The sequence below is a fragment of the Kitasatospora sp. NPDC127111 genome (assembly GCF_042677465.1).
GTDB lineage: Bacteria > Actinomycetota > Actinomycetes > Streptomycetales > Streptomycetaceae > Kitasatospora.
This window is the reverse complement of record NZ_JBHXTG010000038.1, coordinates 1-55,509: the sequence shown is the minus strand read 5'-3', so window position 1 is coordinate 55,509 and position 55,509 is coordinate 1. Positions and strand designations below refer to the sequence as shown.

General features: G+C 75.0%; 50 protein-coding genes, 2 pseudogenes and 1 riboswitch (1 of these 53 only partly in view). Of the genes and pseudogenes, 23 read left to right on the top strand and 29 right to left on the bottom strand.

The window, feature by feature from the left end; all coding sequences use genetic code 11:
- Positions 1-464, bottom strand: partial view of an inositol monophosphatase family protein gene (locus ACFVHB_RS22745; RefSeq protein ID WP_380325113.1) — the beginning only. Its footprint begins 478 nt before the window's first position; the window shows 464 of its 942 coding nt (coding positions 1-464); its start codon is at positions 462-464; its stop codon lies beyond the left edge, outside the window.
- Between the two features lie 122 nt (positions 465-586).
- On the opposite strand from ACFVHB_RS22745, the gene ACFVHB_RS22740 reads away from it, so the two are divergent.
- Both ACFVHB_RS22740 and ACFVHB_RS22735 read left to right on the top strand, forming a co-directional pair.
- Positions 587-1,630 carry an Lrp/AsnC family transcriptional regulator gene (locus ACFVHB_RS22740; protein WP_380325110.1) on the top strand — a complete coding sequence of 348 codons (1,044 nt, stop codon included), beginning with the start codon at positions 587-589 and terminating at the stop codon, positions 1,628-1,630.
- A 104-nt stretch (positions 1,631-1,734) separates the two neighbouring features.
- A complete protein-coding gene (locus ACFVHB_RS22735; RefSeq protein WP_380325107.1) occupies positions 1,735-2,196 on the top strand; it encodes a hypothetical protein in 462 nt (153 codons plus the stop codon).
- Between the two features lie 10 nt (positions 2,197-2,206).
- On the opposite strand, the gene ACFVHB_RS22730 is transcribed toward ACFVHB_RS22735, so the two are convergent.
- The 4 genes from ACFVHB_RS22730 to ACFVHB_RS22715 form a co-directional block, all read right to left on the bottom strand.
- Positions 2,207-3,031, bottom strand: coding sequence for a helix-turn-helix domain-containing protein (locus ACFVHB_RS22730; RefSeq protein ID WP_380325104.1), 825 nt, complete (start codon positions 3,029-3,031; stop codon positions 2,207-2,209).
- Positions 3,032-3,050: 19 nt separating this feature from the next.
- On the bottom strand, positions 3,051-3,533 hold the full coding sequence (locus tag ACFVHB_RS22725) for a DUF2269 family protein (RefSeq protein WP_380325102.1): 483 nt from the start codon (positions 3,531-3,533) through the stop codon (positions 3,051-3,053).
- A gap of 180 nt (positions 3,534-3,713) precedes the next feature.
- A complete protein-coding gene (locus ACFVHB_RS22720) occupies positions 3,714-4,499 on the bottom strand; it encodes a 4'-phosphopantetheinyl transferase family protein (protein ID WP_380325099.1) in 786 nt (261 codons plus the stop codon).
- Positions 4,500-4,587: 88 nt separating this feature from the next.
- On the bottom strand, positions 4,588-5,214 hold the full coding sequence (locus ACFVHB_RS22715; protein WP_380325096.1) for a TetR family transcriptional regulator: 627 nt from the start codon (positions 5,212-5,214) through the stop codon (positions 4,588-4,590).
- Positions 5,215-5,307: 93 nt separating this feature from the next.
- Between ACFVHB_RS22715 and ACFVHB_RS22710 the strand changes: the two genes are divergently transcribed.
- Positions 5,308-6,330, top strand: a complete 1,023-nt coding sequence (locus ACFVHB_RS22710; RefSeq protein WP_380325093.1) for a hypothetical protein — start codon at positions 5,308-5,310, stop codon at positions 6,328-6,330.
- Positions 6,331-6,406: 76 nt separating this feature from the next.
- Here the strand turns inward: ACFVHB_RS22710 and atpF are convergent, their stop codons facing one another.
- The 3 genes from atpF to ACFVHB_RS22695 all read right to left on the bottom strand — a co-directional run bounded on the left by atpF (position 6,407) and on the right by ACFVHB_RS22695 (position 9,213).
- Complete coding sequence (gene atpF / locus ACFVHB_RS22705) at positions 6,407-6,904, bottom strand: F0F1 ATP synthase subunit B (RefSeq protein ID WP_380325091.1); 498 nt, start codon at positions 6,902-6,904, stop codon at positions 6,407-6,409.
- Positions 6,905-7,039: 135 nt separating this feature from the next.
- Positions 7,040-8,266: a kynureninase gene (kynU, locus tag ACFVHB_RS22700; RefSeq protein ID WP_380325180.1), complete on the bottom strand. Its 1,227-nt coding sequence runs from the start codon at positions 8,264-8,266 to the stop codon at positions 7,040-7,042.
- A gap of 116 nt (positions 8,267-8,382) precedes the next feature.
- Complete coding sequence (locus ACFVHB_RS22695) at positions 8,383-9,213, bottom strand: tryptophan 2,3-dioxygenase (protein ID WP_380325088.1); 831 nt, start codon at positions 9,211-9,213, stop codon at positions 8,383-8,385.
- Between the two features lie 200 nt (positions 9,214-9,413).
- Here ACFVHB_RS22695 and ACFVHB_RS22690 point away from each other — a divergent pair, with 200 nt between their 5' ends.
- The gene (locus ACFVHB_RS22690; protein WP_380325085.1) at positions 9,414-9,848 is read left to right on the top strand and encodes an Lrp/AsnC family transcriptional regulator; all 435 of its coding nucleotides are present in this window, start codon (positions 9,414-9,416) and stop codon (positions 9,846-9,848) included.
- Between the two features lie 68 nt (positions 9,849-9,916).
- The gene (locus ACFVHB_RS22685; RefSeq protein WP_380325082.1) at positions 9,917-10,459 is read left to right on the top strand and encodes an NADPH-dependent FMN reductase; all 543 of its coding nucleotides are present in this window, start codon (positions 9,917-9,919) and stop codon (positions 10,457-10,459) included.
- A gap of 40 nt (positions 10,460-10,499) precedes the next feature.
- On the opposite strand, the gene ACFVHB_RS22680 is transcribed toward ACFVHB_RS22685, so the two are convergent.
- Both ACFVHB_RS22680 and ACFVHB_RS22675 read right to left on the bottom strand, forming a co-directional pair.
- Positions 10,500-11,135 (bottom strand): MarC family protein, encoded by a 636-nt coding sequence (locus tag ACFVHB_RS22680; RefSeq protein WP_380325079.1) that lies wholly within the window; start codon positions 11,133-11,135, stop codon positions 10,500-10,502.
- A gap of 22 nt (positions 11,136-11,157) precedes the next feature.
- Entirely contained in the window at positions 11,158-11,475 is a 318-nt protein-coding gene (locus ACFVHB_RS22675; RefSeq protein ID WP_380325076.1) for a barstar family protein, read from the bottom strand.
- Between the two features lie 150 nt (positions 11,476-11,625).
- Between ACFVHB_RS22675 and ACFVHB_RS22670 the strand changes: the two genes are divergently transcribed.
- The 3 genes from ACFVHB_RS22670 (at position 11,626) to ACFVHB_RS22660 (ending at position 15,232) form a co-directional block, all read left to right on the top strand.
- The gene (locus ACFVHB_RS22670) at positions 11,626-12,186 is read left to right on the top strand and encodes a DoxX family protein (RefSeq protein ID WP_380325073.1); all 561 of its coding nucleotides are present in this window, start codon (positions 11,626-11,628) and stop codon (positions 12,184-12,186) included.
- Positions 12,187-12,463: 277 nt separating this feature from the next.
- Complete coding sequence (locus ACFVHB_RS22665) at positions 12,464-13,111, top strand: FxLYD domain-containing protein (RefSeq protein WP_380325070.1); 648 nt, start codon at positions 12,464-12,466, stop codon at positions 13,109-13,111.
- 297 nt (positions 13,112-13,408) lie between these two features.
- Positions 13,409-15,232 (top strand): glycosyl hydrolase family 18 protein, encoded by a 1,824-nt coding sequence (locus ACFVHB_RS22660; RefSeq protein ID WP_380325067.1) that lies wholly within the window; start codon positions 13,409-13,411, stop codon positions 15,230-15,232.
- A 205-nt stretch (positions 15,233-15,437) separates the two neighbouring features.
- Here the strand turns inward: ACFVHB_RS22660 and ACFVHB_RS22655 are convergent, their stop codons facing one another.
- Positions 15,438-15,998 (bottom strand): MarR family winged helix-turn-helix transcriptional regulator, encoded by a 561-nt coding sequence (locus ACFVHB_RS22655; protein ID WP_380325064.1) that lies wholly within the window; start codon positions 15,996-15,998, stop codon positions 15,438-15,440.
- Between the two features lie 178 nt (positions 15,999-16,176).
- Here ACFVHB_RS22655 and ACFVHB_RS22650 point away from each other — a divergent pair, with 178 nt between their 5' ends.
- The 4 genes from ACFVHB_RS22650 (at position 16,177) to ACFVHB_RS22635 (ending at position 20,918) form a co-directional block, all read left to right on the top strand.
- Positions 16,177-17,487: an MFS transporter gene (locus ACFVHB_RS22650; protein WP_380325061.1), complete on the top strand. Its 1,311-nt coding sequence runs from the start codon at positions 16,177-16,179 to the stop codon at positions 17,485-17,487.
- A gap of 220 nt (positions 17,488-17,707) precedes the next feature.
- Positions 17,708-19,333: a dolichyl-phosphate-mannose--protein mannosyltransferase gene (locus tag ACFVHB_RS22645; RefSeq protein WP_380325058.1), complete on the top strand. Its 1,626-nt coding sequence runs from the start codon at positions 17,708-17,710 to the stop codon at positions 19,331-19,333.
- On the top strand, positions 19,312-20,118 hold the full coding sequence (locus tag ACFVHB_RS22640) for an ABC transporter permease (protein ID WP_380325055.1): 807 nt from the start codon (positions 19,312-19,314) through the stop codon (positions 20,116-20,118). Before ACFVHB_RS22645 ends, ACFVHB_RS22640 begins: the two co-directional genes overlap by 22 nt.
- 215 nt (positions 20,119-20,333) lie before the next feature.
- Positions 20,334-20,918 (top strand): TMEM165/GDT1 family protein, encoded by a 585-nt coding sequence (locus tag ACFVHB_RS22635; protein WP_380325052.1) that lies wholly within the window; start codon positions 20,334-20,336, stop codon positions 20,916-20,918.
- A 7-nt stretch (positions 20,919-20,925) separates the two neighbouring features.
- Here ACFVHB_RS22635 and ACFVHB_RS22630 read toward each other — a convergent pair whose 3' ends face one another.
- The gene (locus ACFVHB_RS22630; RefSeq protein ID WP_380325049.1) at positions 20,926-22,185 is read right to left on the bottom strand and encodes a peptidoglycan-binding protein; all 1,260 of its coding nucleotides are present in this window, start codon (positions 22,183-22,185) and stop codon (positions 20,926-20,928) included.
- Positions 22,186-22,541: 356 nt separating this feature from the next.
- Here ACFVHB_RS22630 and ACFVHB_RS22625 point away from each other — a divergent pair, with 356 nt between their 5' ends.
- The 4 genes from ACFVHB_RS22625 to ACFVHB_RS22610 all read left to right on the top strand — a co-directional run bounded on the left by ACFVHB_RS22625 (position 22,542) and on the right by ACFVHB_RS22610 (position 28,369).
- The gene (locus tag ACFVHB_RS22625) at positions 22,542-24,614 is read left to right on the top strand and encodes an MDR family MFS transporter (protein WP_380325046.1); all 2,073 of its coding nucleotides are present in this window, start codon (positions 22,542-22,544) and stop codon (positions 24,612-24,614) included.
- A 161-nt stretch (positions 24,615-24,775) separates the two neighbouring features.
- Positions 24,776-25,477 (top strand): hypothetical protein, encoded by a 702-nt coding sequence (locus tag ACFVHB_RS22620; RefSeq protein ID WP_380325044.1) that lies wholly within the window; start codon positions 24,776-24,778, stop codon positions 25,475-25,477.
- A 4-nt stretch (positions 25,478-25,481) separates the two neighbouring features.
- Positions 25,482-26,510 carry a 3-oxoacyl-ACP synthase III family protein gene (locus ACFVHB_RS22615; RefSeq protein WP_380325041.1) on the top strand — a complete coding sequence of 343 codons (1,029 nt, stop codon included), beginning with the start codon at positions 25,482-25,484 and terminating at the stop codon, positions 26,508-26,510.
- Positions 26,507-28,369, top strand: a complete 1,863-nt coding sequence (locus ACFVHB_RS22610) for a thiamine pyrophosphate-binding protein (RefSeq protein ID WP_380325038.1) — start codon at positions 26,507-26,509, stop codon at positions 28,367-28,369. Before ACFVHB_RS22615 ends, ACFVHB_RS22610 begins: the two co-directional genes overlap by 4 nt.
- 119 nt (positions 28,370-28,488) lie before the next feature.
- Here ACFVHB_RS22610 and ACFVHB_RS22605 read toward each other — a convergent pair whose 3' ends face one another.
- The 3 genes from ACFVHB_RS22605 to ACFVHB_RS22595 all read right to left on the bottom strand — a co-directional run bounded on the left by ACFVHB_RS22605 (position 28,489) and on the right by ACFVHB_RS22595 (position 31,077).
- On the bottom strand, positions 28,489-29,490 hold the full coding sequence (locus tag ACFVHB_RS22605; protein ID WP_380325036.1) for an AraC family transcriptional regulator: 1,002 nt from the start codon (positions 29,488-29,490) through the stop codon (positions 28,489-28,491).
- A gap of 363 nt (positions 29,491-29,853) precedes the next feature.
- The gene (locus ACFVHB_RS22600) at positions 29,854-30,165 is read right to left on the bottom strand and encodes a hypothetical protein (RefSeq protein WP_380325033.1); all 312 of its coding nucleotides are present in this window, start codon (positions 30,163-30,165) and stop codon (positions 29,854-29,856) included.
- Positions 30,166-30,585: 420 nt separating this feature from the next.
- A complete protein-coding gene (locus ACFVHB_RS22595) occupies positions 30,586-31,077 on the bottom strand; it encodes a MarR family winged helix-turn-helix transcriptional regulator (RefSeq protein WP_380325030.1) in 492 nt (163 codons plus the stop codon).
- 46 nt (positions 31,078-31,123) lie between these two features.
- On the opposite strand from ACFVHB_RS22595, the gene ACFVHB_RS22590 reads away from it, so the two are divergent.
- Together ACFVHB_RS22590 and ACFVHB_RS22585 are read left to right on the top strand one after the other, a co-directional pair.
- Entirely contained in the window at positions 31,124-31,534 is a 411-nt protein-coding gene (locus tag ACFVHB_RS22590) for a cupin domain-containing protein (RefSeq protein ID WP_380325177.1), read from the top strand.
- Between the two features lie 227 nt (positions 31,535-31,761).
- A complete protein-coding gene (locus ACFVHB_RS22585; protein WP_380325027.1) occupies positions 31,762-32,094 on the top strand; it encodes an antibiotic biosynthesis monooxygenase family protein in 333 nt (110 codons plus the stop codon).
- Positions 32,095-32,237: 143 nt separating this feature from the next.
- Here the strand turns inward: ACFVHB_RS22585 and ACFVHB_RS22580 are convergent.
- A pseudogene (locus ACFVHB_RS22580) lies at positions 32,238-32,833 on the bottom strand (NADPH-dependent FMN reductase); the annotation flags it as partial.
- 153 nt (positions 32,834-32,986) lie between these two features.
- On the opposite strand from ACFVHB_RS22580, the pseudogene ACFVHB_RS22575 reads away from it, so the two are divergent.
- Positions 32,987-33,863 (top strand): annotated as a pseudogene (locus ACFVHB_RS22575) (helix-turn-helix domain-containing protein).
- A gap of 25 nt (positions 33,864-33,888) precedes the next feature.
- Here ACFVHB_RS22575 and ACFVHB_RS22570 read toward each other — a convergent pair.
- From ACFVHB_RS22570 to ACFVHB_RS22545, 6 genes are all read right to left on the bottom strand, one after another.
- Positions 33,889-34,818, bottom strand: a complete 930-nt coding sequence (locus ACFVHB_RS22570; RefSeq protein ID WP_380325024.1) for an ECF transporter S component — start codon at positions 34,816-34,818, stop codon at positions 33,889-33,891.
- Positions 34,815-36,518: an ABC transporter ATP-binding protein gene (locus ACFVHB_RS22565; protein ID WP_380325021.1), complete on the bottom strand. Its 1,704-nt coding sequence runs from the start codon at positions 36,516-36,518 to the stop codon at positions 34,815-34,817. The genes ACFVHB_RS22570 and ACFVHB_RS22565 overlap by 4 nt, the downstream gene beginning before the upstream one ends.
- On the bottom strand, positions 36,515-37,645 hold the full coding sequence (locus ACFVHB_RS22560; RefSeq protein ID WP_380325018.1) for a CbiQ family ECF transporter T component: 1,131 nt from the start codon (positions 37,643-37,645) through the stop codon (positions 36,515-36,517). The genes ACFVHB_RS22565 and ACFVHB_RS22560 overlap by 4 nt, the downstream gene beginning before the upstream one ends.
- Positions 37,646-37,838: 193 nt before the next feature.
- The gene (locus ACFVHB_RS22555) at positions 37,839-39,134 is read right to left on the bottom strand and encodes an SCO2322 family protein (RefSeq protein WP_380325015.1); all 1,296 of its coding nucleotides are present in this window, start codon (positions 39,132-39,134) and stop codon (positions 37,839-37,841) included.
- Positions 39,135-39,187: 53 nt separating this feature from the next.
- On the bottom strand, positions 39,188-40,468 hold the full coding sequence (locus ACFVHB_RS22550) for a prenyltransferase/squalene oxidase repeat-containing protein (RefSeq protein WP_380325012.1): 1,281 nt from the start codon (positions 40,466-40,468) through the stop codon (positions 39,188-39,190).
- Between the two features lie 113 nt (positions 40,469-40,581).
- A riboswitch (cobalamin riboswitch) is annotated at positions 40,582-40,647 on the bottom strand.
- 375 nt (positions 40,648-41,022) lie between these two features.
- On the bottom strand, positions 41,023-41,607 hold the full coding sequence (locus tag ACFVHB_RS22545; protein ID WP_380325174.1) for a TetR family transcriptional regulator: 585 nt from the start codon (positions 41,605-41,607) through the stop codon (positions 41,023-41,025).
- 537 nt (positions 41,608-42,144) lie between these two features.
- Between ACFVHB_RS22545 and ACFVHB_RS22540 the strand changes: the two genes are divergently transcribed.
- The 3 genes from ACFVHB_RS22540 (at position 42,145) to ACFVHB_RS22530 (ending at position 45,420) form a co-directional block, all read left to right on the top strand.
- Entirely contained in the window at positions 42,145-43,461 is a 1,317-nt protein-coding gene (locus ACFVHB_RS22540; RefSeq protein ID WP_380325009.1) for a glycosyltransferase family 4 protein, read from the top strand.
- Between the two features lie 139 nt (positions 43,462-43,600).
- The gene (locus ACFVHB_RS22535) at positions 43,601-44,344 is read left to right on the top strand and encodes a class I SAM-dependent methyltransferase (protein WP_380325006.1); all 744 of its coding nucleotides are present in this window, start codon (positions 43,601-43,603) and stop codon (positions 44,342-44,344) included.
- Positions 44,341-45,420 carry a prenyltransferase gene (locus tag ACFVHB_RS22530; protein ID WP_380325003.1) on the top strand — a complete coding sequence of 360 codons (1,080 nt, stop codon included), beginning with the start codon at positions 44,341-44,343 and terminating at the stop codon, positions 45,418-45,420. The genes ACFVHB_RS22535 and ACFVHB_RS22530 overlap by 4 nt, the downstream gene beginning before the upstream one ends.
- 90 nt (positions 45,421-45,510) lie before the next feature.
- Here the strand turns inward: ACFVHB_RS22530 and ACFVHB_RS22525 are convergent, their stop codons facing one another.
- From ACFVHB_RS22525 to ACFVHB_RS22510, 4 genes are all read right to left on the bottom strand, one after another.
- Positions 45,511-46,431, bottom strand: a complete 921-nt coding sequence (locus tag ACFVHB_RS22525) for a hypothetical protein (protein ID WP_380325000.1) — start codon at positions 46,429-46,431, stop codon at positions 45,511-45,513.
- Between the two features lie 232 nt (positions 46,432-46,663).
- Positions 46,664-47,752, bottom strand: coding sequence for an N-acetylmuramoyl-L-alanine amidase (locus tag ACFVHB_RS22520; protein WP_380324997.1), 1,089 nt, complete (start codon positions 47,750-47,752; stop codon positions 46,664-46,666).
- 7 nt (positions 47,753-47,759) lie between these two features.
- Positions 47,760-49,073: a hypothetical protein gene (locus ACFVHB_RS22515; RefSeq protein WP_380324994.1), complete on the bottom strand. Its 1,314-nt coding sequence runs from the start codon at positions 49,071-49,073 to the stop codon at positions 47,760-47,762.
- 195 nt (positions 49,074-49,268) lie between these two features.
- Positions 49,269-49,922: a class I SAM-dependent methyltransferase gene (locus ACFVHB_RS22510; protein ID WP_380324991.1), complete on the bottom strand. Its 654-nt coding sequence runs from the start codon at positions 49,920-49,922 to the stop codon at positions 49,269-49,271.
- A gap of 264 nt (positions 49,923-50,186) precedes the next feature.
- Here ACFVHB_RS22510 and ACFVHB_RS22505 point away from each other — a divergent pair, with 264 nt between their 5' ends.
- A complete protein-coding gene (locus ACFVHB_RS22505; RefSeq protein WP_380324988.1) occupies positions 50,187-51,284 on the top strand; it encodes an alcohol dehydrogenase catalytic domain-containing protein in 1,098 nt (365 codons plus the stop codon).
- A 77-nt stretch (positions 51,285-51,361) separates the two neighbouring features.
- Here ACFVHB_RS22505 and ACFVHB_RS22500 read toward each other — a convergent pair whose 3' ends face one another.
- The 3 genes from ACFVHB_RS22500 to ACFVHB_RS22490 form a co-directional block, all read right to left on the bottom strand.
- Complete coding sequence (locus tag ACFVHB_RS22500) at positions 51,362-51,535, bottom strand: hypothetical protein (RefSeq protein ID WP_380324985.1); 174 nt, start codon at positions 51,533-51,535, stop codon at positions 51,362-51,364.
- Between the two features lie 173 nt (positions 51,536-51,708).
- Entirely contained in the window at positions 51,709-53,388 is a 1,680-nt protein-coding gene (locus tag ACFVHB_RS22495; RefSeq protein WP_380324983.1) for an ATP-binding cassette domain-containing protein, read from the bottom strand.
- Between the two features lie 317 nt (positions 53,389-53,705).
- The gene (locus ACFVHB_RS22490; protein ID WP_380324981.1) at positions 53,706-55,364 is read right to left on the bottom strand and encodes an ATP-binding cassette domain-containing protein; all 1,659 of its coding nucleotides are present in this window, start codon (positions 55,362-55,364) and stop codon (positions 53,706-53,708) included.
- Positions 55,365-55,509: the final 145 nt, after the last annotated feature.

Genomic DNA, 55,509 nt, shown 5'->3' with positions numbered 1-55,509 from the left:
ACCAGGGTGGCGGTGACCGCCCAGTGCGGCTGGCCGAGCAGGTACTGCACGGCGCCGTCGGTGGCGTCGCAGAGCCACCACTCGCCCTCGGTCGGCACCGTGCCCTCCAGCTCGCCGGTCACCCAGCCGGCCTGCGGGCGCAGTTCGCCCAGCCGGGCCCGCAGGCCGGCGGCGGCGGGGCCGTCCAGCTCGGCGAAGTGCGCCATCGCCTCCGCCGCCGTCCGGCCGGGGGTGGGCTCGCCCGGCCGCACCGCCGCCAGCCGCGCGCCGACCTCGCGCACCGCCGCCTCGACCCCGGGCAGCAGTTCCCTGAGCTCCGCCACCTCGTCCGTCACGCGCTTCGTCACTGCTCCGCTCCCGGCGCCCGTCACGTACCCCGCCACCTCGTACCCCTGCTCCGCCACCTCGTGCTCCGCCTCCTCGGCGGTCACCCGCCGCGTCAGCCGATCGGTCGCCCGGCTCATCGCCGTCCTCCTGTCTCCGGTCCCCGGCGGCCGGGATCTCCCGGCCGCCCAGGACGAGGAGTACCGTCATTGCTGCCGAACAGGACTCTGGATCGGCAAGAAGTGACGGAGATCGGACACGCGTGGACCTTTCGACGGCCGATCCGGACAGCGTGCTGGACACCCTGGACCGCCGCCTGGTGTGCGCGCTGCAGATCGACGGCCGGGCCGAGACCGGCCGGATCGCCGAGGTGCTCGGCGTCTCCGCCCGGACGGTCACCCGCCGGCTGGCCCGGATGCAGCAGGCCGGGCTGCTGCGGGTGGTCCGGATGCCCGACGTCGAGGACGCCGCGGTCGGGGCGCTGCTGCTGCGGGTCCGGGTGCTGCGCGGGAAGGTCGACACCATCGCGCAGGCGCTGGCCGACCGGCCGGACGTGCCGTTCGTCGACGTGATGCTCGGCGGACAGGAGGTCGGCGCGGTGATGCTCGGTGACGCCGGCTCCCGGGACCGGTTGTTGTACGCGCAACTGCCGGCCACCGCCGCGGTCACCGAGACCACCACCCACGCCGTGCTGCACGCCTTCTCCGACACCGGGCAGTGGCAGGCCGGTCATCTGGACGAGGACGAGGTGGCCGCCCTCACCCCACCGCCCGTGCCGCGGGCGGCCCCGGGGGAGACCGCGCTCGACGGGCTCGACCGCGCCCTGCTGGCCCGGTTCTCCGCCGACGCCCGGCAGTCCCACGCCGCGCTGGCGGCGGCCGTCGGCGCGCCGGAGTCGACCGTCCGCCGCCGGCTGCACCGGCTCGCCGCGGCCGGGCTGCTGCGCACCCACGCCACCGTCGACCCGCGGCTGCTGGGCATGGCCGTGGACGCCAACCTCTGGCTCGACGTCCCGCCGGGCCGCCTCGCCGAGGTCGGGACGGCGCTCGCCCGCCACCCGCAGGTGCACGGCGTCTTCGCCACCAGCGGACCGACCAACCTGATGGCCACCCTGTTCTGCGCGGACCACGCCGGGCTCTACCGCTTCCTCACCGGGACGCTCGGCCCGCTCGGCGTCGACCGGGCCGAGACCGCCATCGTCGCCCGCGCGGTCAAGCGGGCGGGCGTGCCCCTCCAGCGGCCCGCCGCGAACGCGCACCGCCGGCCGCGCTCCGGCAGCCGCGCGCCCGTGCCTCCGGGGGCATGACCTCGGAGGTAATCGACGCCCCGGAGCGGGGCGGGCAGAGTGGTGAACGCCCGGGAACGCCGACCGCACCGGGACCGAACCCCACCTCCGGAGGCTGATCCGCCATGTCCGCGAACACCTTCACCGCCGCCCGCGCCACCACCACCGCCGCCACCGCCGGCACCGCCGCCGACCGGAAGGCCCGGCGGAACCTGCGCCGCCTCCTCGCCCTGGACGCGCTGGTCAGCGGCGGCAACGGCCTCGCCTACCTGGCCCTCTCCGGCCCGCTCGGCGACCTGCTCGGCGTCGGCGCCTCCACCCTGGTCGAACTCGGCGCCGTCCTCGTGGTGTTCGGCCTCGCGGTCGGCCTGCTGGCCGCCCGCCCCCGCCCCGCCCGGTCGGCCGTGCAGGCGGTGATCGACATCAACCTGGTGTGGACGGTGCTCAGCCTGGTGGCGATGGAGCTCTGGCTGGAGCCGAGCACCGCCGGCCTGGTCTGGATCCCGCTGCAGGCCGGTACGGTGGCGGTGTTCGCCGTCCTGCAGTTCGCCGCCCTGCGCCGGACGGCCGCCGCCCGGCCCAGCTGAAACCGGACCGCTACGGGTTCAGCGCCGCCTGCAGGAACGCGACCGTCTCCGCGTCGGCCGGGAGGAACGTCTCCATGGCCAGCTCGGAGACGGTCACGTCCATGGGCGTGTTGAAGGTCGCGATGGTGGAGAGGAACGACAGCACCCGGCCCTCGTACGCGATCCGCAGGGGCAGCGCGAACGGGAACAGCTCGGTGATGTCCTCCTCCGGCTCCTGGAGCGCCGACGCCGGCTCGGGGTAGGCCGAGACCTCCTCGAACAGCTCGCGCAGCGGTTCCGAGCGGACCAGCGAGATCTGGTGCTCCATCCGCTCCAGCAGGTGCCGGCGCCACTGGCGGAAGTTGACGATGCGCGACGCCACGCCCTCCGGGTGCAGGGTGATCCGCATCGCGTTCAGCGGCGGCTCCAGCAGGTGCGGGGCGACGCCGGCGAGCAGCACGCCGAGCGAACGGTTGGCCGCCAGCACCCGGAAGGTGCCGTCGACCACCAGCGCGGGGTACGGGTCGTGCGCGGCCAGCAGCCGCTCCATGCCGCCCCGCAGGGCGTCCATCGCCGGGTCGTCCAGCGGTGTCTCGGGGTAGTGCGGGGCGTAACCGGCGGCCAGCAGCAGGGAGTTGCGCTCGCGCACCGGGACGTCGAGCTGCTCGGCGAGCCGCAGCACCATCTCCTGGCTGGGGCGGGAGCGTCCGTTCTCGATGAAGCTGATGTGCCGGGCCGAGGAGTCGGCCTGGAGCGCCAGTTGCAACTGGCTGAGCTGCCGCCGTTCGCGCCAGCCGCGCAGCAGTGGCCCGACACCCGTACCCGCCTCGGCACCCATGACACCCACGATCGTCATGAGCAGGAAGGTACTGCGCTCAGACGCCGGTGGTCGACCCCGGCCGGATGATCATCAGGACCACGACCACCGCCCAGAGCAGGTTGAAGACGCCGGCGGTCATCGGCAGCAGCCGCAGGCCCTGGACCGCCTTGCCGTGCTCCGGCGCGTCGGCGTCCAGGTCGAGCGCGTCCACCGCCGCCTGCTGGGCGGGCAGCACGAAGAGCAGCAGCGAGAGCGCGGCGAGCGCGGTGAGCACCATCGAGACGATCAGCCAGGACTGGCCGAGCACGTCCATCACCTGGGCCACGCCGATGCCCATCACCGGGACGGCTATCCCGAGCAGCGCGTAGACCTGGGTGATCCGGTGCAGCAGCCGCAGCGTGCCCGCCTCGGCCGCCCGGTCGGGCCCGCCGGCCAGCGCGGCCCTCGCCCGGCGCGGGAACATGCTGACGGCCACCGCCACCGGGCCGATGAACAGCACCGAGGCGAGGACGTGCAGGCTCAGCAGGAACTTGGCCATGGCGGGAGCACCCCTTGATCCACCGGGGGCTGCGCGCCGACGCGGCGCGGGCAGCCGGGGCCGTCGGTTGCCGTGCCCCGAGCAGGCACGCTAACACCGCTTATCCGGGGCCCGGCCGCGCGGGTCGGGCCCCGGACAAAGGGCGGTCGCTCAAGGGGCGGTCGCTCAAGAGGCGGTCGCTCAGCCGGCCGCCGAGGCCGGGGCCTCCGCCGGGGCCTCCGCCGGGGCCTGCGCCGGGGCCGGGGCCTCCGCCGGTGGCGTCAGCACCACGACCCGGGGCGCGGCGGTGCTCACCGCGGAGACCGCCACGCCCTGCGCGGGCTCGGTCCAGTCCAGCAGGTGCAGGTCCTGGTAGCGGCTGCGCAGCGGCCGGTCGGCCGGGACGTCGAGCGGCAGCGCGGAGAGGTCGACGGTGGCGAGCCCGTCCAGGCTGGCCCGCCCGAGCTTGATCAGCGACTCCTTCCGCACCCACAGGCGCAGGAACGCCAGTTCCGGCTCCGGGTGCGTCTCGACCAGGCGCAGCTCGGCGGGGCTGAGCACCCGTCCGGCGACGTCGAGCTGGGAGCCGGTGCGCGTGGTCAGTTCGACGTCGACGCCGACCGGCTGGTGTCCGGCGGCCGCCGCGACCACGCCGTTGGTGTGGGAGAGGCTGACGTGGACGTCCGGGTGGTCCGGCAGGTACGGCTTGCCGTGGTCCGTCTTCTCGCAGTCGGGGCAGTGCTGGGCCAGCGTCAGCGAGTCGGCCGGGACGCCGAGCAGCCGGGCGGCGCAGAACCGGACCAGGATGTGCGCGGCGGTGTAGTCGACCCGCCCCGCTTCACGCCGGAACCGGGCGGCGCGTGCGTGTTCCTGTGCGGTGAGCAGGTGCTCGCCGGCCTCGGGGTGTCGAAGGACGTCGGTGCTGGCCGCGACGGCGGCGAGCGGGGCGTGCGGGTCCTGGCGGTGCTCCTGGTCCTCGGAAGTCATGCCTCCAACCTAGCGGTCGGTGGGCGGCGACCGTCCGTGGGGGAGAGGCGGCCGTCCGTGGGGGAGGGCTCGGCTCGCGCCGCCGCGCTCATCGCGCCGGGTAGTCCGCCAGCCCCGCGCGCAGCAGGCCGAAGGCCGCGGTCGCCGCCGTCTCGACCCGGGCCCGGACGGCCGCGACCGGCTCGCCCGCCACGATGCCCCGCCGGATCTCCGCGAGCACCGCGCGGTGCGCCCCCGCCAGGGCGCCCGCCAGCAGCCGCGGCAGCGGGTCGTCCGGCTCCGCGCCCGACTCCTCGGCCAACGCCTCGGCGAGCGCCGCCTCGGAGCGTTCGCCCAGCTCCAGCAGCCGGGCCCGCAGTGCCGGGCTCTCCGCGACCACCCGCCAGAACACGGCGGCCTCGGCGCTCAGCCCGTACGTCGGCTCCCCTTCCGCCAGCCCGGCCAGCAGGTCGGCCCGGACGGCGTCGACGGCCGGGCTGCCCGCCGGCCGCCGCCGCACCACGGTCGCCAGGTGGGCCACCACCTCGTCCTGCCGGTCGAAGAAGAGGTCCTCCTTGGTCGGGAAGTAGTTGAACACGGTGTTGGCCGAGACGCCGGCCGCCTTGGCCACCTCGGCCACGGTGACCCGGTCGAACCCGCGCTCGGCGAACAGGCCCATCGCCGTGTCGGCCAGCAGGGTCCGGGTCTGCCGCTTCTTGAGCTCGCGGAGCCCCACGGCCGGAGCCTGACCGGTGGACGCGGCTCGGGGCGGGACCGGGGGCGCGGCTGGGGGCACGGCTGGGGGGACGGCAGCGGTCATGCGGGAATCATGCCGGGAACCATGGTGCTGCACCAAATTTGCAGTGACACCAAAAATATCGGCTACGGTGGCGGCATGACCTTCACCTTCGGCATCTACCCCGGCGGCCTGCTCGGCGACGACACCGGCGTGATCGAACCCGTCCACCCCGACGACCCGGCCCGGATCACGGCGGCCCTGCGGGAGCTCCAGGGCACGGCGCCCGCCTTCCTGGTGCGCGCCTACCGCTCGTACACCGACGCGGCACCCGTCGCGGCGGCCACCCCGGCCGAGCCCGCGCGCTACGCGGTCGAGGGCCGCCGGCTCGACCTGGTGCTCCAGTTCCGCGAACCGAGCGGGCGGCTGGACGGCTGGCTGGACCACGTCCGGCGGACCGTCCGGACCGAGGGGCACCTGATCGGCACGCTGCAGATCTGCGAGGAGCCGAACGCCGACCTGCCCCCGGTGGACGGCAGCATCCCCAACGTCCGCCAGGCGCTGGTCCAGGGGGTGATCGCGGCCAAGGAGGAGGCGCTCGCCCGCGGGCACGAGCTCGCGGTCGGGTTCAACGCGGCGCTGAACCCCGACCCCGCCGACACCTTCTGGGCGGAGCTCGGCGCGCTGGCCGACGAGCGGTTCCACCGGGCGCTCGACTACGTCGGCCTGGACTTCTTCCCGGACGTCTTCCGGCCCGTCCCGCCGGAGCGCCTCGCCGGGGCGGTGGCCGCGGTGCTGACCGGCTTCCGGCACGACGCGCTCGCCAAGGCGGGCATCGGACCGTCGGTGCCGGTCCGGATCTGCGAGCACGGCTGGCCCACCGGCCCGGACCGGTCCGAGCAGCGGCAGGCCGAAGTGGTGGAGGAGGTGGTCCGGACGGTGGCCGGCCTGGCCGGCGAACTCACCGTCGACGGCTACGCGTTCTTCAGCCTGCGGGACGCGGACAGCGCGGGGACCGGCCCCTTCGACCGGTTCGGCCTGCTCCGGGACGACTACTCGCGCAAGCCGGCCTTCGAGGTCTACCGGCGGCTGGTCGGGGAGCTGACCGCGCCGTGACGGCGACGCCGGACGGCCCCCGTCGGCGGGACCGGGGGGCGTCCGGCGTCACCGGGCGGGATCCGGTGCGCGCGGGTCAGCGCTCGTCGAAGAACCGTTCCACCGTGTCGCGCCGGGCCGCGACGGCGGAGACCGACTCGCCGACCACCCGTCCGGCCAGCTCGACGGCGAGCTCGCCGACGTCCTGCCGGAGCGTCACGGCGGCGAGCGCCTGGTCGACGGCGATCCGGGCGTTGGCCTCGGCGACCAGCCGGTCCCGTTCCCGGACGCCCTCCTCGCGGGCCGCCGCGATGATCGCCGCGCCCTGCTCGGCGGCCTCCTGACGGATCCGGGCCGCCTGGTGGCGCGCGTCCGCGAGCTCCTGCCGGTAGGCCCGGTGGATCCGCTCCGCCTCCTCGCGCAGCCCCTCCGCGCGCTCCTCCCGGCCCTCGATCGCGTCCCGCCGCTCGGCCTGCACCCGGTCGATCCGGGGCAGGACCTTGCGGCCGAGCAGCCAGAACATCAGGAAGAAGCAGAGCAACCCGACGATCAGTTCGGCCGGCTCGGGCTTCAGCGGTCCGAGTTCAACGTTCATGCACCCCTCCTATGATCTGACGATTGGTCATAGGAGTACCTGCCCGACCGTCCGGGATCGAACCCTTCCCGGTGAGGCGGGGTGAGGCCGGGTCGAACGGACCCCGGCCGTACGCCGCCCTCCGCGGTCGCGCGGTCAGGTCACCTCGCCGCGCCGGGAGAAGCGTTCCTCCCGCCACTCGCCGCTCTCCAGCACCTCGGCCAACTGCCGCGCCGCGTCCCAGACGTCGGTGTACGACAGGTAGAGCGGGGTGAAGCCGAACCGCATCAGGTCCGGGGCGCGGAAGTCCCCGATCACCCCGCGCGCGATCAGCGCCTGGACCACCGGGTAGCCGTCGGCGTGCCGCAGCGCGACCTGGCTGCCCCGCCGGGCGTGCTCGCGCGGGGTGGCCACCTCGACCCCGTCCAAGCCCTCCACCAGGCCGATGAACAGATCGGTCAGCGCGAGGCTCTTCGTCCGCACCGCGGCCAGGTCGGCCCGCTCCCAGACGTCCAGCGAGGACTCCAGCGCGGCCTGGCCGAGCAGCGAGGGCGAGCTGGTCAGGAACCGGCCGATGCCGCTCTTCGCGTCGTAGCCGGGTTCGAAGGCGAACGGGCGGGCGTGCCCGAACCAGCCGCTCAGCGGCTGCTCCGGCCCGGCCGCGAGGTGACGCCCGGCCACGTACAGGAAAGCGGGCGAGCCGGGGCCGCCGTTCAGGTACTTGTAGGTGCAGCCGACCGCGAAGTCCGCGCCGCTCGCGCCGAGTTCGACCGGCAGGGCGCCCACCGAGTGGCAGACGTCCCAGATCATCAGGGCCCCGGCGGCCTGGACCCGGGCGGTGATCCCCGGCATGTCCAGCAGTTCGCCGGTGCGGTAGTCCACGTGCGAGAGGACGACGACGGCGACGTCCGCGTCCAGGTGCCGGTCCAGCTCCGCCGGGTCGACCAGGACGCTGCGCGCGCCGTCGAACAGCCCGGTAACGCCCTCGGCGATGTACAGGTCGGTGGGGAAGGCCGCCCGGTCGCCGAGCACCGTGCGGCGGCCGGGGCGCAGCCGCAGCGCGGCGGTCAGCACCTTGAACAGGTTGACCGAGGTGGTGTCGCAGACCACCACCTCCGCCGGCTCGGCCCCGATCAGCGGCGCGATCCGCCGGCCCAGCCGGTAGGGCTGCTCGAACCAGCCGGCCTCGTTCCAGCTGCGGATCAGCTCCCGGCCCCACTCCTCCTCGACCACCTGCCGCACCCGTCCGGGGGTGCGGGCCGGCAGCGCGCCGAGGGAGTTGCCGTCCAGGTAGACGATCCCCTCGGGGAGCGCGAACTCCTTGCGGAACACCGCCAGCGGGTCGGCGGCGTCCAGCGCCGCGCACTCCTCGCGCGTGATCATGCCCAACCTCTCGTCCGCGGCGCTCTCGTCCGCCGCCCGCTCGTTCGTCGGCCCGTCCACCACGGGTCCGTTCGCCGTCGGCCCGTCCACCACGGGTCCGTTCGCCGCCGGCCCGGTCACAGCTCGTCCCGGACGTTCCACAGCTCGGGGAAGACGTCCTGCTCGGCCGACTTGCGCAGCCAGGTCAGGCCGCTGGAGCCGCCCGAGCCCGGCTTGGCGCCCATCGCGCGCTTGACCGCCGCCAGGTGGCGCTGGCGCCAGCGGGTCACCCGCTCGGCGACGTCCAGCAGCGCCTCGGCGAGCGGCTGCAGCGCCGCGTGCTCGGGCTCGGTGTAGACCCGCCGCCAGGCCGCCTCGACCGCCGGGTCGGCGTGGTGCCGCTGCTCCGAGGGCTCGTGCGGCACGTCCAGCCCGCGCCGGGCGAGCAGCGCCAGCGCGTCGTCGTACAGGCCCGGGGAGCGCAGCGCCGCGCTCAGTTCGGCCTGGGTCTGCGGCACCTCGTCGTACATCCGCAGCAGGGCGGCGTTCTTGTTGCCGAGCAGGAACTCCAGGTGCAGGAAGGCCGAGGACTGGAAGCCGGAGGCCTCGCCGAACACCGAGCGGAAGGCGTTGAACTCCTGCGGCGTCATGGTCGCCAGGAGGTCCCAGGACTCGACCAGCACGTCCTGGACGTGGGTGCCGCGGCGCAGCGCGGCCAGCGCGGCCGGCAGGTCGTCCTCGCGCAGCGACTGCTGGGCGAGCGTCCACTCGTGCCGCAGCAGGCCGAAAAGCAGCTCCATCACCTGGGTGGTGACGATGAACGACAGCTCGGCGGGCACCTTGCTGCGCGGGTTCTGCAGGCTGTGCAGCTCGGCCAGCCGCACGTAGCGGGCGTACGGGGTGCCGTGACCCGGTTCGTCGCCCCTACCGAACGACAGGTTGGGTGTCTCCACCGTGTCGTGCCCCATCCCGATCCCTCCTGATGACCCGCACCGTTGCGGGGCCCCATTGTGCGGCGGCCACCACCCGCTCTTGAATGGGCTCCGGGCACCGCTCGGCCGCTCGTACTTGTCGTTCGAGAGGTCTTTGCGCCGATCGTCCTTACGATCACAAAGCAGCGGAATCCAGCCAATCCGAACCCGCCGAACACGACCCACCGGGAGCCGTCATGGACGCCGTCGACCGCCGCCTGCTGGCCGAACTGCAGGCCGATGCCAGGCTCTCGTACAACGAGCTCTCCCGCCGGGTGAGCCTCTCCGCGCCGGCCGTCGCCGAACGGGTCCGCCGGCTGGAGGCCGACGGGGTGATCAGCGGGTACCACGCCCACGTCGACCCGGCCCGGGCCGGGCTGCCGATCACCGCGGTGGTCCAGCTGCAGTGCTACGGCCCGCGCTGCGTGCTGCGCGACCCCGAGGTGGCCCACTGGCCCGAGGTGCTCCAGCTGCACCGGGTGACCGGCGGGGCCTGCTGCGTGCTGGTGGTCGCGGTGCCCGCGATGGCCGACTTCGAGGCGCTCACCGACCGCCTCGGCGGCTACGGCCAGCCGGCCAGCTCGATGATCCTCTCCAGCCCGGTGCCCTGGCGTCCGGTGGTCGTGCCCTGACGGAGCCCTCCCCGCCGCGGCGGCCGGTTCGCACCGGACCCGCCCGGCGCAACGGTAGGTTCCTCGCCATGCCGAACGACGACCGTCACATCCTGCTGCTCCCGGGGAGCCTGCGCGCCGGCTCCACCAACGAGACGGTGCTGCGCACCGCCGCCGCCGTCGCGCACTCGCTCAAGGGCGTCACCGCCACGTACTACACCGGCCTGGCCGCCCTGCCGCACTTCAACCCCGACCACGACACCGACCCGCTGCCGGCCCCGGTCGCCGCGCTGCGGGCCGCGATCGCGGCCGCCGACGCCCTGCTGGTCTGCACCCCGGAGTACGCGGGCACCCTGCCCGGCGCGTTCAAGAACCTGCTCGACTGGACGGTCGGCGGCACCGAGATCTCGGACAAGCCGGCCGGCTGGATCAACGCCGCCGCCCCCGGCCGCGGCCAGGGGGCCGAGGCCGCCCTGCGCACCGTGCTCGGCTACACCGGCGCGGCCGTGCTGGACGAGGCCTGCGTGCGGATCCCGCTGGACCGGCACGGGGTCGGCCCGGACGGCCTGGCCACCGATCCGCTGGTCCGGGACCGCATCGGTGAGGTGCTGGCCCGGCTGGCGGCCGGCTGACGCCGGGCCCGCACCTGCCGGCCGGACCCGCCGCCCGGACTCAGTGCGCGTCCGGCAGGTGCAGGCCCAGCCCCACCAGGCCCTTGAGGAACAGCTCCACGCCGACCGCCGCCAGCAGCAGGCCGAGCAGCCGGGACAGCACCTCCAGCGAGGTCCGGTGGGTGCGCCGCATCAGCGGGGCCAGCGCCGCCACGCAGAAGTAGTTGATCACCACGACGGAGATGTAGGCCCCGGCGACGGTGGTGCGCCAGCCCCAGTCGTCCTTGAGGAGCGAGGCCACCAGCACCGCCGTGACCGCCAGCGGGCTGACGATGTACGGCAGCAGCAGTTCGCGGATGCCGTCCACCATCGGGTTGGCCAGGTGTTCGTCGGACTCGTCCGCACCGGCGCCCAGGTGGATGCCGAGGACCAGCGCGAGGGCGTAGACGAAGAAGATCGTCCCGCCGGCCAGCTGGAGCGACTGGTCGCTGATGTGGAACAGCTCGGTGACCGGGTCGGCGGTGTAGGCGAGCACCAGCCCGATCACGGCGGAGATCACCGTGGACCAGGCCGCCAGCCGGCGCAGCTCCCGGGCGGAGCGGGTTCCGGCCAGCCGGGCGAACGACAACAGGACCTTCGGCGGGCCGACGACGGCGAAGAAGGCGATGAAGGCGCTGCTCAAGTTGAAGACGAACATGGGCCAAGCTTGGCCGGGACGATCATCGCAGCTCGACCGCCACGCCCTCGGAGCGCAAGGTGGCGAGGATCGCGTCGAAGTAGTCGAGCCGCCGGTCGCCGAGGTAGACGGTGCCGGTGAGGTGCCGGCGGGCGGTGTCGGAGTCCTCCCAGACCAGGGTGAACGGGGGAGCGGGACCGAACCCGCCGTGCAGGCAGTCGGCCAGCGCGTCGAGGTTGGAGCCGTAGTAGCCGCCGGGGCCGTTCAGGGCGGCGCCGAGGGCGGTGTAGAAGGCGGCCCGGTCGATGATCCGGTGGCCGTCCAGGACGTACGTGGGCCGCTCCGGCCGGGTGACGGTCATCCGCCCCTCCACTCTGCTCGCTCCCGCTATTCCCCGCTCCTTCGATGTTCGCCCGGATGGCGGTCCCGGGTCGAGTCCGCCCGTCCTTTCGGCTGCTATGGAAACCGGCTGCTACGCAAGCCGCCCCCTCCGCTGGAACGAGGATTCGACATGTGTCTGAACCGTAAGGACCTGGGCCTGCTGGCCCTGCGCGGCGCCGTCGGCGGGGTGCTGATCGCGCACGGCACCCAGAAGCTGTTCGGCTGGTTCGGTGGCGGCGGCCTGGAGGGCACCGCCAAGGCGATGGAGCACATGGGCTTCCACCCCGGCCGTCAGAGCGCCATCGCGGCGGGCCTCGGCGAGGCGGGCGGCGGGGCCATGCTGATGGCGGGCCTGGCCACGCCGGTGGCCGGCGCGGTGGTGGCCGGCACCATGGCGGGCGCCGTCGCGGTGCACGCCCCGGCCGGCTTCTTCATGACCGCCGGCGGCTACGAGTACCCGGCGTTCCTCGGGACGACCGGCCTGGCGCTGGGCCTGGCCGGGCCCGGCCGGTACTCGCTGGACCACCTGAGCGGCCACGCCTTCGACCGTCCGTGGGTGGGCGCGCTCGCCTTCGCGGCCAGCGCGGCCTCGGCGTACGGCGTGGTGGCCCGCCGCCGGCACGTGGTCCGGCTGCTCGAGGAGCGGGCCGCGGTGGAGGCCGAGTCGCAGGAGGGCTCCGGGCTGTCCTGACCCCGCCGCCCCCGGTGCGGGGTGACGCGGCCGCACGGGAAGTCGGCCCGGCCGACTTCCCGTGCCCGGCCTCGCCCAGCTCCGGCCCGCCGCCCGGCCCCGGCCCGTGCCCGGCCCCGCGTCGGCCCCGGCCCGCGCCCGGCCCGCCCCGCCCGGAGCGTTCCGCGCCGGCCCTCACCCGGAAGCACCACCTCTGCTGGCGGCCGCGGGCGCCGTTCCGGAGGGTGGGCGGCAGGTGTGCCGGGCACCCCGGCGCCGGGCAGAATCGAGGACCCCGATGCATCGCCAGCCGGACCGTCAGCCGGACCACCACCCCGAGCGCCGGAGGCCGGCCCCCTGCCGGCCGACCGTGCGGGACCCGGACGCCCCCGTGGTCCGCCGTCCCCGCCGCGCCCTGGCGGGCGCCCTGGCCGCGGCCGTGCTCGGTGCGGCGGCGCTGGCCGGCTGTTCCTCCGACGGCAAGGCGAGCAGCGTCGTCTCCTCGGCCGCCGCCGCGGCGGGGTCCGGGCTCTCGGCCGCCGCCTCCGCCGCCGCCTCCGCCGCGGCCTCGGCGGCGGCCTCGGTCGCGGGCGGGTTCTCCTCGGCGGTGGCGTCGGCCGCCGCGTCGGCGGAGGCGGCGGCGTCCTCGGCGATCGCGGGCGTCAAGGGCGGGCTGGACGCCAAGGGCGACGTCACCCTGGGCGAGGTGAAGACCGGTTCGGACGGCAAGGCCGAGGTGCCGCTCACCGTCACCAACCACGGGCAGCAGTCCGAGCGGTACGCGATCCAGGTCAACTTCACCGACGGCTCCGGCAACGTGCTGGACGTGACGGTGGTGTCCGTCCCGGACGTGGCCGCCGGACAGAGCGCCCGGGCCACCGCGCGCAGCAACCGGGACCTGACCGGCACGGTCAAGGCCGAGGTGGCCACCGCGCTGCGCTACTGACCCGCAGGTCGGTGGGGGTGGTGCGGGACCGGGTGAACCTTAAGGGCGGCTCAAGGCCCAACATCACCCCTTGACGGGGTAGTTGGTCTAGTCCATTTTAGTGGCCAGGTGCAGGGAGCCCCTGAACCGGCGTCAACGGCGGAGGCCGCGGGCGCCGGTTCGGCGTATCCCGGCGTCTTCAAGGCATGTTCCCGCTCGATTCCCTTCCGCTGTTCTGTCATGCCCTGGTCGTGCGGCCCCACCCCGTACGAGCCCCCCGGGGCGGCGGAATCCCCCACAACCAGGAGTCACGCACCCATGCTCCGTTCACGCATCGAAAGGGCCGGGAGCCCGGTTCGGGAGGGCGGCCGCCGCCGGCGCCCGAAGGGCCTGGCCGCCCTCGCGGCCGGCACCACCGCCTCCCTGCTGCTCGGCGCGGGCCTCGCCCTCTCCGGCGGCGCCCCGGCCAGCGCGGCCGTCACCAACAGCACCGGCGCGCCCGCCACCAGCGGCGGCATCAAGGTCGCCTACTTCGACCAGTGGTCGATCTACGCGAACGCGTACTACCCCAAGACGATCCAGGACACCGGCGTCGCCGGGAAGCTGGACTACCTGATCTACTCGTTCGCCAACATCCACCCGACCGACCTGGGCTGTTTCGAGGCCACCAAGGCCGCCAACCAGGACGACAACAACCCGAACGCCGGTGACGGCGCGGGCGACGCCTTCGCGGACTACCAGAAGAGCTTCGGCCCGGACATCGCGGTGGACGGCGTCGGCGACGTCTGGGGCCAGCCGATCGCGGGCAACTTCAACCAGCTGAAGAAGCTGAAGGCGAAGAACCCCAACCTCAAGGTCCTGATCTCGCTGGGCGGTTGGACCTACTCCAAGTACTTCTCGGCGGCGGCCGCCACGGACGCCTCGCGCAAGCACCTGGTCTCGTCCTGCATCGACATGTTCATCAAGGGCAACCTGCCGGCGGACGCCGGCTACGGCGGCCCGGGCTCGGCGGCCGGCATCTTCGACGGCATCGACATCGACTGGGAGTACCCGGGCGGCGGCGGCCACGCCGGCAACCTGTCCAGCCCGAACGACAAGCAGAACTTCACCCTGCTGCTGAAGGAGCTGCGCGAGCAGCTCGACGCGCAGGGCAAGGCCGACGGCAAGACCTACGCCACCGCGGCGGCGGTCGGCGCCGGCCAGGACAAGATCCGGAACGTCGAGACCGACAAGATCGGCCAGTACCTGACGTTCCTGGACATCATGACCTACGACATGCACGGCGCCTGGGACGCCAAGGGTCCGACCAACCACCAGGCCCCGGTCTACTCCGGCCCGGACGACCCGATGACCCCGGCCGCGCCGGGCCACGGCAAGTACTCGGTCGACGCCGCGATCAAGGCGTACACCGCCGGTGACGCCGACTACGGCATCCCGGGGGGCTTCCCCGCCAAGAAGATCAACGTGGGCATCCCGTTCTACTACCGCGGCTGGACCGGGGTTCAGAACAACGGCAGGAACGGCCTCTTCCAGCCGGCCACCGGCCCGGCCGCCGGCGCCTCGATGTCCGGCAGCGTCCCCGGCATCCAGATGTACAAGGAGCTGACCGGCTTCGTCGACAACCCGGCGAAGACCTTCTGGGACGACACCGCGAAGACCACGTACTTCTACGACGGCACCACGTTCTGGACCGGTGAGGACGCCCGCTCGATCCAGGCCAAGGTGGACTACGCCCACTGCAACGGCCTCGGCGGCTCCTTCGCCTTCTCGCTGTACGACCTGGGCACCAGGACCGCGCTGTTCGACAAGATGGTCGAGGCCACCAACGGCTCCGCCGCCGGCTGCCCGGCCGCGCCGACCACCCCGCCCACCACGCCTCCGACCACCCCGCCGACCACCCCGCCGACCACCCCGCCGACCACCCCGCCGACCACGCCGCCGACCACCCCGCCGACGACTCCTCCGACCACCCCGGCCGGCTGCGCCGCGGCTCCGGGCTGGGACGCGGCCACCACCTACGCGACCGCCGGCACCAAGGTCTCCTGGAAGGGCCACTACTACACCAACAAGTGGTGGACCAAGGGCGAGGACCCCACCACCACCGGCCAGTGGGGCGTCTGGACCGACAACGGCCCCTGCTGACCCACTGAATGCCCGAGGGTCCGACGGACCCTCGCACCGAACGCGGGCGGCCCCGGACGAGCACGGATCTCGTCCGGGGCCGCCCGTCGTGCCCGGCCGCTCAGATCTTGGCGCAGGTGACCGTGACGGTGGTCGCGGAGCCGGCCGGGGGGAATCCCGCCCGGCCGGCTCCCCGTCTCCCGGTCCTCCGGCCCTGCCGTCCTGATCAGGCCAGGTCGTCGGTGCGGCCCAGGGCGTCCGGCTGGGTGCCCTCGATCCGCCGCAGCATGCGGGCCAGCAGGCCGGAGAGCACGGCGCGCTCCTCGCCGGTGACGTCCTGGAGGAGCTCCTCCTCGAAGACGGCGGCCATCCGCATCGACTCCAGCCACTTGTCGCGGCCGTTCTCGGTCAGCTCGATGATCACCCGGACCCGGTTGGCCTCGTCCCGCTCCCGGGTGACCAGGTCCGCGGCGACCATCCGGTCGATCCGGTGGGTCATCGCGGCCGGGGTGAGCCCGAGCCGCTTGGCCAGCTCGCCCGGGCCCAGCCGGTAGGGGCTGCCGGAGACCACCAGGGCCTTGAGCACCTCCCACTCGGCGGAGGTGATTCCCAGCACAGTCAGCTGCCGGTCGTAGGCGACGCCCATCCGCCGGGCGACCCGCGAGAGCGTCTGCACGATGGTCTCCACCTGCGGGTCCACGGTGGGGAATTCCCGCTGGTAGACGGCCACCTGCTCGGCGATGCCCAGCTCGCGGGGGGTGGCCGGCGCCGGCTTCTCTGCAGTCATGCGGACCAGTGTCGCACGCGGGGTGCACCCCTTAAGCCTTTGACTCCACACTCTTCCGGTGCTAAGACTTTAGGGCGTCAGACTTTAGCTCTTAAATCTTCCGGACTTAAGAGTATCCAGCGAAACCCTGGGCGCCCCTGCGGCGGCCCGGAGAGAACTCAGTGAAGGGGTGTGCACGGTGACCGGCACGGTGAAGCAGCAGAGGCAGCAGCAGCGCGGGGCGGGCGGCCCGCTGCGCCGCGTCCAGATCGGCAACGCGCTCAGCGCGTTCGGCAGCGGGTTCACGATGCCGTACATGTTCGTGTACGTGGACCAGGTGCGGGGACTGGGCTCGCTGGCGGCCGGGATGGTGTTCACCGTCTTCGCGCTGGCCGCGCTCGCCGTCCTGCCGTTCACCGGCCGCGGCATCGACCGGTACGGACCGCGTCCGGTGCTGCTGGCCGGTGCGGCGCTCGCCGCCACCGGCGCGTTCTCCTTCGGCCACGCCACCGGTACCCCCGGCCTGCTGGTCTCCTCGTTCCTGTTCGGCGCGGGCGTCACCACCTGCCAGCCGGCGCTCGCCACGATGATCGTCCGCTGCTCGACCGCGGCGACCCGCTCGCACGCCTTCGCGCTGCAGTTCACCCTGGTCAACCTGGGCATGGGCATCGGCGCGCTGGTCGGCGGCCAGATCGTCGACGTCGCCGACCCGGCCAGCCTGACCCGGCTGTTCACCATCGAGGCGGCGACCTTCCTGGGCCTGGCCCTGGTCACCGGCACGGCGAGGATCCCGGCCGCCCCGCTGGCCGTCGTCCAGGAGCGGACCGACGGCCCGCAGGGCCTGCGCGCGCTGGTCGCCGACAAGGCGATGCTGCGGCTCTGCCTGCTCGCCGGCCTGATCTTCTTCACCTGCTACGGCCAGTTCGAGTCCGGCGTCGCGGCCTTCGCCACCGACACCGTCGGCACCGCGCCCTCGACCCTGGGCATCGCCATCGGCGCCAACGCGCTGACCATCGTGGTGCTGCAGATGTTCATGGTGCGGGTCACCGCCCGCCGGCGCCGCACCACCGCGATGGCGGCGGCCGGCCTGGTCTGGCTGGGCGCGTGGACGATGGCGCTGGTCGCCGGCCTGATCCGGACCGAGACCATGGCCGCCACGGTCGCGATCGTCTCGATCTACGCCCTGTTCGGCGTCGGCGAGTCGCTGCTGGCCCCCACCATGGGGCCGATGGTCGCCGATCTCGCCCCGGCCCGGCTGCTCGGCACCTACAACGCCGGACACGCCCTGGTGAAGCAGATCGCGATCGCGGTCGGCCCGGCCGTCGGCGTGCTGCTGGTCGGCTCCGGCACCTGGCCGCTCTACCTGGCGGCGATGGCCGGCTGCACCCTGCTGATCGTCGTCCTGGCCCTGAAGCTGCGGCCGTACCTCACCGCGGCCCAGGACAACGCGGCCCCGGCCGTGGTGCACCGCGTCACCCTCCCGGTCCGGGAGCTGCAGACCGCGGCCTGAGCCCGCCCCGGCGGCCGCGGGCCGGTCGGACGGCCCCGGGCGGGTCGACACGACGGCCCGGGGCCGCCCGGCACCGCTCTGAACAGCCTGCGAACTGCGCCGTCCGGGTCACCTGGACGGCGCTCGTCGCGCTTGGATTCGCGACCACCGGCACATAGTGTCAGTGGCTGTTGACCGCCCGGCCCCGGCCGGCACAGGAGACAGTCGAATCGGCGAGGCTATGACGCAAGCGGCGCTCACGCACCCACCCGCACCACCGGCCCCCGCAGCCCCCGCACCGGCGCCGCGGGGGCTGCCGCGCTGGGCGGCCGACCGGTCCGGCTGGCTCGGGCCGATCGCCGTGGCACTCTTCGCCGGCCTGCTCCGGTTCTGGAACCTCGGCTACCCCAACGCCTTCGTCTTCGACGAGACGTACTACCCGAAGGACGCCTGGTCGCTGCTGGAGCAGGGTTACGAGGGCACCTGGCCGGACAGCGCCAACGCCGACATCCTGGCCGTCCCGCAGCGGATCCCGCTCACCGCCGCGCCCGAGTTCATCGCCCACCCGCCGCTCGGCAAGTGGGTGATCTCCCTCGGCGAGGCGGCCTTCGGGCTGCACCCCTTCGGCTGGCGGTTCATGACCGCGCTGCTCGGCACCGTGACCGTGCTGATGCTGGCCCGGATCGGCCGCCGCCTGTTCGGCTCGACCCTGATCGGCTGCACCGCCGCCCTGCTGATGTCCGTCGACGGGCTCCAACTGGTGATGAGCCGGGTCGGCCTGCTGGACGGCGTCCAGATGTTCTTCGTCCTCGCCGCCTTCGGCAGCCTGTTGGTCGACCGCGACCGCGCCCGCGCCCGGCTGGCCGCCGCCCGCGACGGCGTCGGCCCGGACGGCGACCGGATCCGGCTCGGGTGGCGCCCCTGGCGGATCGCCGCCGGGGTGTTCCTCGGCGCCGCCTGCGGGGTCAAGTGGAACGGCGTCATGGTCCTGGCCGCCTTCGGCCTGCTCACCGTGCTCTGGGACCAGTCCGGCCGCCGCTGGGCCGGGGCCCGCCGCCCCTGGCGCTCGATGCTGCGCCGGGACGCGCTGCCCGCCCTGTTCGCCATGGTCGGATCGGCCCTGGTGGTGTACGTCGGCGCCTGGGGCGGCTGGCTCGCCGCCGGCGGCAAGGACGGCGGCGGGTACGACCGGCACTGGGCCGACGACCGGGCCGGCCTCTCCCCGGACAGCTTCCTCGGCGTCCCGCTCCCGCAGGTCCCGATGACGTGGGTGCCCGCGCCGCTGCGCAGCCTCTGGCACTACCACTCGCAGATGTACGACTTCAACACCGGTCTGAGCACTCCGCACACCTACCAGTCCAACCCGTTCAGCTGGCTGGTCCAGGGCCGCCCGGTCTCCATGTACTGGGAGCAGGTCCCGACCGGGCAGCGCGGCTGCACCGCCTCCGGCGGCTGCGCGGCGCAGATCCTCGGCCTCGGTACCCCGCTGCTCTGGTGGACGGCCTGCTTCGCCCTGGTCTACCTGCTCTGGCGCTGGTCCTTCCGCCGGGACTGGCGCTCCGGCGCGGTGCTCTGCGGTGTCGCCGGCGTCTACCTGCCGTGGTTCCAGTACCAGGAGCGGACCGTCTTCTCCTTCTACATGGTCGTGCTGGTGCCGTTCCTCTGCCTGGCCGTCGCCCAGCTGCTCGGCGCCATGCTCGGGCCGGAGGGCTGCCCGCCCCGGCGGCGCCGGCTCGGGGCGGCCGGGGCCGGTCTGATCGTGCTGGCGATCATGGGCTGCTTCGCCTTCTTCCACCCGCTCTACACCGCGGAGGTGATCCCGATGACGTCCTGGCAGGACCGGATGTGGTTCACCAGCTGGATCTGACACCGGTGCCGCTCGCGGCCCCGGGCGGCCAGCTGCTGCCGGTCACCCCGCTGCTCGGGGTGGTCACCGCCGTCCTGCTGGCCGCCGCCGTGGCGGTGGCGGGCCGGGGCCTGCTCGGCCACGGGCACGCGGTGCTCCGGGCCGGGCTGCGCGCGGTGGTGCAGCTGGCCGCCGTCGCGCTGGTGATCACCTGGGTGGTCGGCTCACCGTGGTGGTCGGCGGTGTTCGTGCTGCTGATGTTCGCGGTCGCGGTCCGGACCGCCGGGCGGCGGATCACCTCCGGGCCGGGCTGGGCCTGGGCGGCCGCGCCGATCGCCACCGGGGTGCTCCCGGTGCTCGCCCTGCTGCTCGCCGTCGGGCTGCTGCCGCCCGAGGGCCTCTCGCTCATCCCGGTCGCCGGCATCCTGATCGGCGGCGCGCTGACCGCCACCTCGCTGGCCGGCCGAAGGGCCCTGGACGAGCTGCGGCAGCGCCACGGCGAGGTGGAGGCGGCGCTCGCGCTGGGCTTCGAGGAGCGGGACGCCCGGTTGGAGATCTGCCGCACCGCCGCCGCGACCTCGCTCGTCCCGGCCCTCGACCAGACCCGGACCGTGGGGCTGGTCACGCTGCCCGGCGCCTTCGTCGGCATGCTGCTCGGCGGCGCCACCCCCGTCCAGGCGGGTGCGGTGCAGCTGTTCGTGCTGGTCGCGCTGCTGGCGGTGGAGTCGGTGGCGATCGTGGTGGTGCTGGAGCTGGTCGCCCGCGGGCTGGTGGACGCCGGGCCGGCCCCCGGCGGCGTCGGGTAGGCTTGACGGCGTTGAAGGGGAGTAGCCCTCCACCGGACCGTCGACATACTGGCCCCCGCGCGGGGCCCGGCGCCCGGGGCACGCGTCGACCACCGGCGTGCCGGCGAGACCTTCGGCCGCAGTGCTGTGAATTCCAACCAGTGCTGTCGGGCCGGAGCGACCCCTGACGGAGCTGCCGCGGCCGGACAGCCCGACCGAGGGAAACCGAACCCCCCATGAGTGTGACTGTCGCCGCGATCACCTTCGGCATCGTCTTCCTGGCCGAACTGCCGGACAAGACCGCGCTGGCCAGCCTGATGCTCGGCGCCAAGTACCGCGCGAGCCACGTGTTCGCCGGCATCGCCGCCGCCTTCGCCCTCCAGGTGGGCATCGCCCTGGTGGCCGGACACCTGCTCTCGCTGCTGCCGCACCGCTGGGTGGAGGGCGTCACCGGTGTGCTCTTCCTGGCCGGCGCCGCCATGCTGCTCTTCCACGGCGGTGACGAGGAGGACGGCCACGCCGCCAAGGAGCCGTCCGCCAACAGCTTCTGGAAGGTCGCGGGCGCCAGCTTCGTGGTCGTCGCGATCGCCGAGTTCGGCGACCTCACCCAGATCATGACCGCCAACCTGGCCGCCAAGTACGCCGACCCGCTCGCCGTCGGCCTCGGCGCCTGGCTGGCGCTCTGCGCCGTCGCCGGGATCGCCATCGTCGGCGGCCAGAAGCTGCTGAAGCACGTTCCGATGAGGATGATCATCCGGGTGGCGGCCGGCGTGATGGTGCTGATGGCCGGGGTGAGCATCTTCCGGGCGATCACCGGCTGACGCGTGGTCAGCAGCCCGGGTCGGCCTCCAGGACGGCCCGGGTCTTGGGCCCGTAGACGTTGTTCTCGCCCTTGATCCGGTTGTAGCGCTGGTAGTCGTTCAACACCGTCTGGGTCCAGTAGTCGAACGTGCCGGTGATGATCGACTTGTCGACGAGTCCGCAGTCGGCGGCCCACAGGCGCTGCTGCATGTCCTTGACGTCGGGTCCGGTCATGTTCAGCTGGAGCACCCGGACCGTCGGGGCCGCGCTGGGGGTCGGCGTGGGCGTGGGCGTCGGGGTGGGGGTCGGCGTCGGCGCGGGGGGCGCGGTGGTGGGCGCCGGGGCCGCGGGGGCGGGGGCCGAGGTCGGGGCCGCCGTCCGGGTCGGGCTCGGCTTGGCCGTCCGGGTGGGCGTCGGGCTCGGGGCGTCGCTGGTGGACGGCGGCGCGCTCGGGCTCGGCGGCGCCGGCGTGGTCGGGTCGACCGGTGCGGGCGCCAGCGTGGTGGACGGGGCCGGCTGCGCCTGGTGGCTCGGCTCGCCGGAGGGTGTCACCGCGTACGCCAGGCCGACGGTGAGCGTGAGGAGACCGGCGCCGGCCGCCACCAGCAGGCCCTTGCGGCGGGCGAGCGGGTTCTCCCCCGACTGCTCCGCCGCGCGACGGGCGGCCCGGCCGCCGGGCGCGCGCTCCGGGGCTCCGGCGCCGGCCGGGTGGTCGAACGGGAAGAAGCCGAGTTCGTCGCCGCCGTCCGGGGCGTGCCCCGGCTCCTCCTGGTACGGGGCCTGCGGGGGCGCGGGGGTGACGGGGGGCAGCACGGTGGTCGCGTAGGCGTCCGCGTCCGGGCCGGGCGGCGGGGTGACGGGTGGTCCGGCCGCTGCTCCGACGGGCGGTGCTCCGACGGCCGCTGCTCCGACGGGCGGGGTGGGCATCGGCGGCTGTGCGGCGGGGGCCTGACCGTACGGCGGCGCGACCGGCCCCTGGGCGTACGACTGCTGGACCGACTGCTGGGCCGGGTACTGGTGCTGGGCAGCCTGCTGGGCCGGGTGCTGGACCACGCCCTGGACCGGGTTCTGGACCGGCGGCAGCACGGTGGTGCCGAACGGGTCCGCCGAAGCGCCGCCCGCCGGGGAGTCGGCGACCCGGCCGACGGCCTGCGGCACGTACGGCCGCACCAGCGGCGGGCCTTCGAGGTGCGGCAGGACGGCGGTCTCGGTCAGGCCCGGATCCGGGAGGCACCGGCACCCGGCGGAGCGTGCGGTGCCGCACGTCGGGCAGTGCTGGTCCGGCATCGGCCGGCCCTCCTCGGTCTCGGATCGGTTCGCGGGCCCTCGGGCGGACTCGACGCGTGCGCCCGGACGTGTGGTGCCGGGGGCGATCGCGCCTGATTATGCAGGACGTTTCCCGGGGGAGACAGGGGCGTCGGGCCCGCTCCGGTGGTGTTGTGCCGGTTGGTGGTGAATCCGACGTGTTGAACGGTCAGCGAGCGCCGGTCGTCCCCCGGATGGCCCACGTTCTTGCGTTCGGCTCAACTGCGCGGAGCAAACCGGGGCATTTCTGACAGCATGGTGAGCTGGGAGTGATCGTCAGCACGGACCCCGGCCGACCGGGGTCCGCGGCCCAAGGCCCGCGACCCCACGGAGACCCCATGACGGATCCGATCGCCGCGTCAGACCCGCGCCCGGTGAGCGAGCCGGGCCCGCCGGAGGTCAACGCTCCCAACCTCTGGGTGCCGATCAGTGCCCTGCTGCTGGCGATGCTGCTCGCCGCGCTCGACCAGACCATCGTGTCGACCGCGCTGCCCACCATCGTCAGCGACCTCGGCGGCCTGGAGCACCTCTCCTGGGTGGTCACCGCCTACATGCTGGCCTCCACGGCGGCCACCCCGTTGTGGGGCAAACTCGGCGACATGTACGGCCGGAAGCGCTTCTTCCAGGCCTCGATCGTGATCTTCCTGCTGGGCTCGGTGCTCTGCGGCGTCTCCCAGGACATGGGCGAGCTGATCGCCTTCCGCGCGCTCCAGGGCCTGGGCGGCGGCGGGCTGATGGTGCTTTCGCAGGCGATCGTCGGTGACCTGGTCTCACCCCGGGACCGCGGCAAGTACCAGGGCGTCTTCGGTGCCGTCTTCGGCGTCACCAGCGTGCTCGGCCCGCTGCTCGGCGGCCTCTTCGTGGACAACCTCAGCTGGCGCTGGGTCTTCTACATCAACCTGCCGATCGGCGTGGCCGCCCTGGTGGTGATCGCCGCCGTGCTGCACGGGGCGGAGGAGAAGCGGCGGCACCGGATCGACTACCTCGGCACCGTGCTGATCGCCGCGGTGGCGACCTGCCTGGTGCTGATGACCTCGCTCGGCGGCACGACCTGGGCGTGGGACTCCTGGCAGATCGTCGGCCTCGGCGCCCTGGGCCTCGTCCTCCTGGTCGCCTTCGTCCGGGTCGAACGGACCGCCGCCGAACCGGTGCTCCCGCTGCGGCTGTTCCGCTCGCGGACGTTCAGCCTGGTCGCCGTCATCTCCTTCGTGGTCGGCTTCGCGATGTTCGGCGCGCTCACCTACCTGCCGACCTTCCTCCAGGTGGTGATGCAGGTCTCGCCGACCCTGTCCGGCATCCACATGCTGCCGATGGTGCTCGGCATGCTGCTCACCTCGATCGGCTCCGGCCAGATCGTCGCCCGCACCGGCCACTACCGGGTCTTCCCGATCGCCGGAACGGCCGTCACCACGGTCGGCCTGCTGCTGCTCTCCCGGCTGGACGAGAACAGCAGCACCTTCGAGATGAGCTGCTACTTCCTCGTCTTCGGCCTCGGCCTGGGCCTGGTGATGCAGGTGCTGGTGCTGATCGTGCAGAACTCCGTCGGCTACCGGGACCTGGGCGTGGCCACCGCCGGCGTCACCTTCTTCCGCTCCATCGGCGCGTCCTTCGGCGTCTCCGTCTTCGGCACCGTCTTCGCGTCGGGGCTGCGGGACCGGCTGCCGGACGCCCTGGCGGGAATCCCGCTGCCGCCGGGGTTCGACCCCGGGGTGATCACCTCCGACCCGCGGGTGATCACCCGGCTGCCGGCCGACGCTCAGGCCGGCGTCCACCACGCGTACGCCGAGTCGATCACCCGCGTCTTCCTGTACGCCGTCCCGGTCGCCCTGGTCGCCTTCGTGCTCTCGCTCTTCCTGCGCGAACAGCAGCTCCGCTCGACGGTGACCGCGCCCGACCTCAGCGAGTCGATCGGCCTCAACCCCGTCGAGCGGTCCTCGCTGGACGAGATCGCCCGCGCCCTCTCGGTGCTGAGCACCCGGGAGGCCCGGCGGGACCTGTTCCGGCGGATCACCGCCGCCGCCGGGCTCGACCTCAAACCCGCCTCCAGCTGGCTGCTGCTGCAGATGCACCACCAGGGCTCGGTCGAGCCCGCCGAACTGGCCGAGCGCCGGATCGTCCCGATCGCGGTGGTGGAGGAGGCCGTCCGGGAGGTGGAGGGCCGGGGGCTCGCCCTGCGGACGGGCGGGCTGCCGCTGCGGCTCACCGAACCGGGCGAGGCGGCGGCGCTGCGGCTGGTGGCGGCGCGGCGCGCGCAGCTCTCGGAGCTCCTCGGGGACTGGGACGAGAAGCAGTACGCGGACCTGGCCGACCTGCTCACCCGGCTCTCCGCCGCGCTCTGCGCCGACCAGCGGGACAAGCCCGACCGGGTCGGCCACGAGCCCCCGTACCAGGGGGAGGGGCGCTCGTTCTGAGCGGCTCCCGGCCACGCCGCAGCGGCCGGCGGCCACGGCGCCGTCACCTCGCCGGACCGGACGATTCCTAAGCCATCCCGGCCGGTTCCTCATCGACGCGGTTCGGGACCCGCCGTGAGGATGGTGGCCAGTTACCGGTCCACAACCACATGGGGGAGAGAGTGACCGCGGCCATAACCCCGCGCCGGGCGGACGACTCGGGCGACCTGAAGAACTACCTGCTGGACAGCTCCGACCTGGAGAAGATCCCCGGCCTGGTGCGCAGCGAGTCGGTCAGCCAGGAGGAGTGCTACCGCCTCATGGTGGAGGGCACCAAGGAGACCTACACCCACGAGGAGGTCTTCGGCCAGTACTGCTCGCTCGGCGAGTACATCGACGTGCCCTACGACGTCGTGTTCGAGTACGCGGCCAACGTGCACTCCATGGAGGAGTGGACGTTCAGCGTCCGGGACCTGCGCCACGTTGGCGGCGGCCTCTACCGGGGCACCGAGGCCATCCAGCCGAACACCGAGATCTTCATCCGCGCGGACGTGATGAAGGGGCCGGAGCACGGGCTGGTGTTCTACCCGTGTGCCTGGGACCAGGGCAAGGAGCTCTGGATGCGGTACTACTTCACGTTCATCGACGCGACCCGGACGCTCAACCGCCCCGGCACCATCGTGCTGTGGACCAACTGCAAGCACCCGTACTACGACCGGTCCGTCACCGACGTCCCCGACTACATCGCCGAGGGCCGGGCGCGCACCGACCGCTACTGGGTGGGCGACATCTGGCCGAACTTCGACGCCATCCACCGCATCGAGACGGCCAACCTGAAGCGCATCCTGGAGCACCGCTTCGGCACCGGCCCGGCGAACGGCTGACGTCATGGCGACTGATCCGAACGCTCGCCCCGGCCGGCAGGCGCAGATCGTCGACGTGGTGAGCTTCCTGCCGGAGCGCGTGGTCTCCAACGCCGACGCGCAGGGCGCCGGGGACGACCTGGGCGACCACGCGTTCTTCCGCGGTGTCGCGGAGCGCCGGTTCGCCTCGCCCGACCACAGCTCCGCGGAGCTGGGGGCGGCGGCCTGCGCCAAGCTCCTCGACCGCACCGGGCTGGCCGCCGACGAGGTCGACCTCATCATCTACAACTGCATCTTCAACGACACCTTCTGGCCGGGCATCGGTTCGGCGGTGCAGTCGTCGATCGGCGCGTCCCGCGCCACCGTCCTCCAGCTCGACACCAGCTGCTGCTCCTGGCTGTCGGGGCTGCGCACCGCCAAGGCGTTCGTGGAGTCCGGCGTCCACCGCAACGTCATCGTCCTGACGGTGACCAACTTCGTCTCGCGGCTGCCGGAGTTCCAGAGCTCCAACCGCTCCCGGGTGCTGGGCGACGGCGCCACCGCCACCCTGGTGGCTCCCGGCCGCGCGAGCATCCTCTCCGCGTACGAGCGCTCGCACGGTGAGAACTACGGTCTGCTGCGCTTCGAACCGGAGCTGGTCGACGGGGTGTTCCGCAACTACTGGGAGCGCGGCTGCGGGCCGATCACGGTGAACTTCACCAAGGAGCGGCTGGAGGCCATCCGGGAGAACTCCATGAGCCTGGTGCCCCAGGCCGTGGGCGCCAGCCTGGCCGAGGCGGGACTGACCGCCGAGGACGTCTCGCTCCTGATCACGCACCAGCCCAACGAGGACTTCCTCGCCGAGTGGCGCAAGCGGTGCGGCATCGACGTGGCCCGGACGCACGACACCCTGGCGAAGTACGGCAACCTCTTCGCCGGCTCCATCCCGGTCACGGTCGCGGACGCCCTGGACCACGGTCTCATCAAGGACGGTGACGTCCTCGCGTTCGGCACCTTCGCCAACGGCGGAGACCTGGTGAGCGCGATGACCGTGCGCTGGCAGGGGAACCGATGACGGGGCCGACGGCGCCGGGCGCGGGCGGGCCGGGCGCCGCCACGGTCGCCGACACCCTGGTCACGGTGCTGCGCGACTGGGGCGTGCGCCACGTCTTCGGCGTCAGCGGCGCCAACGTCGAGCACCTGCACGACGCCATCCACCGGCTGGGCCGCGGGCGGCTCACCTCGGTCCTGGCCCGCCGCGAGGACGGGGCCGCCTTCATGGCCGACGGGCACGCGCGGGTGCACCGCACCCTGGGCGTGTGCTGCTCGACCTCCGGTGGCGCCCTGGTCAACCTGGCCGTCGGGCTGGCGGAGTCCTACGCGGAGTCCGTCCCGGTGCTCGCGCTGGTCGGACAGCCCCCGCAGGCACTGGCCGGGAAGGGCGCGTTCCAGGACGGCTCGGGCATCGGGCGGACGGTGGACTCCGAGCGGCTGCTCTCGGCCGTCACCAAGCACACCGTGACGCTGACCGGTCCGGAGCGGTTCTGGGAGGAGATGGCCGACGCGGCCCGCACCGCGCTGTCCGGGCGGCCCGGCCCGGTGGCGGTGCTGCTGCCCCGCGACGTCTTCGAACTGACCGTGCCGGAGCGCCCGGCCGACTGGCCGTCCGCACTCGACGACCTGGTCACGCCGACCGAGGCGGACCCGGGCGAGGTGCGTGCGCTGTTCGACGCGCTGCGGCGGGCACGGCGGCCCGTGGTGCTGCTGGGGCACGGCGTGCGGCGCAGCGCCGACCGGGAGGCGGTGGTGGACTTCGTGCGCGCGGCGCGGCTCCCGGTCGCCGTCACCATGTCGGCACGCGCCGAGTTCCCCAACTCCGATCCGCTGTACCTGGGAGTGGCCGGCGTGGTGGGCCACCCCTCGGTGCACGCCGTGCTGCGGGACGCCGATCTGGTCGTCGCGATCGGTGCCGGCCTCAACGCGATGACCCGGGGCCCGCTGGGCGACCTTTGCGGGGACCGCGTCGCGGTGGTCAACATCGACCCGGGCGAAGCCCGCCGCGCGGTGTCGCCCGGGCTGGTGGTGCGGGCGGACGCGGGCCTGGTGGCGCGGCGGCTGCTCGAACTGCTGCGCCAGGAACCCTTCCAGGCGGCCGAGCTGACCGGATACCGGCGCACCCGCTACCGGCCGCGGCTGGCACCCGGGCTCGACCCGACCCCGGTCGGCGGCGACCTGCGGCAGAGCGAGGCCATCGCCGCGCTGCGCGCCTGGCTCCCGGCCGAGGGGCACCTGGTGCTGGACGCGGGCAACTGCGCGTCCGCGGCGATCCACCTCAGCGACGTGCCCGACGGCGTCAGCTCCACCATCGCGCTGGGCGCGGGCGGCATGGGGTACAGCCTCGGCGCGGCCGTCGGTGCCCAGCTGGGCTCCGGCGCGGGCGCCCGCACCGTGGTGATCTGCGGGGACGGCGCGTTCCTGATGAACGGGCTGGAGGTGCACACCGCCGTCGATCTGCGGCTGCCCATCCTCTACGTGGTCTTCAACAACGCCATGCACGGCATGTGCGTGACCAGGCAGCAGACGTACTTCGACTCGCGGATCGAGTCCGTCCGCTACGCGCCGGTGGACATCGCCACGGTGGCGCGCGGACTCGGCGGCCCGGACCGGCTCTGGGTGGCGAGCGTCGACACCCGTGAGCAGCTCGACGAGGCCCTCGCCGACTACGCCGTCAGCGCCGGCGGGGCCGCCGGGCACGCTCTGCCGGGGCTGCTGGAGCTGCGGCTCTCCCGCGAGGAAGTGCCGCCGTTCACGCCGTTCCTGCCCCTCGACGAGCCGACGGTCGACGCGGACGAGGCGGTGGCCGACGTGGAGGAGGCGGTGGCCGACGCGCACGGGGCGGGGGTGCCGGCGGCCCGCGAGGAGCTGCGGGTCTGACCGGCACGGTCCGGGTCCGAGCGGTCCGGGTCCGAGCGGTCCGGGTCCGAGCGGTCAGGGTCCGACTGGTCAGGGTCCGAGCGGTCCGGGTCCACGGCGGTGTGTCCCGTGGACCCGGGCTACGGCACGGGGTGGACCGCCTGTCCGTGGGGGCTCGGGATGCTGTCCCGGTACTCGCCCGGTGGCACCCCCCACCACTTGCGGAAGGCCAGGTGGAAGCCGACGGAGCTGCGGTAGCCGACCGTCGCCGGGATGACGGACAGGGCGAGGTCGGTCTCCCTGAGCAGCCGGGCGGCCTCCCGCATCCGGCGGGCGGTCAGATGCCGGCCGGGGCTCTCGCCGACCAGCTCCCGGAAGGCCGCGGTGAACGCGGACCGGGACATCCGGGCCTCGCGGGCCAGCAGGTCGACCGTCCACGGCTCGTGGTAGCGGCCGGCGACGGCCGTCAACGCGCGACCTATCCCGGGGTGGACCAGCGCCCGCAGCGCCGGGTAGCCGTCGGCCAGCCGCTTGGCCGCCTCGCCGTGCAGCGCCAGCCGGAGCGCCAGCACCAGGGCGGTCTCGAAGCCGCGCAGACTGATCAGCCGGCGTTCCCCCGGGCCGCCGTGGTGCTTGGCGGCCAGCGCCGCCAGCGTGTGGAAGAGCAGCGGCTCCCGCCGTACGGCGTTCCGGTCCAGCACGATCATCGGTGGCAGTGCCCGGTACAGCGCGGACCTGCCGACGGCGTTGCACAGCAGGTCGCCGCAGAGCATCTCGGTCTCGGGACCGGGGCCGCCGGGCAGCCGCACCACCCCGGACGTCTCGGACCTCGCGCCGGACCGCGCGGCCGCCAACGGCAAGGCCTCCCGGCCGGGCCGGTCGGCGATGGTGTGCGGCGCACCCCACGGGAAGATCGCGAGGTCGCCGCGCTGCAGTAAGGAGCTGCGTAAGTGCACGGCGGCGGCGGGGAGTTCGACCTCGTCGGCGAGGGTCACCCAGCAGCTGCCCTCGACCAGGTAGTGCAGCACCGTGCCGCCCGCGGCCGGGCCACGGACGGCCCAGGGCGCCCCCACGCGCCAATGGCTGTGGACGGCGCCCTCCAACCGGAGCGAGGCGAGCAGCTCGCCGATTACGTCCGCCATGTCTCCTGTCCCCCCGACCCAGGTTACTGCCGAACGCGACCGCCTTTCATCGCGAAGCTTTCGGAATGTTCCGCAGTGTGGCCGGTTCTGTTCTGATCGAGGGTCGGGACCGGTGAACGTCCGACAGTCGTCGCGTCCGGCCCGCGGTGACGTCGTGCCAGGTGTGCCGGGTCGGCGTGAGCGCGGGCCCGCTGCCGGTGGGGCGGCAGCGGACCAGGGGGCCACCCTCGGGGCGGCCGGGGGTGACGGGGGTCCGGCGGTGGTGCTCGGCAGGGGACGGGCGGGTGGAGCGGGTCAGGTCAGCAGCGGGTCAGGTCACCAGCGGGTCGGGTCACCAGCGGGTCGGGTCACCAGCGGGTCGGGTCAGCAGCGGGTCAGGCCGGTGAAGCGGGTCAGGTCGACCGCGGAGGCCGTCTTCGCCTCGCCGGGGGCCAGGACGCCGAGGCACTGGCCGTACGAGCTGCCGAACGTGGAGAAGTTGACCTGGACCCGCTGCTCGGTGCCGCAGCCGTTGGTGACCCGAACGGTGGTGCCCAGGAAGCTGCTGACCTGGGCGGTCACGCAGCTGGGCGCCGGCTCGGCCGAGGCGGGAACGGCGTTCGCCATTCCCTGACCAGATACGGCGAGCGCGATTCCGCCCAGGACGACGGCAGTGGCCTTGGTCATCGTGCGCATTTCCGGTGTGCTCCTCGCGGATTGGCCGGCGGCCCGGTCGGCCGTCGGATTCCATCCATTACGCAGTGCCGCCCGCGGGAATGGCAGAGGGGCCGCCCATCTTGGCACCTTCCTGCGGAATCCCTTGCGCCGAAGCCCGGTGACGCCCCGATTCCGGGGAATTCCCGGGGCGGTGTGCGGGTGCGTACGGGAAAAGGGGGCGGCGCCGCGCCGGATTCGGTCCGGGGGAGGGCCGCGGGAGGCGGACCCGAATTCCCGTCCGGCGTAATGCCCGCGGGCATTGCTCCGGCTTTTGTTCGGGTCACGCTGCCCCGGTCGTGCTGTCCTGGTCGTGCTGCCTCGGCCGTGCTGCCTTGGTCGTGTCGCCTCGGCCGTGCCGTCTGGCCGTGCTGTCCCGGTCGTAGGGCCTGGTCGTTCTGCTCAGGGGGCGTCGAACCAGCGCGGGGTGTCGAGCCGGAACGGGTTGCCGGGGGCGAGCGTGCGCAGGTCCGTCTCCAGTGCGCGCAGCCGGTCCTCGCCGAGCGTGTCGGACCACTGGGCGCGCAGCTCGTCGAAGATCCGGGCGGAGCGGGTGAGGGAGTCCACCCCGCGCGCGGTCAGCCGGACCACCTTGCGGCGGGCGTCGGCCGGGTCGCTGCCGCGTTCGACGTAGCCGAGCCGTTCGAGCTGCTCGACGGTCTTGCCAGCGGCCTGCTTGGAGACTCCGAGGCGGCGGCCGAGCTCGACGGCGGTGGTGCCGTCCGGGCCGATCGCCTGGAAGACGAAGCCGTGCATCGGTCGGAGGTCGGGGTGGCCCTCGCGGGCGAGCCGCTCGTGCAGCTCGTCGATGATCATCCGGAACGCGAGCAGGAGGCGCAGCGGCAGCTCGTAGCCGGGGGGCGCGGGTTCGCTTGACACGATAGACAACCTCATTGACCATATGGACAACTTCATTGTCCATCTTAGGGGGTTGTCCACCATGTCCGTGATCCGCAGTGCCGACGCCCGTCGCACCGAGACTCCCAACGGGGTCATGACCACCCACGCCTCGCCCACCCAGGGCGGCGCGGGGCTCGCGCTCTGGCACGTCGACATGCTGCCCGGTCGGGTAGGACCGCTGCACGCCATGGACACCGAGCAGGTCTGGACGTTCCTGACCGGAGAGGCCCGGATCGAGCTCGGCGGCGAGCCGTTCACCGTGGGGGCGGGCGACACGGCCGTCCTGCCGGCCGACATCGCCCGGCAGATCCGTACCGAGGGAGGGTTCACCGCGGTGGTCGCCTCGCCGACCCCGTCGGTGGCCTACAACCCGGACGCCGTCACCCCGGAGGGCGCCTGCGGCCTCGCGCCGCGCGACGACGAGCGCGTCGCCCCGCCGTGGGTCCTCTGACCGGACGGAACTCCTCCGGGGCGCACCGCACTTCGGCCCGGCGTCCGGCCCGGCGCTTCGGGACGGTCGGCGGTCTCCGATCGGGGCGTTCCACGGGCGCCGCGGAGGCGGCTCGCCCCGGGGCTCCGCGCGGCCCCGCACCCGGCCGGGGCGTCAGGTGTAGGAGACTGCTCGCACGTGAACAGGGCCGGGGCCCGTGCTGGCCCCGGCGGACGAGGAGGTGCGGCGTGTCCGTCGTGAAGATCAACGTGCTGACCGTTCCGGCCGAGCAGCGGGCCGAGCTGGAGAAGCGGTTCGCCGCGCGGGCCGGGGCCGTGGAGAACTCGGACGGCTTCGAGTGGTTCGAGCTGCTCCGCCCGGTCGAGGGGACCGACCAGTACCTCGTCTACACCCGCTGGCGCAGCGAGGACGACTTCAAGGCCTGGATGGAGGGCCCGATGCAGGCCGCCCACCGCCAGGGCCCGCCGGCCGGCGAGGGCGAGGCGCCGAAGCGCCCGGCGGCGACCGGTTCCACGCTGTGGTCCTTCGAGGTCGTCCAGTCGGCCGGCCCGAAGGCCTGAGACCCGGCCGACTGGCCCTGCCGGCCTGGCCTGTTCGGTCTGACCGGTCTGACCGGTCTGACCGGCCTGGCCGCCCGGCCCGCCCGGCCGACCCGGCGCGCCCCGGAACCCTCCGGGGCGCGCCGCCGCGCGGGTCCCCGGCCCGCGGCGAAGGGGCGGTCGCGGCGGGCGTCGTGCAGGCCCTCGCCCCGCCAGAGCAGTTGGTCCAGCATCACCTTCGCCGAACCCTCCGGGCCCTCCGGGTCGAGGAGCGTGCCGTCGGGGCCGAACAGCAGGTGGTAGCGGGGGAAGGACACGTGGTTGCGGACCGTGTGGGCGTTCACCTCGTTGAAGACCTGCCGCAGTTGCTCGATCGCCAGCGGGCCGCCGCTGGCACCGCTGTAGCCGACGAACCCGATCGGCTTGGCCTGCCACTCGCTGAAGTGCCAGTCGATGGCGGCCTTCAGGGCGGCCGGGAAGCCGCGGTGGTGGTCGGGCGTCACCACGACGATCGCGTCGGCGGCGTCGAGCCGCCGGGTCAGCTCGGCCATCCCGGCGGGCCGGGTCAGGTCGGGCTGCACCGCCGGCGGCACGGAGGGCAGCTCCAGCGGGATCTCGAAGTCCGCCAGGTCGATCAGGTCGATCGCGAACTCGCCGTGCCGCAACGCCTGTTCGGCGAACCGGTTCGCCACCACCGGGCCGAAGCGGCCGTTCCGGACCTGCCGGTGATCACGGCGAGGTTCAGGCGCTCATCGGACATGGTCGTGCTCCTCGGGAGGGGTGACGGGGTGGCCGGCCACCGGTCGGGCCGGACGGCTCCAACTTGCCGGGAACGCCGAGGCGGAGGGAGGCCGGGCGGAGCGTTTAGTGGGAGGGCCACGATCGCGTGGGGGCCGGGCGTTGCGTTCGCCGGGTGAGCGGCAACGAGCTGGGCTTCTTCCTGCGCCTCCGCCGTGAGGCCGTCACGCCGGCCGAGGTGGGGCTGCCCGCCGGACCGTGCCGCCGTACGCCCGGGCTGCGCCGCCGTACGCCCGGTCTGCGCCGCGCGGAGCTGGCGACCATCGCCGGGCTCAGCGTCGAGTACCTCACCAGGCCGGAACAGGGCCGGGACCGGCGGCCGTCGGCGCCGGTGCTGTCCGCGCTGGCGGACGCGCTGCGGCTCACCACCGCCGAGCGGGTCCATCTGCACCGGCTGGTCAAGGCGGCCGACCCGGGCTTCAGTCGCACCGGCGGGGCCGGCCCGAACCGGGCGGTGCGGCCCACCGTGCGGGCGCTGCTCGACCGGCTGGAGCCGGCCCCCGCCCCGGTGGTCAACCGGCTCGCCGAGGTTCTCGCCCGCACCGAGGGGTACCGGCGGTTGGCCGGGCCGGTCGGCCTGCTGGACGGCGGGCGGCCGAACCTCGCGCGGTTCGTCTTCACCGACCCGCGGGCACGCGAGGTCTACCCGGACTGGGAGCGGGTCGCCGACGGACGAGCAGGCGGGCCGCCCCAAGCAGGGGCCGGGCCGGTCCGACCCCCACATCGCCGCGCTGAGGGACGAGTTGACGACCCTCTCCCGCGGGGCCGAGTTCACCGGGCGGCTGGAGTCCCTGCCGGGGCTGCCGAGGGCGAACGGGCTCACCCGGCTGGTCCATCCCGAGGCGGGGGAGCTGAGGCTCGGCTACGAGACGCTGGAACTGCCCGTGGACGACGACCAGCGGCTCCTCGTCCACCTGTCGGCGGACGAGGCGACCGCCGCCGCGCTCGACCGGCTCACCGGCCGTCGCCCGGGGGCGCTGCGGGCGGTGTGACGCCGGTCGGCCGGGCCTGGTCCTTTTACGGCCTGCTCGTCGGACCCGTCGGGTTCGGCGGGTTCGTCGGCTCTGCAGGCTCCGGAGGGTTCGTTGGCTCCGGCGGGTTCGGCGGCTCCGCAGGCTCCTGCGGAGGCTCGAAGCCGACCGGTGCGGCGAAGGCGGCGCGGCGGCTGGCGCGGCGGAGGGCGCGCAGGACCGGGGTGCCGAGGGTGAGGCAGAGGGTGACGGTGAGGGCGGCGCGGGGGAGGTCCCAGCCGAGCGACGTGGTGAGGCAGTAGGCGGCGAACCGGACCAGGTTGGCGGAGACCTGGTCCCCGGGGACGAAGGAGATCGAGCTGCCGAGGCCGGCGATGTAGGGCCAGCCCTGGAGGTTCATGATCGTGCCGTAGAGGACGGAGGCCAGCGCCCCGTACCCGGCCAGCAGGACGAGTTCGCGGCGGCCGCGCAGGCCCGCGGCGCCGGGGAGCAGACCCGCACCGAGGCAGACCCACCCCATCGCGAGCATCTGGAACGGCAGCCAGGGTCCCACCCCGCCGGTCAGCAGGGCGGAGGCGAACATCGACAGCGAGCCGAGCACGAAACCGAACCCCGGGCCGAGCACCCGTCCGGCCAGCACCATCAGGAAGAACATCGGCTCCAGCCCGGCCGTCCCCGCCCCGAGCGGCCGCAGGGCGGCACCCGCGGCGGCCAGCACGCCGAGCAGGGCGACCGACTTGGCGTCCAGGCCGGGTGCGCCGCCGCCCGCCCGGCGGCCCTCGGAGATCTGGGCGATCACGACGGCCAGCAGCAGCGGCAGGAGCAGTGCGAACAGCCAGGGGGCGTCGGTGGAGTGGCCGACCAGGGCGGAGTCGGTGGCGGCGAGCAGCGGCCAGCCGAAGGCGGCCACGCCGACCAGTGAGGTGAGCAGCAGCGTCGCGACCGAGCGGCGGCCGAGCGGGACGGGGCGGGTCATCCGGTGCTCCCGTCGAGGGCGCGCTCGACCTGGTGGACGGTGAGCCAGGGGGAAGGGGCGAGGATCTTGGCGACCTGCGGGGCGAAGGCGGGCGAGGAGACCACCACCTCGGGCGTCGGGCCGTCCGCGACGATCTCGCCCTCGGCCAGGATCACCGTGCGGTGGGCGAGTTCGGCCGCCAGCTCGACGTCGTGGGTGGCGAGCAGGACGGCGTGGCCCTCGGCCGCGAGCGCGCGCAGGATCTCCACCAGGCGGGCCTTGGCGGCGTAGTCGAGGCCGCGGGTCGGCTCGTCGAGCAGCAGCAGCGGGGGCCGGGCGGTGAGGACCACGGCCAGGGCCAGGGTGAGCCGCTGGCCCTCGGAGAGGTCGCGCGGGTGGGCGGAGTCCGCGATGCCGGGCAGCAGCCGTTCGACCAGGGCGCGGCAGGTGCCGGGGGCGGCGCCCGCGTCGCCGTCGGCGGCGGCGCACTCGGCGGCGACGCTCTCCCCGTACAGCAGGTCGCGCGGGTCCTGCGGGACGAGGCCGACCTGGCGGATGAGCTCGGCGGGCCGGGTGCGGTGCGGGGCGAGCCCGCCGACCCGGACGCTGCCGCCGGCGGGCGCGTGCAGGCCGACCAGGGCGCCGAGCAGGGTGGACTTGCCCGCACCGTTGCGGCCCATGAGGGCGGTGATCTCGCCGCGGTGGAGGGCGAGGTCGACGCCGCGCAGGGCGGGGACGGGGCCGCGCCGGACGGCGAGGCGGTCGGTGGTGGCGATGGGGGTGGTGGCGATGGGGGTGGTGGCGCCCTCGGTCCGGCTGACGGGCGCGGCGTCGCCTTCGGCCCCGGTCGCGGCGACGGGGGCGGGGGCGGGGGCGGGGGCGGTTCGGGCGGTGTCGGAGGGGTGCCGGCCGTCCAGCCGGGTCCGCAGGCCGGCGGCCTTGCGGCGGGCGTCGCGGACCGAGAGCGGCAGCGGGTGCCAGCCGGCGAGCCGGCCGAGGCCGACGACCGGCGGGTGGACGGGGGAGTGCGCCATCACCTCGGCGGGCACGCCGAGGACGGGCGGCGCGCCGGGGGTGAGCAGCAGGACCTGGTCGGCGTACTGCACGACCCGCTCCAGCCGGTGCTCGGCCATCAGCACGGTGGTGCCGAGGTCGTGGACCAGCCGCTGCAGCACGGCCAGCACCTCCTCGGCGGCGCCCGGGTCGAGGGCCGAGGTGGGCTCGTCCAGGACCAGGACGCGCGGGTGGACGGTGAGCACCGAGCCGATCGCGACGCGCTGCTGCTGGCCGCCGGAGAGTGAGTTGAGGGCGCGGTCGCGCAGGTCGGCGAGGCCCAGCAGGTCGAGCGTCTCCTCGACCCGGCGCCGCATCACGTCCGGCGGCAGGCCCAACGACTCCATACCGTAGGCGAGTTCGTCCTCGACCGTGTCGGTGACGAAGTGCGCCAGCGGATCCTGGCCCACCGTGCCGACCAGGTCGGCGAGTTCGCGGGGCCGGTGCTCGCGGGTGTCGCGCCCGCCGACGGTGACCCGGCCGTGCAGCACGCCGCCGGTGAAGTGCGGGACGAGACCGTTGACCGTGCCGAGCAGGGTGGACTTGCCGGAGCCCGACGGGCCCACCAGCAGGCAGAGTTCGCCCTCCGGAACGGTCAGGTCGACACCGCTGAGGGCCGGGGTGTCGGCGTCGGCGTACTGGACGGAGACCTGCTCGAAGCTGATCACGAGGCCCTCCGGGGCGGGTGCGGGGCGGCGAACGCCGGGACCAGGCCGATGAGTACGGCGAGGACGGCGGCCAACGGCAGGGTGGGCGCGGTCGGCGGGACGACGGTGGGGGCGAAGGCGGCCGGGTCGTGGGCGGAGAGCCAAACGGTCAACCCGGCGACGGCGGCGCCGGATCCGGCGGTCAGCCACTCGGGAAGAGCCCACGGGTCGGGCCGGTAGCGCGTCCTGACGGAGCGTCGGCTGCCGAGCAGGAGGCCCGTGAAGGCGGCGGCCAGCCCGAGCAGCAGGACGGGCAGCGCCCAGCCGGCACCACCGGCGGTCAGCAGCCCGTACGCGGCGAGGCAGATGCCGAGCAGGCCGGCCAGGGTGAGCGCGGCCGTGGTGCGGGCCAGGCGGGGCGGGACGTGGGCGGTGCGGCCGAAGCCGCGGGTGTCCATGGCGGCGGCCAGCGCCACCGAACGTTCCAACGCGCCCTCCAGCACGGGGAGGCCGACGCTCAGCACGGCGGCGATGCCCCGGTCGGACCGCCCGCGCAGGCGGCGGGCGGCGCGCAGCCGCCGGACGTCGGCGACCAGGTTGGGCGCGAAGGTCATCGCCACCACGACGGCCACGGCCGCCTCGTAGAGCGCGCCGGGGAGGGCGCGCAGCAGCCGGGCCGGGCTGGCGAGGGCGTTCGCGGCGCCCACGCAGACCAGCAGGGTGGCCAGCCGCAGCCCGTCGTAGAGCGCGGCGAGCAGACCCTCCAGGGTGACCGGGCCGCCGATCCGCACGCCCTGCGCCCAGGCGGGGAGCGGCACTTCGGGGAGGGTGAAGAGCACGTGCGTGCCCGGGACCGGCGAACCGAGCAGCACCGCGAAGACCAGCCGGATGCCGAGCACCAGCAGCCCGAGCCGCAGGAACGCGCCGTACGAGCGCGACCAGGGCGCATCCCCGCGCCGGGCGGCCACCACGTAGCCGGCGACGGCGGCGAGCAGGAGCAGGAGCAGCGGGTTGGTGGTCCGGGTGGCCGCCGCCCCCAGGCCGAGCGCCCACAGCCACCAGGCCCCGGGGTGCAGTCGGCGGGGACCGGCGGGCGGGCGGCGGGTGCGGGCGGTGCGGGGCGGGCCGGCGGCGCGGGGTGTGGTCACGGCGGAAGGGGTCCAGGTCGGTGGGGGCCGGAGTGGGAAGTCGGACCGGCCGACTTCCTGCTCCGGGCTCGGTCGGGCGAAGGCGAATATGTAGACCGGTCGCCATATGTAGACCGATCGGTATAAGTAGACCGGTCGGTATAAGTGGACCGGTCTACATATTCGGTCGCGGATCAGCGGACGCCGTCACGGATCAGCGGCGGCGGCGCGCTTGCCAGACGGCGCCCGCGGCCAGGGCGGCCACGAGAACGGCGCCGCCGGCCACACCGAGGTCCGGTCCGCTGGTGCCGGGCGAGGCGTCGGTGCCGGACGCGGCCGCGTTGGCGGTGGGAGTGGCCCCGGGGCCGCCGGTGGCTCCCTTGCCCGAGCCGGCGCCCGCCGGGGGCTGGTCCGCGGCGCCGAGCTGCTCCGCGCACCCCGACCGTGGGTAACCGGCGATGGCGCAGAGCAGCCCGTTGGTGTCGTACCGCAGCGGCGGCGCGACCGTTGCCAGCACCTCGGCCGAGCTGGCCCGGGTGGGGACGACCGCGCAGGCGGTGCGCGGCCCGGGCGGGTTCTCGCCGGCCGCGTCGGCCGCAGTGCCGAAGTCCAGGACGACGGCCACGCGCTTGCGCCCCTGCTGCTCGGGCGTCCCGCCGCAGACGGCCGCGAAGTCCCCGGCCGTACCGGGCCGCGCGGCGTCCCGGCCGCCGTCCGGGCTGACGGCGAACCGCCACCCGTCCACGGCCCCGTCCGGCGGCACGTACACGGCGGGCCCCTGCTGCTGATAGGCCCAGGTGCCCTCGGACCACTTCCAGAACGACCAGTACCGGTACCCGGAGGCTGCCGCGGGTGCCGCCCCGATCATCAGCAGGATCAGCACCCCCGCGACCACCCCGGCAGCGAACCGGACCACCGCGGGAGCGACCCACCGGCGACGCCGGGCGGCGGCGACCGCCGGCCCTTGGCCCGCGTCGGCGGCCGCTGCCCGGACGTTCGCCGCCGCGGTGCCCGCGGGCGGGGTGCTCGCGGCCTGCACGCCCGCCACTGCGGTGCCGGTCGCCTGCACGCTCGCCGCCGGGGTGCTCGCGCCCGGGGTTCCGGCTGCCCGGCCCACCGCCTGGACGCTCGCCGCCGGAGTGCCGACTGGGTGGACGCTCGGCATCGGAATGCCCGTCGCCTGGACGCTCGCCGCTGCGATGCCGGTCGCCTGGGCGCTCGCGGCCGGAGTGCCCGCCGCCTGGACGCTCGCCGCCGGAGTGCCGACTGGGTGGACGCTCGGCATCGGAATGCCCGTCGCCTGGGCGCTCGCCGCTGCGGTGCCGGTCGCCTGGGCGCTCGCGGCCGGAGTGCCCGCCGCCTGGACGCTCGCCGCCGGAGTGCCGACTGGGTGGACGCTCGGCATCGGAATGCCCGTCGCCTGGGCGCTCGCCGCTGCGGTGCCGGTCGCCTGGGCGCTCGCCGCTGGGGTGCCGGCTGCCTGGACGCCCGCCACTGCGGTGCCCGCCACTGCGGTGCCCGCCGCCGGCGGCCCGGCGGCCGGCCGATCCGTGGCAGGGGTGGTCACAGCCGGGCGCCGCGCTTGCGCTGGAGGCTCAGGATCAGGCCGCCGCCGATGCCGATCAGCAGACCGACGCCGATCAGCCACCACTGGCCGATGCCCCCGTCCTTCTTCTCGTCCTTCGCCGGCGCGGAGGCCGAGGTGGCGGAGGACGCGGCGGCGGTCGCCTTCGGCGCCGGGCCGAGGGCGGTCAGCTGCGCGACCAGGTCGCCGCCGAAGGAGGCCGGTTCGCGCTGGGCGGCCTGGGCGACGAGCAGCAGGGTGGCGGTGGCGGAGGCGTCCGTGCCGCCCTTGGTCCAGGCGGAGCCCTCCTTGGCCAGCCAGTCCACCGCGCCGGCCGCCTGCTGCGGGTGGCCGCCCTGGATCAGGCCGAGCGCGGCCCAGGCGGTGGCGGTGTAGTCGGGGGTGGGCGCGGCGCCGGGGGTGGTGAGGGTGAGGTGCTGGCCGCCCGCGGCGAGCTGGGCGGTGAGGTACGCGCCCACGGCCTCGCCGGAGTCGGTGCGCGCGACGGTCTTCGCGGCGGCGTCGGCGGCGCCGTCCGCGCAGGCGAGTGCCTTGGGCGCCGCGTCGGTCCGGTTGGTGTTGGTGACCGGCAGCTTGCCGCCCACGGCGGCGAGCGCGGCCTGCCCGGTGGCGAGGGCGTTCGGGTCGAGCGCGCCGTCCGGCTTGGGCTGGTACGTGAAGGAGCCGCGCTGGTCGGCGGGGGAGGCGCAGCCGAGCTGGAAGAGCGCCAGCCCGTCGAAGGCGTTCTTGCCGGCCTTGGCGACGCCGGCCGGGTCGGTCTTGGCGGCGAACAGGGCGTTGACGGCGAGGCCGGTGGAGTTGGCGTCGCCGGGGCTGCCGGGGTTGTAGGCCCAGCTGCCGTCCGCGTTCTGGTTGGCCTTGAGCCACTGGACGCCCTTGTCGACGGCGTCCTGGTGGCCGCCGAGCGCGACCAGCGCCTGGATCGCGACGGCGGTCGCGTTGCTGTCCTCGGTGGCGGCGTCGCACGCGGCGGCGGTGTCGGCGCGGAACGACGGCCAGCCGCCGTCCGCGCACTGCTGGCCGGTGAGCCAGGAGACGGCGGAGTCGGCCGGCGTCACCTTGGCGCCCGCGAGCGCGGTGAGCGCGAGCGACTGGCGCCAGACCCCGTCGTACGTCGGGTCGCCCTTGCCGTACAGGCCCGCGGGTGCGGGGGCGGCAGCGCTGGGCGAGGGGCTGTCGGCGAGGGCCGGCCCGGCGGCGGCGCCGGCGAGCAGGGTGGCGGACAGGGCGGCGGCGCCCAGGCGGGCGGCGGTCAGCATGGTGGAGATGAGCCTTTCGGTGAGCGGTGGTGGCCCGGGTGGGCCGCTCCGTAGTCCTCGACGGTGCCGGGCGCGGACGCTCCCGGATCGGCCGCTCGCCTCTCCCCGGGCACTCCGACTCGCCCGGCCGGTCCGCGCCGGGCTCACGGTTGCGGGGTCAGTGCCGGATTCGCACCGGCTTTCCCCGGAGGAGAAGCGGGATGGAGTTGTCCTGCGCGTGGTTCTGCGCACCGACTCTAGCCGCCGTTCCGGGGCCCGCCGGACCGCCCTGGCGAGAACACGTTCCACCGGCGGTGAGACGCGGCCCGGACGCGTGCCCGGACGCGGCCCGCGCCGACCCGGTGCGTCCGCCGAGCCGACGCCGTCCGCCCGCCGAGCCGACCCGACCCGCCCGGCGCGCCGACGCCGTCCGCCCGCCGAGCCGGGCCGGGCCGCACACCGCGTCAGGACAGGGCGGGCGCCGTGTCGGACACCGCGTCACCACCCGACGGGCGCCGCGTCGGACGACGCCGGCCCGACGGGCCCGCCGCCGGGCCGCAGGGGGCCACACTCCGTCACGGCAGGGTGAGCAGCCGGGCGGCGGTGTGCAGGTCGGCGCGGACCTCGGCGATCGAGGAGCGGCCGGAGAGCCAGGAGACCAGTGCCGAGTGCCAGGTGTGCTCGATCACCCGGACGGCGGCACGCTGGCTGTCGGTGGGTGGTCCGGACTGGCCGATCGCGTCCAGGATGAGCTGTCCGGTGGCCGTGCTCACCTGGTCCACCTCGGCGCTGACCGAGCGGTCCGCGAAGGAGAGCGCGCGGACCATCGCCTCCGCCAGCAGCGGTTCGCGCTGGAGCGCGTGGAACGCCCGGGTGAGCGTCTCGGCGACCCGCGGCGCCGGTTCGGCCTCGGCCGGCGGGTGCCGCCGGACGTGCTCCTGGAGGCCTTGCAACTGCTCCAACATGACCGCGACCAGCAGGTGGACCTTGGACGGGAAGTACCGGTACAGGGTGCCGAGCGCCACCTCGGCGCCCTCCGCGACCTCGCGCATCTGCACCGCCTCGTACCCGCCGCGGGCGGCCAGCGCGGTCGCGGAGCGCAGGATCCGCCGCCGCCGCTCGGCCTGCCGGGCGGTCAGCGGGGGGTCCGCGGCGGGCACGGCGGCCTGCGTGACGGCGGCCTGCGTGACGGCGGGCGTGGGGCTGGCGGGCGTGGGGCTGGCGGGCACGGGCGTGGCGGGCGACGGCAAGGATGCTCCCGGGGCGCGAGAGTGGCGAGGTGCTCCGGCGGATCCGGAGCCGGTTCGGAGCGAGCACGGAGCGAGCACGAGCGACGGGCGGAACGAGGACGGACGAGGACGGACGAGGGCGGAACGTGAAGGGAGCGAGGGCCGAGCGGGGCGGAGCGAGGACGGATCACATGTGGAGCAGCTGTGGAGCCGTCCTGAGCAGAGAACGAGCGGCTCCGGCGCGGGATCCGAGCGGTCCCGGTCGCCCGGCCGGCCGACCGCTCCGGCGTGGCGTGAATCACCAGCCCTGGCTCCTGACGGGAAGCTACGGGCCGGTATCTTCGAGGTCTCTCATTGTTCACATGGTCGCCGGTGAACTCCACACCGGACTGAAACCTGATCTACTTTAGCGACCGGCAGCACTCCGCACACCGGATCGCACACCTAGCGCAGAGATGGGGGCCGACGATGACCGCGACCGCACAGCCGCTGCGGATTGCCCTGCTGTCGTACCGCGGCGACCCGTTCTGCGGCGGCCAGGGCGTCTACGTACGGCACCTCTCCCGCGAGCTGGCCCGCCTCGGCCACCACGTGGACGTGATCGGTGCTCAGCCGTACCCGGTGCTGGACGAGGTCGAGGGCCCCGGCTCGGTCCGCCTGGTCGAGCTGCCCAGCCTGGACCTCTACCGCGCCGACGACCCGTTCCGCACCCCGGACCTCGCCGAGTACCGCGGCCCGGTGGACGTGCTGGAGGTCGCCACCATGCGCACCGGCGGCTTCCCCGAGCCGCTGACCTTCTCGCTGCGCGCCCGCCGCTACCTCGCCCTGCACAAGGGCCGCTACGACGTGGTGCACGACAACCAGACCCTGGGCTACGGCCTGCTCGGCCTGGCCCGGCACGGGTTCCCGCTGGTCACGACGATCCACCACCCGATCACCGTCGACCGGCAGCTGGAGCTGGACGCGGCCACCACCCGGCTGAAGCGGCTGTCGCTGCGCCGCTGGTACGCGTTCACCCGGATGCAGCGCCGGGTGGCGGCCCGGCTGGAGCACATCATCACCGTCTCGGGCAGTTCGAAGCGGGAGATCGTCGAGCACCTGGGCGCCGCGCCCGGCGCGGTCTCGGTGGTGCCGATCGGCGCCGACACCCGCCTCTGGTCGCCCTCGGACGCGGTGGCACGGGTGCCCGGACGGATCGTCACCACGTCGAGCGCGGACGTCCCGCTCAAGGGCCTGGTGTACCTGGTGGAGGCGCTGGCCAAGGTCCGCACCGAGCGCGAGGCGCACCTGGTGGTGGTCGGCAAGCCGCAGAAGGAGCAGGGGCCGGTCACCGAGGCCGTGCGGCGCTTCGGCCTGGAGCGGTACATCGAGTTCCGCAGCGGCCTGACCGACCAGGAGCTGGTCGACCTCTACCGGTCGGCCGAGGTGGCCTGCGTGCCGTCCCTGTACGAGGGCTTCTCGCTGCCGGCCGCCGAGGCGATGGCCACCGGCACTCCGCTGGTCGCCACCACCGGCGGGGCGATCCCGGAGGTGGCCGGGCCGGACGGCGAGACGTGCCTGGCCGTTCCGCCGGGCGACGCGGACGCGCTGGCGGCGGCGCTGGGCCGGCTGCTCGACGATCCGGAGCTGCGCGCCGCGCTCGGCGGGGCCGGGCGCGAACGGGTGCTCGAACGGTTCACCTGGCGGCGGGCCGCCGAACTGACCGTCGAGGGCTACCGGTCGGCGATCGCCACCGGGGTCGGGCAGCGGGCCCGCTCCGGTCCGGGCTGGCGGTACGTGGCCTGACGGCCCGGTCCGTCGGGTGGAGCCGCCGTCCTCCGCGGATCCGCCTCGCTCTTCTAGCTTCTGTCTGACGTGACATGGCGTGACGCATGGCGTGACGGTCGTCAGAAACGTTTCGTGCCAAAGGAATGGGAGCCCCGCAGTGCTGACCGTTGATTTCTCGCGCTTCCCGCTCGCCCCCGGCGACCGGGTGCTCGACCTGGGCTGCGGCGGGGGGCGGCACGCGTTCGAGTGCTACCGGCGCGGGGCCAACGTGATCGCCCTCGACCAGAACGCCGAGGAGATCGCCGAGGTCAGGAAGTGGTTCGCGGCCATGGAGCAGGCCGGCGAGGCGCCCGAGGGCGCGTCGGCGGTCGCCATGGAGGGCAACGCGCTGGCCCTGCCGTTCGAGGACGAGTACTTCGACAAGATCATCATCTCCGAGGTGATGGAGCACATCCCGGACGACAAGGGCGTGCTCAACGAGATGTTCCGGGTGCTCAAGCCCGGGGGCCTGCTGGCCGTCACCGTGCCGCGCTGGCTGCCCGAGAAGATCTGCTGGGCGCTGTCCGACGAGTACCACGAGGTCGAGGGCGGCCACATCCGGATCTACCGCGGCGACGAGCTGCTCGGCAAGCTCAAGGACGCCGGCCTGGAGCCGTACGGCACCCACCACGCGCACGCGCTGCACTCGCCGTACTGGTGGATCAAGTGCGCCGTCGGCGTGGACAACGACAAGGCGCTGCCGGTCAAGGCCTACCACCAGCTGCTGGTCTGGGACATCGTCGGCACCCCGGTGATCAGCTCCCTCACCAAGGCCGCCGAGAAGGCGCTCAACCCGGTCATCGGCAAGAGCTTCGTCGCCTACGCCTCCAAGCCCAACCGCGCCCCGGGCGGGGTGGCGTGACCGCCGCCGTCCCCGAGGTGCTGCTGCTGGACGGGGTGCTCGACGCCGAGCAGGCCGCCGGCACCGTCCGCAGCATCCTCGCCGAGCAGCAGCGCGACGGCGGAATACCCTGGTTCACCGGCCACCACCTCGACCCGTGGGACCACACCGAGGCCGCGATGGCCCTCGACACCGCCGGCGAGCACGCCGCCGCCGAGGCCGCCTACCGCTGGCTGGCGGACCACCAGAACCCGGACGGCTCCTGGTACGCGGCCTACACCTACGGGCCGGACGGCGGCGGTGCGCAGGTCTCCGACACGGCCAAGGAGACCAACTTCTGCGCGTACATCGCGGTCGGCGTCTGGCACCACCACCTCAGTACCGGTGACGACGCCTTCCTGGAGTGGATCTGGCCCGCGGTCAGGCGCGCCCTGGACTTCATCGTCGGCCTGCGGCTGTCCGGCGGTCCGATCTCCTGGCGGGTCGACGAGAACGGCGAGGCGCCCGACGAGGCGCTGCTCACCGGCTCGTCCAGCATCCTGCACGCGCTCCGCTGCGGCCTGGCCGTCGCCGACTACCTGGAGGAGCCGCAGCCCGACTGGGAGCTCGCGGCCGGCCGGCTGCGGCACGCCATCGCCCACCACCCCGAGCGGTTCCTCGACAAGGACCGCTACTCGATGGACTGGTACTACCCCGTCCTCGGCACCGCGCTGCGCGGCCGGGCCGCGCTGGACCGGATCGAACGGGACTGGGCCCGCTTCGTCGTCCCCGGCCTCGGCGTGCGCTGCGTCAGCGACCGGCCCTGGGTGACCGGCGGCGAGAGCGCCGAACTGGCCCTGGCCCTCTGGGCGGTCGGCGAGTCCGACCGCGCGGTGGACATCCTGCGCTGGATCCAGAAGCACCTGCGGCACGCCGACGGCTCGTACTGGACCGGGTACGTCTTCGAGGACGACGCCATCTGGCCGGAGGAGCGCACCACCTGGACGGCGGGCGCACTGCTGCTGGCCGTCGCCGCGCTCGGCGGCGACCCGGCCACCGTGGCGGTGTTCGGCGGCGACCAGCTGCCCACCGGGCTGGTGGTGCAGGACTGCTGCTGAGGGCGGCGGCCGCGGCGGGAACGCCGAAGGGGCGGGACCGGATGATCCGGTCCCGCCCCTTCGGCGTGGTGACGGGTCGTGACGGGCGGTTCAGCCGCGCTGGATGCCCGTGGTGTCGGCCAGCAGGCCCTGGGTGCCGTCCTGGAGCTGGGCGACGAGCGCGGCACCGCGCTGCTCGACCGCCAGGTACCAGGTGCCGGGGACCAGTTCGCCGACCGGGGCACCGGCCGGGTTGTCCTTCGGGGCCAGCTGACGCGGCGCCGGGACGGCGAACCAGAACGGCGCGAACTCGGCCGCCGGAGCCGCCGGGGCGGGCTGCGCCTGGGCCGGGGCCTGCGCGGCCTGCTGGGCGGCGGCCTGCTGGGCCGCGGCGTCCTGCGGCTGGCCGGGCTGCGGGGCCGGGTAGCCGTAGCCACCGGGCTGGCCGCCGAAGGCCGGCGACTGCGCCTGCATCGGGTCCTGACCGGGGGCCGGGTAGCCGTACTGGCCGGGCTGGCCGGGCTGGCCCGGCTGCGGGGCCGGGTAGCCGCCCGGGTAGCCGCCCTGCTGGACGGCCGGCTTGTCGGTGACCAGCGGCGCCTTCAGGGCGGGCACCAGCGGACCGGCCGCGGCGGCACCGGCGAGCACGATCAGCGCGATGACGGCGAGCCAGGCGCCGAAGCCGTGGTCCAGGCCCTTCGGGCCGCCGCCCAGGGACCAGATCGAGGTCCAGAGCGCGGCGACGGCGAACGCGATGCCCCACTGGTCCAGCCGCAGGCCGAGCACCTGACGGTTGGTCGCGGCCTCGCCCTGGAAGCGCTGCACCAGGATCAGGACGGCGGCGACGATGCCGAGCAGGAAGACCGAGGGCAGGATGGGGAACAGGTCGCTGTCCCACGCGTTCGTCGAGGTGTCGCCGCAGTACCTGCCGCTGCAGTCCACGGTCCAGTACGGCAGGAAGGAGGCGATGAAGAGCAGGACGGCCGCACCTGCGACGGCGGCGTCTCCCCTGGTGAGAGCGCGCAGATTCACTAACGTTCCCCTCGTTGGTGTGTCGTGGTCGGCGGTTTTGGGTGGTCGGCGTGACCGGCCCGGAAAACTCCGAACGGACCAGAAGCCTAGGGCCAACCGCCTCGCGGGTGCACGGCGGGCTCGGGAATGGGGCGAACTCGTTGCAAACCGCGCGGGTCCGACCCCTGCCGTCCCCCTGCTGGTCGGGCGGCCGCCCGGGGCCCGTTCGGCCGTTCGGCCCGGGGCGCCGCACCTACCGCGTGGTCAGGAACGCCGTCAGGGCGTCGGCGATCCCCTGGGCGGCCTGTTGGCGCCACTGAGGGTCCGTCATCCGCCGGGCGTCGGTCGAGTTGCGCATGTTACCGCACTCGATGAACACCTTCGGCACGGTCGAGAGGTTCAGCCCGCCGAGATCGGAGCGGGTGTCCAGCCCCTGACTCGCCGTGTAGTCGGCGTACGGCTCGCCGGTGGCCGCGTGGAAGCCGTCGCGCAGCAGCAGGCCGAGCCGGTTCGAGGGGGCGACGATCGCCGAGTTGTCCGCCTTCCCGGCGACCACCTTGGCGGGCATGATCACGTGGAACCCGCTGCCGCCGGCCGGGCCGCCGTCCGCGTGCACCGAGACCGCCGCGTCGGCGTGCGCCTCGTTGCCCGCCCGGGCGCGCTCGTCGATGCAGGGGCCCCAGGGCCGGTCGCCGTCCTGGACCAGCACCACCGTGGCGCCGCGGGCGGCGAGGATCTCCCGGGCCCGGCGGGAGACGTCCAGGGAGTAGTCGGCCTCGGTGTAGCCGGCGTTGGTGGACGTGCCGGTGGTGTCGCACTCCTTGCGGGCGTTGCCGATGTCGACCTGGCGGTTGATCTCGGTGGTGTGGCGGAAGTTGCCGGGGTTGTGGCCGGGGTCGAGCAGCACCGTCCGGCCGGCCAGGGCGGTGGAGGAGGGGGCCGCGGCCGTGGACGCGGCGCCGGCGGCCGCGGCCGGGGTGGCCGCCGGCGTCCCGGGGTCCGTGGTGGTCGGGGTGGTCGGGGTGGCCGCCGCTCCGGTCGTCGATCCGGCTGCGGGGCCGGTGGTGGCGCCGGCGGAGGGGCTGGTGGAAGGTCCGCCCGACGGACCGCCCGACGGACCGCCCGACGGACCGCCCGAGGGTCCCTCCGGCGGGGCGGCCGCGGTCGTGCCGTGGGCGGCGCTCGCTCGGTCACCGGCCTGGTCGTGGCCGCCGACGAACTGCCAGCCGAGCCAGCCGGCCAGGCAGAGCGGCACCAGCGCGCCCGCCACCGTGGTGGGGCGCGACAGGCGGGAGCGGCGGGGCGGTTCCTCGTGCGGGTGGCCGGGGGTGGTGCGGGTCACGGGTGGCTCAGATCCTGTCCTGGGTGCGCGCGGTCAGGCCGTACGCGTCGGCGATCGCCTTCCACTTTGTCACGAAGTCCTTCTTCGCCTGGGTGGCCTGCGGGTTGAGCTCGTCGGCGTGTTTCTTGTCGGTGGTGTTCGGGGCCGAGCCCGAGCAGCCCTGCGCGGACACCGCGCGCGCCCAGCTCGCGTACGCGCGGTCGATGTCGGCGGACAGCTGCCAGGCCGACTTCAGCGAGGCGACCGCGTCCGCGCCGCCGGGCAGGTCGGTGACGGACAGGGTGGCGAGCTTGGCGAGCAGCTGGTCGCGCTGCTTGGCGCCGCTGTCGAAGACCTGTGCCGCGCTGTCGATGTCGGCCTTCGCCGGGCAGCTGGTGACCTTGGCGACCGCGCTGCCGATCGGCGCCTTCGCGCTCTCGCCCTGGGTCAGCAGCTCGTCCAGCGCCTTGGCCTGCGCCTGGGCGTTGGGACCGCCCGCGGTGGCACCCGGGCTCGCGGAGGCCGACGGGGAGTCGGTGGCGGCCGGGCTCGCCGCACCGGCCGAACCGCTGGGCGGCGGGGCGGGCGGCGGGTTGCCGGAGGCGGGCGCGCCGGTGGACGCGGTGCCGGCGGACGGGGCCGGGGCGGCCTGGTCGGCGGTGTCGCCGTCGCCCTTCACCGCCCACAGGATGCCGCCGCCGAGCGCCAGGACGAAGAGCAGCGCGAAGGCGATCAGCAGCGGGGCGCGCTTGTTGCCGGGGCGGTCCTCGTCGTACAGGTCATCGTAGTTGCAGGCGTAGTCGGGCTGTCCGTACGGCTGCTGCCCGTAGGGCTGCTGGGAGTGGGGCTGCTGCCCGTGCGGCTGCTGGGGGTACGGGGGCTGCGGCGGGCCGGCGGGGGCCGGCGGGTACCCGTAGCCGGCGGGCTGGCCGGGGTACTGGCCCGGGCCCGGGTTCGGCGGGGCGGCGGGGCCCGGGAAGCCCGAGGCCGGCGGGGCGGTCGGCGGGGCGGCCGGCGGCTGCGGGGCGACGGCCGGGAAGGCGGGCGCGGTGGCGAGGTACGGGCGGGCCCCCAGCGGCGGGCCCTGGTCGCCGACGGCACCCGGCGCGGGCGGCTGCCGCATCGGCTGCACCGGCGCCTGCTGGGCGGTCTGGGGCGGGGCCGGCGGCTGCTGGGCGGGTGGCGGCGGCTGGGGGGCCCCGGCGGACGGGCCCGGCGGGGCGGCGGGGCCCTGGGCGGGCCCGGCGGCGGGCGGCTGCTGCGGGCCGCGGACCCAGCCGCCGGCGCCGCCGCGCGCGGTGGGGTCCCAGACCGCCGGAGCGGTGTTCTGCTGGTCCGTCATTGCGCTCTAGCCCCCACCGTGTGCCCGGATGCTCTGCCTGGTGCTGTGCCGATGTGCCGCTCTGCTACGCCGACGGCACCCGTCGGCGCCGCGCGGACACCGTACCCTTCGAACCCCCGCCCGACAGCCCCGGCACGACGTTAGAGCATCCGTGATCGCCCGTGGGGCGGGTCCGCGGATCCCGGCACCGGCGGCTCAGGCGGTGGTACGGCGCAGCACCCGCAGCGAACCGGTCACCGAGACCTCCTCGAACCCCTCGGCGAGCGCCCGCAGGTACACCCGGTACGGCGCCTGCCCGCCGTCCGCCGGATCGGGGAAGACGTCGTGCACCACCAGCAGCCCCTCGGGCGCCAGGTGCGGCACCCAGCCCTCGTAGTCCCCGGTCGCGTGCTCGTCGGTGTGGCCGCCGTCGATGAAGACCAGGCCGAGCCGTCCGCCCCACAGCGCCGCGATCTGCGGCGACCGGCCGACCAGGGCCACCACGTGCTCCTCCAGCCCGGCCGCGTGCAGCGTGCGGCGGAACCGCGGCAGCGTGTCCATCCGGCCCACCTCCGGGTCCACCAGCGTCGGGTCGTGGTACTCCCAGCCGGGCTGCTGCTCCTCGGATCCCCGGTGGTGGTCGACGGTCAGCGCCACCGTCCCGGTCTCCCGGGCGGCCGCCGCCAGCAGGATCGCCGAGCGCCCGCAGTACGTGCCGATCTCCAGCACCGGCAGCCCGGTCCGCCGCGCCGCCGTCACCGCCGCCGCGTACAGCGCCAGCCCCTCGTCCGCCGGCATGAACCCGGTCGCGTCCTCGAACGCCGCCAGCACCTCGGCCCCGGGGCGGGTCTCTTCCAGGAGGTCGGACATGTGCGGCTCCTTGCCGGGCAGTCGTTCGGTGGGTACTCGTTCGGTCGGTACTCCGTCGTGGGGTCGGACCCTACTCGACGGTACGTCCCGCCGCCCCACCCGCCCCGCGCCGGGCGCCCGGAGGCGGAACCGCAGGTGGGCCCGCCGCTGGCGCCGCGGGCGGGCCCGCGGCCGGTCCGCAGCTGGAACGTGTTCTAGTCCGGGTGGGCGGCCCGTGCCAGAATCGGCCCGACCACCGATCCGAGGGGAATCCGGAGCAGCTCCATGCGCGCAGCCATCCTGCACAAGACCGGCCAGGACACGCTCGACGTCCGCGACGACGTGGTGGCGGTCGGCTTCGGCCCCGGCAAGGTGAGGGTCCGCCTGCGGGCGGCCAGCCTCTGCCACTCCGACCTCTCGGCGATGAGCGGCGTCCTGCCGCAGCCCGCGCCGTTCGTGCCCGGCCACGAGGGCGCGGGCGACGTGCTGGAGGTCGGCGAGGGCGTGACCGGCGTCGCGGCCGGCGACCGGGTGGTGCTCTGCTGGATGGCGCCCTGCGGCCGCTGCGCCCACTGCGAGCGCGGCCGCGGCCACCTCTGCGTCTCCAGCCTGCGCCGGCTCGGCGCCCCGGGCTTCCGCTTCGGTGGCGACGGCGCGCCGGGCGGGGCGGTCGAGGCCTCCGGCTTCTACGGCACCGGCTCGTTCGCCGAGGAGGTGGTGGTCGACCAGGACGCCGTGATCAAGGTCCCGGCCGACCTCCCGTACGAGCTGGCCGCCCTGATCGGCTGCGGGGTCACCACCGGCGTCGGCGCCGCCGTCCACACGGCGCGGGTCGAGCCGGGGGCCTCGGTCGCGGTGATCGGCGCGGGCGGGGTGGGCGTCGCGACCGTGCAGGGCGCCCGGGTCTGCGGCGCGGGCCGGATCGCGGTGGTCGACCCGGTCGCCTCGCGGCGGGACCGGGCACTGGCCTTCGGCGCCACCGACGCGCTCGCCCCCGAGGAGCTGAAGGCCTTCGCGAAGGGCCTGCCGGGCGGCGGGTTCGACTACGTCTTCGAGGCGGTCGGACGGTCGGCCACCGTCCGCGCCGGGTACGACGCGGCGCGGCGCGGCGGCGCGGTGGTGGTGATCGGGGCCGGCGCCCAGGACGACCTCGCGCAGTTCAGCATGGGCGAGCTGTTCTTCAACGAGAAGCGGCTGCTGCCGTCGCTGTACGGCGGCGCCTCCGTGCCGCGCACCATCGCGCTGGTGGTGGACCTGTGGCGGGCCGGGCGGATCGACCTGGAGGGGATGGTCACCCACCGGGTCGGGCTGGCGGACGTCAACGAGGCGATCGCGCAGATGCGGGGCGGCGAGGCGCTGCGCACGGTCATGACCCTGGGCTGAGCGCGGCCGCGCCGTAGGAGAAGCAGCAGGGCCCGCCGGGTGCGCACCCGGCGGGCCCTGACACGTTCCGGCGGGGCTCAGCCCTGCGCGGCGGCGGCGCGGTGCCGGCCGTGCGGGTCGGCCTCGGGGCTGTCGTCGGCGGCGGAGCGACCGCGGTGGCGGCCGTGCGACGCGGTGTCCTCGGCCGTGGTCTCGTCGGCGTCGGTCCCGGTGGTCACGGGGCCGGTGGTGTCGGTGAGGGTGTCGGACATCAGAAATCGTCTTCCGTGCGAGGGTGCGGGTGCGTCGGCGCCTGGCGGGCGCCGCGGGTGTGGTCGGGCGCGTGACCGGCGTGACCGGAGCCCGTGGGCGGCGCCCGGAGCCGGTGATCACGGCCCGCGCCCCGGCCACCCTAACGGCCGGACGGGGCGAGATCCTATCGAGATCACGACGGCCGCCCGACGGCCGGCGCGGCACCGCGAACTCCGGCGGACCCGAGCCAGTGGCCCACCAGCTCCCGGTAGAGCGGCGACAGCACCTGCAGGTCACCGTGGCGGGCGAGCACCCCGCGGCCGCCGTCCAGCAGCAGGACGCGGTCGGCCCGCAGCGCCGAACCGATCCGGTGCGCCACCACGACGAGCACCCCGGGACGGGCGGCGAAGGCCCGCTCGACCCGGTCCTCGGCGGTGGCGTCCAGGTGGCAGGTGGCCTCGTCCAGCACCACGACGGGGGCGGGCGACAGGTAGGTCCGCACCAGGGCCAGGAGTTGGCGCTCGCCCGCCGAGAGTGCCGCCGGGCCGGTGAGCACGCCGTCCAGGCCGCCGAGCCGGGCGACGAGGTCGTCCGCGCCCAGGACGGCGACGGCACGGGCGATGCGGGCCTCGGCGGCGGTGCCGGGCCAGCACAGGTTGGCGCGGACCGAACCCGGGAACACGTACGCCTCCTGGGGCAACAGGGCCACCAGGCGGGCGCGTTCGGGACCGGGGAGGAGGTGCGGGCGGACACCGTCGACGGTCACCTCGCCGTCGAGCGGGGCCAGCAGGCCGGCCAACAGCGCGGCGAGGGTGGACTTTCCGGTGCCGCTCGGGCCGACCACGGCCAGGTGCTCGCCCGGGGCGGTGGTCAGGTCGAGGCCGGCGAGGACCGGGTCGGCGTCCGGGCCGTGGGCGTGACGGAGGGCGGTGACGCGGAGGGTGGGGGCGGGTGCGGTCCCGGCGGCGGGTTCGGGTTCCGCCTCGGGTTCCGCCTCGGGTTCCGCGTTGGGCAAGGGCTCGCGGGACGTGGTGGCGAGACGGTCGAGGACGACGGTCAGGTTGAGCAGCCAGCCGCCGACCGTGCCGGCCAAGGTCCGGACCGCGGGATCGAGTTGCTGGACCAGGTAGGTGGCCACGCCGAGCAGTTCGCCGGCCGTCAGGCCGCCGTCGGCGAGCAGCCGGGGCGCCGCCGCGACCACCGCCAGCACCGGCAGCCGGCCACCGGACGCGACCACCAGCGAGCGGAGCGCGGCGGCCCGGCCGAGTGCCCGGGAGGCGGCGGCGCTGTCCCCGGCGGTGGCGGCGAGCGACTCCGCCGTCCGCTGCCCGGCGCCGGTGGCCTGGATGTCGCGCAGCCCGTGGAGTGCCCGTCCGGCCTCGGCGGCGAGGTGTTCCTCGGCGAGCACGACGGCGCGGCGCCGCTCGACCAGCGGGCGGAGCAGTCGGGCGAACAGCAGGCCGGCGACCAGCAGCGGGACGAGGGCCACCGGCAGGACGACGGGCGCGAGCAGGGTGAGACCGGCCAGCGCGGCGACCAGCGTCACCCCGACCCCGCGCAGCGTGCGCAGCAGGGTGGCGGTCAACTGCCGTGCGGACTCGACCTGTTCGGTCAGCCGGGCGACCTCGGCCGGGTCGGGGTCCGGCCGGGCGAGCGCGGCGCGGACGACGCGCGCCACCAGGGCGTCCCGGAGCGGCTCGACCACGGCCGCCAGGTGCGGGAACCCGGCCCGCGCCGCGTACGCGCGCACGGCGGTCGCCGCTCCGAAGCCGGCCAGCCAGGCCACCCCGACCCCCGGCCGCCCGGCCAGGAACCCCCGGTCCACGGCGGCCGACACCAGCAGCCCCGACAGCAGCGCCGGGAGCGCCTCCACCGCGGACCAGGCGAGCAGCCGCCACAACGCGCCTCGGGTCGCGGCGAGTCGGGAGGCGAGCAGCGCCCACCCGGGGGAGTGGTGGCGCGCGAGAAGTCGGCGGGCCCGACTTCTCGCGTGGCGGGACCGGGAGGGGCGGAGCGCGGACGCCGCACGGGCGGTGCCGGGCGGCGGCACGGGAAGCCGGACGGGCCGGTCTCCGGCGTTCGCCGCGCCGACGGGTGGGGTCGGGGCCCGGCGGACGCCCTCGGGCGCGGGCGGCCGCACCGGAAGTCGGACGGGCCGACTTTCCGTGCGCGGGGTGCGGTGGCGGCCCATCAGGTGGCGGCCGTTTCGAGGGTGGCGCCGGCGAGGGTGGCGCGGTAGCCGGGGTCGGCGAGCAGGGTGGTGTGCGGGGCGAGGGCGCGCAGGCGGCCGGCGTCGAGCCAGGCGACCAGGTCGGCGCGGGCGGCCGCGGCCTCGCGGTGGGCGACCACCAGCCGGGTGCGCCCGTGGGTGGCCCGGTCGAGGGCCTCGGTGACCTGGTACTCGGTGGCCAGGTCCAGCCCCGAGGTGGCGTCGTCCAACACCATCACCCGGGCCGGTCGCGCCAACAGCCGTGCCAGCCCGAGGCGTTGCAGTTCGCCGCCGGAGAGCCGGAGCCCGTCCAGCGGGGTGTCCCACCCGGCGGGCAGCCGACGCAGGAAGCCGTCCGCCCGGGCGGCGCCCGCGGCTTCGGGACCGGCGCCGTCCAGTGCCTCGCGCACCGTCCGGCCGACCAGGACCGGCCGTTCGAAGGCGTAGCCGACGGCGCGGCGCAGCTCGGACGCGGTCAGCCGGTCGACCGGGACGCCGTCGATCAGCACCCGGCCCTCGTCCGGGTCGCGCAGCCGGCCCGGCAGGGCGGCCACCAGCGACTTGCCGCACCCGGAGCGGCCGACCAGCGCGACCGTGCGGCCTCCCGGCACGGTGAGGTCGAGCGGTCCGAGCAGCACCCGGTCGCCGTCGCGCACCACCACGCCCTGGAAGGCGAGTTCACCCGGACCGCCCTCCGGCAGTACGGCCGTGCCACCCGCCGCGGGCGGCAGGGCCAGCACCTCGTCCACCCGGGCCCGCCCGGCCCGTGCGTGGGCCACCCCGACCAGCGCCTCGACCTGCTCGAACAGTCCGGCTCCGAGCGCCGCCCAGCCGGCCGCGGCGGCGAGTGCGCCGGGCGCCAGGGTGCCCGCCGCCACCAGGGCGCCGGCGGTGGCCAGGACCGCCACCTCGACCAGCGCGATCAGCAGCGTGGCCTGCCAGGCCGTCCGCCGCTGCGCGGCCCAGAGCGCGTGCCCGGCGGCCGAGAGCGCGGGCAACGGCTCCAGGACGCGGGCCGTCTCGTGCCGTTCGGCGCCGGCCGCGTGGATGCTGCGCAGCCCGGCGAGTGCGCCGGTGAGCCGGGCGGCGAGGTCGGCCTGGACCTCCTGGTAGCGGGCGAAGACCTGCCCGGCCTCCCGCAGGAAGAGCCGGATCAGCACCACCCCGGGCACCACCCCGGCGAAGAAGGCGAGCGCCAGCCACGGCGAGAGCAGCCCCAGCCCGACGATCGCGCCGATCGAGCCGAGCAGCGCGGTGGCCGCCCCGAGGACGGCGGGCAGCCGGCCGCCCGCGTCGGCGGCGGAGCCGGTCAGCCGCGCCGCGAGGTCGCCGGGCGGCGGACCGCCGCGCCACAGCCGGCCGCCGGGGCCGAGGGCGAGCAGGTGACGCACCAGCCTCCCGCGCAGGGCGGCGGTGGCCTCGGCCGCGCAGGCCGGGCCGGCCGCGGCGGCGAGCGCGTCGGCTCCGGCGGTGATGCCGAGGACGAGGGCGAGCAGGGCGAACGCGGAGTGCCCGGCGTCCCGGTCGAGCGCGGCGTCGACGGCCCCGGCGAGCGCCGCTGGCAGGGCGAGGGTGCCGGCGGACCCGGTGGGCAGGGCGACGGCCAGGGCGAGGGTCCAGCCGGTGGGGCGGCGGGGCATGGGGAGGGCTCCCGTCGGACGGGGAACGGAGAACGCGGTAACGGCGAGCGCGGACGGGGAACGGCGAGCGCGGAAGGGCGGAAGCCCGGCAGGGCGGCGGCAAAGGCGGGCGCCGTTCCCGCCCATACCCGAAGGGGGCCACGGC

Coding starts and splice junctions, on each gene's coding strand:
- ACFVHB_RS22735 (WP_380325107.1), top strand. CDS start 1,735: ATGTCCGCGAACACCTTCACCGCCGCCCGCGCCACCACCACCGCCGCC.
- ACFVHB_RS22730 (WP_380325104.1), bottom strand. CDS start 3,031: ATGACGATCGTGGGTGTCATGGGTGCCGAGGCGGGTACGGGTGTCGGG.
- ACFVHB_RS22725 (WP_380325102.1), bottom strand. CDS start 3,533: ATGGCCAAGTTCCTGCTGAGCCTGCACGTCCTCGCCTCGGTGCTGTTC.
- ACFVHB_RS22720 (WP_380325099.1), bottom strand. CDS start 4,499: ATGACTTCCGAGGACCAGGAGCACCGCCAGGACCCGCACGCCCCGCTC.
- ACFVHB_RS22710 (WP_380325093.1), top strand. CDS start 5,308: ATGCCGGGAACCATGGTGCTGCACCAAATTTGCAGTGACACCAAAAAT.
- atpF (WP_380325091.1), bottom strand. CDS start 6,904: ATGAACGTTGAACTCGGACCGCTGAAGCCCGAGCCGGCCGAACTGATC.
- kynU (WP_380325180.1), bottom strand. CDS start 8,266: ATGATCACGCGCGAGGAGTGCGCGGCGCTGGACGCCGCCGACCCGCTG.
- ACFVHB_RS22695 (WP_380325088.1), bottom strand. CDS start 9,213: ATGGGGCACGACACGGTGGAGACACCCAACCTGTCGTTCGGTAGGGGC.
- ACFVHB_RS22690 (WP_380325085.1), top strand. CDS start 9,414: ATGGACGCCGTCGACCGCCGCCTGCTGGCCGAACTGCAGGCCGATGCC.
- ACFVHB_RS22685 (WP_380325082.1), top strand. CDS start 9,917: ATGCCGAACGACGACCGTCACATCCTGCTGCTCCCGGGGAGCCTGCGC.
- ACFVHB_RS22680 (WP_380325079.1), bottom strand. CDS start 11,135: ATGTTCGTCTTCAACTTGAGCAGCGCCTTCATCGCCTTCTTCGCCGTC.
- ACFVHB_RS22675 (WP_380325076.1), bottom strand. CDS start 11,475: ATGACCGTCACCCGGCCGGAGCGGCCCACGTACGTCCTGGACGGCCAC.
- ACFVHB_RS22670 (WP_380325073.1), top strand. CDS start 11,626: ATGTGTCTGAACCGTAAGGACCTGGGCCTGCTGGCCCTGCGCGGCGCC.
- ACFVHB_RS22665 (WP_380325070.1), top strand. CDS start 12,464: ATGCATCGCCAGCCGGACCGTCAGCCGGACCACCACCCCGAGCGCCGG.
- ACFVHB_RS22660 (WP_380325067.1), top strand. CDS start 13,409: ATGCTCCGTTCACGCATCGAAAGGGCCGGGAGCCCGGTTCGGGAGGGC.
- ACFVHB_RS22655 (WP_380325064.1), bottom strand. CDS start 15,998: ATGACTGCAGAGAAGCCGGCGCCGGCCACCCCCCGCGAGCTGGGCATC.
- ACFVHB_RS22645 (WP_380325058.1), top strand. CDS start 17,708: ATGACGCAAGCGGCGCTCACGCACCCACCCGCACCACCGGCCCCCGCA.
- ACFVHB_RS22635 (WP_380325052.1), top strand. CDS start 20,334: ATGAGTGTGACTGTCGCCGCGATCACCTTCGGCATCGTCTTCCTGGCC.
- ACFVHB_RS22630 (WP_380325049.1), bottom strand. CDS start 22,185: ATGCCGGACCAGCACTGCCCGACGTGCGGCACCGCACGCTCCGCCGGG.
- ACFVHB_RS22625 (WP_380325046.1), top strand. CDS start 22,542: ATGACGGATCCGATCGCCGCGTCAGACCCGCGCCCGGTGAGCGAGCCG.
- ACFVHB_RS22615 (WP_380325041.1), top strand. CDS start 25,482: ATGGCGACTGATCCGAACGCTCGCCCCGGCCGGCAGGCGCAGATCGTC.
- ACFVHB_RS22610 (WP_380325038.1), top strand. CDS start 26,507: ATGACGGGGCCGACGGCGCCGGGCGCGGGCGGGCCGGGCGCCGCCACG.
- ACFVHB_RS22605 (WP_380325036.1), bottom strand. CDS start 29,490: ATGGCGGACGTAATCGGCGAGCTGCTCGCCTCGCTCCGGTTGGAGGGC.
- ACFVHB_RS22600 (WP_380325033.1), bottom strand. CDS start 30,165: ATGCGCACGATGACCAAGGCCACTGCCGTCGTCCTGGGCGGAATCGCG.
- ACFVHB_RS22595 (WP_380325030.1), bottom strand. CDS start 31,077: ATGAGGTTGTCTATCGTGTCAAGCGAACCCGCGCCCCCCGGCTACGAG.
- ACFVHB_RS22590 (WP_380325177.1), top strand. CDS start 31,124: ATGTCCGTGATCCGCAGTGCCGACGCCCGTCGCACCGAGACTCCCAAC.
- ACFVHB_RS22570 (WP_380325024.1), bottom strand. CDS start 34,818: ATGACCCGCCCCGTCCCGCTCGGCCGCCGCTCGGTCGCGACGCTGCTG.
- ACFVHB_RS22550 (WP_380325012.1), bottom strand. CDS start 40,468: ATGCTGACCGCCGCCCGCCTGGGCGCCGCCGCCCTGTCCGCCACCCTG.
- ACFVHB_RS22540 (WP_380325009.1), top strand. CDS start 42,145: ATGACCGCGACCGCACAGCCGCTGCGGATTGCCCTGCTGTCGTACCGC.
- ACFVHB_RS22515 (WP_380324994.1), bottom strand. CDS start 49,073: ATGACGGACCAGCAGAACACCGCTCCGGCGGTCTGGGACCCCACCGCG.
- ACFVHB_RS22510 (WP_380324991.1), bottom strand. CDS start 49,922: ATGTCCGACCTCCTGGAAGAGACCCGCCCCGGGGCCGAGGTGCTGGCG.
- ACFVHB_RS22505 (WP_380324988.1), top strand. CDS start 50,187: ATGCGCGCAGCCATCCTGCACAAGACCGGCCAGGACACGCTCGACGTC.
- ACFVHB_RS22500 (WP_380324985.1), bottom strand. CDS start 51,535: ATGTCCGACACCCTCACCGACACCACCGGCCCCGTGACCACCGGGACC.
- ACFVHB_RS22490 (WP_380324981.1), bottom strand. CDS start 55,364: ATGCCCCGCCGCCCCACCGGCTGGACCCTCGCCCTGGCCGTCGCCCTG.